Raw genomic sequence first — 57671 nt, forward strand, 5'->3', positions numbered from 1 at the left:
TCATATCCTGAAGAGGACCACCCAAGACTTTGACTTTTTCTCCCGGCTCGATCTCCGAGCCATCTGTTTCTACCGCTACACCTGTGGTGACTACCCGCTGAATCAGTTCTATTTCCTCCTCCCGGACGGTGGCATGTTGCCCGGAAAAGTGAACGAACTTAACCGCTCCGGGTACTTGAAGGCATTCCCAAAGTTGGTTTCTGGAAGTTTTTACAAAGACATACCCATTAAAAAGTGCACGTTGTACTTTCTTTTTTCGGTCAGACCATTGGCGAAGCTCCTCTACGATAGGCAGGTACACTTCCCAGCCTCGCTCTCTTAATCGATCAGCCACTTTTTTCTCTGAACGTGACGCTGTATACATCACATACCATTTCATATCCTGCATCGCTCTCAGTTCTATTTGGGATTTCAAAATTACAAAATCCATACCGAATGCAGGGCTAAAAAAGCAAAAACCCCCGGAACATCATTCCGGAGGTTTTATCAAAAAAAACCACCAACCTTAATCAATCATGCCTTGACTTTGCGCAACCTCATTGTGAGTTTGTCTGCCAGCAAATACATGACTGGTACGATCACTAACGTAATGAGGGTAGCAAAGGTTAACCCAAATATTACTGTCCAAGCCATGGGTCCCCAGAATGCCGCGTTGTCACCTCCTACATAGAACTGAGGATCAAAATCACTCAAAAGGGTACTGAAATTGATATTCATACCGATAGCCAAAGGAATCAAACCCAATACAGTCGTAATCGCTGTCAATAACACCGGACGCAGACGGGTTTTTCCGGATTCGATGATACTTCCCAAAAGGTCTTCATAATCCAGATACTCATTGGGAAGAATTCCTTTTTCTTCTCTTTTTCTGCTACGGACCAGATTGGTATAATCAATCAAAACGATGGCATTATTTACAACGACCCCGGCGAGGGAAATGATCCCGATACCGGTCATGATTACTACAAAGTCCATATTGAAAATGACCAAGCCGAGGAATACCCCGATCGTACTGAAAAGCACAGAAGTCATAATGATAAATGGACTGATGACCGAATTGAACTGAGCTACGATAATCAGGAAAATCAAAGAAACCGCAATAGCTAAGGCTCTCAGAAGGAATGCTTGGGATTTAGCTTGTTCTTCCTGTTCTCCGGTGAATTTCACGGTGATTCCGTCAGGAACTTCAAAATTCTCCATCAAGACTTTTATCTGGGAATTGATTTCAGTTGGATTATAGCCATCGAGCACATTGGAAAACATGGTGATTGCTTTTTCCAGATCCTTTCTCTTTACAGAACCATACGTAGAACTGTATTTGAAATCTGCCACGGCAGAAATCGGAACTTCCCGCTTTTCTCCAAACTTGTCCCTGAATCCGATTTTCTTATTTACCAAAGTGTTGATATCATACCGATAATCCTCATCCAGACGCAACTGGATCGGATAATCGTCCTCCCCTTCCTTGTACTTGGAAACTTCCAGACCGAAAAGGGAAGTACGAAGCTCTGTGGCAATGGTAGAAGTGGACAGGCCAAATCTTCTGGCCTTTTCCCGATCTACCTGCACGATCAATTCTGGGCTGCCTGTGGAAAGGTCAGTTTTCAATTCTTCCAAGCCAGGGATATTATTGGATTCCAAGTATTCCTTGGTTTTTTCCACGTATGCAATCAATTGCTCGTAGTCCTCTCCAACAAACTCTATATTCACTGCTTTTCCAACCGGAGGACCATTTCTCTGCTTGTCCACGGTGATCAATACGCCGGGATATTTTTCCACCAGATCCCGGATCACTTCCATGGCTCCGTTGGTGTCGATTCCCTGACGGTCGATGTAATCCACAAATCCAATCGTAATCTTGGCTTTATGGGGAGTCGCTTGCTGACTTGGTCCTTCTGAAGGATCGCCTGTTCCTTCTCCAATTTGAGAAATGACCGATTCTATGATGTCATTGTATGGCTCTAGAGCCACCATCATTTCATCTTCCATTTTATCCACAAAGTCATTGGTATATTCGATATCCGTCCCTATAGGAAACTCCACGAATACATTGACCAGTTGAGGCTGGTTGTCAGGAAAAAAGAGGATCTTTGGCGATCTAATTCCCAAAAGAACCAAGGAAAGGATCAATAGTCCAAAGGTACCGCCGAATACCATGTAAGGCTTTTTGCCATGCAGCGCGTAGCTCAAGGTGGACTCGTAGGCATTTTCCAATTTGACCAAAAAGACGGTCTGGAACCATCGGATTGCCCCACGGAGCACATACACATTAAATAGAGTAAGCAATGCTGCAACCATAGCCAAAGAACCCAAGGCTGTGACACCCAAAAGGTAGAAAATCGCTGCCACGACCACGAAGATCAAAGCCACAACCACGAACTTTTTCTTTGGCTTATCCTTAGTCACATCCTCTACCTTCATAAAGAGTGAAGTCATCACAGGGTTGATTACCAATGCCACAAACAAAGAAGAGGACAATACAATGATCAGAGTGATTGGCAGATATTTCATGAATTCCCCAACCAAGTCATCCCAAAAAGCCAATGGGAGAAATGCAGCCAAAGTAGTAGCGGTTGAAGTAATAATCGGCCAGGCTACTTCACCTACTCCTTCTTTTGCAGCACGCATTATCGGCTTACCTTCCTGCATCAGTCTATAGATATTTTCCACGACCACGATTCCATTGTCAACGAGCATACCCAAGGCCAGAATCAGGGAAAACAGCACCATCAGATTAAGCGTGATTCCAAATGCATTCAGAATCAGGAAGGAAATAAACATGGAAAGCGGAATCGCGGAACCCACAAAGAGGGAGTTTCGGAAGCCCATAAAAAACATCAAAACCAAAACCACCAAAATAATCCCGAAGATGATAGAGTTTTCCAAATCACTCACTTGAGTTCGGGTCTGCTTACTCTGATCGTTTGTAATGGTGATTTCCAAGTCCCTTGGGAATCGGTTTTTCTGGGTGGTTTGGATGATTTCTTTGATTTTATCCGCAGCATCGAGGAGGTTTTCCCCGCTTCTTTTGGTCACATTGATGGTGACTACCGGAAGGTTTTTGCTACGGGCATAGGTCGTCCTATCCTTGAAAGTATCCTTTACCTCGGCCACATCACGGAGATAGACGATCTTTTGCTGGTCCGTTTTAACGATTATGTCTAGCAGATCCATTGGGTCAGAGAATTCCCCATCCACTCTTACCGTCCGCTCAAAATCCCCGTTTCGGATGTTTCCTCCCGAAATGGTGATATTTTCCGCCTGAATTGCCCCGGAGATATCTCCGAAGCTTACACCTACTGCCTCCATTTTATAAGGATCCACATTGATTTGGATTTCCCTTTCGATCGTCCCTGCCAGGTCAGCTTTGGAGATTTCCGGAAGCTTTTCGATCGCATCCTCCAAATATTCCCCAAACTTCTTGAGCTCCTGCTCAGAGTAAGGTCCAGAGATGTTCACATTCATAATCGGGAAATCCGAGGTGTTGATTTCCAATACATTGGGATCCTGATCCAGGTCTGTAGGCAATTCACTCTTGGACTTGTCCACCGCATCCTTTACATCCTGAATGGCCTTGGAGATTTCTACTCCTGGGTTAAATTCGACTACTATGGATGAGAAATCCTGCACCGAAGTGGATCGGATGTCCTTCACATTGTTGAGGGACTTCAGTTCTTTTTCGATAGGTCTGGTGATCAGGTTCTCCATATCGACAGGCGAGTTGCCGGGATAGGGAGTACCTACATATACCGTCGGGATTACGATCTCGGGAAAACTCTCCTTGGGCATGGTCCTATAAGCCCCTAGTCCCAATACGGTGATGATCAAGGTCAAAATCACCACGGAAGTGGCATTGTCCACACTGAAGCTGGACAGGCCAAATTCCCGGATAGTGTTGGGTTTTTTAATATCTGTCATGGCTTAAAGTTGGGCAATGTTCACACTAAAGTTATCTCCTACTTCACGGAACCCTTTGTCTACCAAAGTCTCCGTGCCGGAAAGGCCCTCTACAATCTCTGTTTCGGTTTCGAAGCTCAATCCTCTTTTTACATATCGTTTTTTAGCCGTCTCATTTTCAACAATAAAGACATAATCACCTCTGTTGTCAGACAAAATCAAATGAGAAGGTACAATCACCGAATCCTCGTTTTTATAGTCCTGGATTTTTAAAACCGCAATCATATTAGGCTTCAAATCAGCCATGTTGGGCAAAAAGACCTCCACTTTGAAAGTCCTGTTGTTCGGATTGATGATGGCTCCTACTGCCGACACCTTGGTCGTCAGGTTTTTCTTCAATGAAGGAAACGAAACTTCCACAGAATCTCCTTTTGCCAAAACTCCGACATAGGATTCGGACACATCTGATTCGATAAACAAATCACTGTCTCCAACAAATTGAAACATCGGCACTCCAGGCTGTACCAACTCTCCCAATCTCACCTGAACGGATTCAATGGTACCGCTAAACGGTGCTCTTACATATGCCTTTTCCAATTGGGTTTTGAGAGAAGCCAAACTTTTTTCCAATCCTTCCTTTCTGTTTTTTGCTTCCAAGTATTGGATTTCCGTACCGATCTTCTGCTCCCAAAGTCTTGCCTGCTTTTCAAAGATAGTCTTGGCCAATTCCAGAGAATTTTCCATTTCGGCGATGTTCCTTTCAATGGCCTCGGAGTCAATTATGGCTAAAATCTGCCCTCTATTGACTCTCATTCCTTCGATAGCCGGAACCTCCATCACCCGACCTGCAGTCTCGGCACTGATGCTCACGTTCTTTTTGGAAAGAACAGAACCGGTCACCTCCACAAAATGGGTAAACTCACCCTTTCGGGCCGCAGCTGTGGTGATCAGGATGGACTTTTTGTTTTGCTCCGCATATTCCGGATCCAAATCGGAAATCTCCGCTTCAAGTGCCTTGATTTCGGTATTGATCTTAGCCAAGTCTCCCTTGAGAGACTCCAGTTTTTCTTTTTTGGCTGTCAAGTCATCCTGCGCGCAGGATACGGTCAGCATAAGTGCTGCAGCCAAGCTTAAAAGTTGTGGAAAGTATTTCATAAGATTTGAGAAGTTTTGGAAAAGGAAAGTGTTGGTTTAGTTAGTCAAATCGGCCTTCAATAGGCCCAGGGCTTTTTCAAGATTTACTTTGGAAATCAATCCGTCATAAAGGGCGGACAGGTAATTGAACTCTGCTTCAATCAAGTCTGAATCGGCCTGCACCACCTCAAGATTGGAACCTACGCCTTCCTGATACTTGATTCGGGCGATATCGTAGACTTCTTGGGCCAGCTTCAGGTTTTCCGTTTGAACCTGAAGAATATTCAGATCATTTTTCAGATTGACTTTAGCTGTGAAAATTTCATTTTTGAAACTTTCATTGAGGAAAAACCGCTGGTTTTCCAGCTGATTGATCTGCACTCTATTTTTCTGAATCCGGGCAGACTTGGACAATCCGTCAAAAATCGGGATGTTCATACTCACCCCTATAAGAGAGCTCCCAAACCAGTTGTTTCCGTCAAAGACAGTCCCAAACTCGTTGCCGGCACCGTTTCTTCTGATATTGCCCACGAAATCAATGGTGGGCATGTACTGCACAGTGTTGTTTTTTAGGTCGAGTTGGGTGAGTTCGAGTTGGGTATTTAGCTGATCCAGTTCCACGCGGTTGGTACCTTCTTCAGCCAATAGTTGGATCAGTTGATCTTCCGGATTTAGATCTCTGAGGTTTTCAGAGACATAAATTTCCATTTCCATCGGCAAGCCCATCTGAAGCTTAAGAAGCTCCTTACTGACTTGCCAGGAAGTCTTGGCCCGCTCGAGTTGGGTAAAGGTGTTGTTTCTTTGGACCTGAATTCGGGACACATCGATCTTTTCTGCAAACCCAGCCTCGTTCAGAGCTTGGGTTTCTTTCAGCAGGGAGTCGATTCTGGACAGGTTTGCTTCCGCGAGGCTGATTCTCACTTCATTGACCAAAACTCCAAAGTAGGCCTTCTTCACATTTTCGATGACATCATTTTCTGTTTTGTCCAGGTCGTATTCCGTCAACTGCTTCAAAGTCTGTGCGGCACGAAGCCCCACAAAGAAGGATCCGTCAAAGATCATTTGAGAGAAATTGACCCCCAATCCAGAGGAATAACTCACTCCAAATCGGGCGGGAATCACATCACTGGGATTGGAAGGATCACCAAAAGGAGGCTGGTTTGGTAGAAACACTACCGGAATCCTTGGGTTGTAATCCAGATTAAAGGATCCATTGATTTGGGGGAGACCCTGAGCCGTGGTTTCCTTTACTGTAGCCTTAGAAATGAGCGTTTCCAGTCGGGCGTTTTTGGTATTCACATTGTTTTCGATAGCATAAAGAATGGCATCATTTAGCGTCAGTTCTGCTATCTCCTGTGCCTTCAGTCCTTGAAGACTGAGAAAAAAGCTCAGAAAAACAAAAAGGTACTTTTTCATAGGTAGGTTTGTTTTCAATTTTCAATTGCTTTTTGGGATGTGTAGGCTTCGCGCCCTTTTTCAGTGAATATCCCGTGTAGAAAATGATCCATCAGCACCAGTTGCTCCTCCACAAAATTGTACTCGGGGTTGGCAAAATTTGCCGGATCAAAAGCTGAATTAATTTGATCCAGTCGGGCCTTTGCCAAAATCGCTGTATCTATCTCCTCTCGGAAATAGCCCAGTTTTTTGCCCTTTTCCATCACATTAATCAGGTCGGTCTTGATCGTCTGTAATTTGAACTCTTCAAACATTTTCCAAGCCTCAGGGAAGTATTTCTGGATCTCCATAATGACCATGGGATTCATTGAAGACAGACGCTCCCGCATGATATGGGACATTTTGACCAGGTGGTCAATGACCCCGTCTTCCTGCTCTAGGATGTAAATCATCTTTTGCCTGTCCTCTTCAAGAATATTTCTAAAGACCTCTCGCACCAAATCCTTTTTATCCAAAAACTCTTGATAAATGGTCTTTTTTGAAATCCCGGCCATTCTGGCCAATTCCTCCATGGTAACGGTCCTCACCCCATAGCGGGAAAACTGATCCCTAGCTATTTCCAATATTTTTCTCCGTGTCTCCAAATGCTTTAGAATTTGAGTGCAAAACTATGGAAACTTTCAGTTGGTTCAAGGTTTCTAAAGTTTTTTTTAAAAATTTTTCACTTATTACTAAGTAAAAACCGAACTAACATGGAATTAATTTATATAAAAATAAATTTTTACCAAATTTTATTTCTTTTTAAATTCTAACACATCTTACATACATCGTGTATTCCTTACCTTTGAAATAAAATTTTTCTTCCTTGGACTATTTCAAACACAACTTGGGAAACCTAGCCTACCGGGTAATCGGAGAGGGTGATGAAGTGATTTTGTTGTTTCATGGATTTGGGCAGACTCATAAGGACATGCTTCCTCTTGAGCAGATCCGAAAAGAAAATCAGCAATTTATCTTCATCGATGCTTTTTATCATGGAAGAAGCACCTGGAAAGATTCCGGAGAGCCGATGAACAGGAAAAATTGGTTGGAATTGATTGGTGGTTTACAAAACCATTTGAACTTCACGGATTTCCACCTGATAGGTTACAGCATGGGAGGAAAAATATGCCTGATTACTTACGAACTTTTTCCTGAAAACGTCCTTAGCCTGACTCTGCTGGCCCCAGACGGGGTCAAAACCGGCCTTTGGTACAGCATGAGCAATTATCCGGACTCTTTTCATCCCTTAATGAAACAGGTAGTCTTCAAGCCCAAAGGCTTATTTAAGATCATGGAAGGCCTTGGTTCTGTGGGATTGATTCAATCCAGCCTGAAAAAATTTTTCCAAACCCAAATGGACACCAGATCCAAGCGGGCCCAAATGTATTTCACATGGAAAATCTCTGGAGGCCTCCAACCCCGACTTGGGAAAATCATCCAATCAGCCAGAAGACGCAAAACTCCGGTTTGTCTTTTCTTGGGCGAGTTTGACCAAATGATCACAGCGGAAAACCTGAAAAAATTCAGTGCCAAAATCCCTCAAATAAAGACTATCATCCTACCTGTAGGCCATGGAGGCTTGATTGAGGCCACTGCGGACTACCTTTTGGAACAATTGAAAAGAAAATAAACTCTCCTTTATTTACGATTTACGAGGTACGATTTACGACATCTACAGGAACCTCAACCCTAGTTTCCCCAATTCAAACTCCTGTCTACGATCTTCGGTCTTCCGTCTTCCAGCTCATTTATTTACGAAGTACGAATTACGATTTACGAGATTAAATTGGACTACAGCCACTTTTGCATATAGCACTTCTCCTGCTTCCCGACTTCCCTGCTTTTTATTTGCCTATTTACCCCCCTAGCCCCCCTAGAGGGGGGAGTTACCCAATTAGGCATACAAACTTCACTTTAAACTTCTTGCCTCCCTTCATCGGACTTCGGTCATCTTACATCGGACAATACTTTCCAACTTTCCCACCTTATCACTTTTCAACTTTCCCCCTCAATTCCTTACCTTTGCGACTTACCAGCCCAAGGACATGATTTTCTTCTTTGAATCCCCTCAGAAACTCATCTACGGAGTTCAAGTATCTCACCCTCTCAGCACTGAAGACCTTTCAAAACTCACCTGGCTTTTTGGCGAAGCCCGACAGATTCCGGGTGAAAAAGTATCCGGAAAATACTCCGGTCCACGAAAGGAAATGATCACCCCCTGGTCCACCAATGCCGTGGAAATCACAGTCAACATGGGAATCCAAGGCATTCAGCGCATCGAGGAATTCTTTCCCATGGCTGAAGGAGACCAAATCGATCCTATGCTTCAAAAGGCCTATGACGGTCTCGATCAGGAAATATTTGACATTCACCTGAAGCCCGAACCCATCAAACCGGTCACTGACATTGCAGCCTACAACAAGTCCGAAGGCCTGGCGCTAAGTCAGGAAGAGGTGGATTATCTGGAAAATGTCTCTAAGCAATTGGGTAGGCCACTGACCGATTCGGAAGTTTTCGGCTTTTCACAGGTCAACTCCGAGCACTGCCGTCACAAGATTTTCAATGGCTCCTTTGTGATTGATGGAGAAGAAAAGCCAATGACACTTTTCCAACTGATCAAGGAAACCTCCAAAAAGCATCCAAACCGGATCGCTTCGGCATATAAAGACAATGTGGCCTTTATCCAAGGCCCAAAAATTCAGCAGTTCGCCCCAAAAACTCAGCATCAGGCTGACTTTTTTGAAACCCGGGACATCGATTCGGTAATTTCCCTAAAAGCAGAAACACATAACTTCCCAACTACTGTCGAACCTTTCAACGGGGCAGCAACAGGCTCAGGGGGAGAAATCCGGGATCGTTTGGCAGGGGGAACCGCATCCATTCCTTTGGCTGGAACGGCTGTTTATATGACTTCCTATGCCCGGTCGGAGAAAGGCCGAAGCTGGGAAAAAGACCTGCCCGAAAGACCTTGGCTATACCAAACCCCCATGGATATCCTGATCAAAGCTTCCAACGGAGCCTCCGATTTTGGAAATAAATTTGGACAGCCGCTGATTGCAGGGTCCTTGCTCACTTTTGAGCATGAGGAGGGAGAAAAGCATCATGGATTTGACAAAGTGATCATGCTAGCCGGAGGTGTGGGCTTTACGAATGCCAACTACACCAAAAAGGGCGAACCGGGAACCGGAGATCAAATCGTAATCATGGGCGGGGACAATTACCGAATCGGGATGGGTGGCTCGGCCGTGTCTTCCCTGAATACTGGGGAAGTCTCCAGTGCACTGGAGCTCAACGCCGTTCAACGATCCAATCCCGAAATGCAAAAGCGGGTGTCCAACGTGATTCGCGCCATGGCCGAAAGCGAAAACAACCCGATCATCTCCATCCACGACCACGGAGCGGGTGGACATTTGAACTGTCTTTCCGAATTAGTAGAAAGTACCGGTGGCACCATCCATATCGATAAGCTACCTGTAGGCGACCCTACCCTTTCTGCCAAAGAAATCATCGGTAACGAGTCCCAGGAACGAATGGGCTTGGTGGTCGGCAAAAAAGACATTGACCAGTTGAAGCAACTTTCCGAGCGAGAACGCGCCCCATTCTATGTGGTGGGCGAGACGACCGGAGACATGCACTTTAAGTTTGAAAATCAAAAAACCGGAGAAAAACCGGTGGATTGGGACTTGGCGTACATGTTTGGCTCTTCTCCCAAGACCGTCTTGGAAGACCAAAGTGGATTGGCTCCCAAATTCTCCGAACCTGAATTTGCCCCCAATAAGCTGAAAGAATACATTCAGGAAGTCCTTCAGCTTGAAGCTGTAGCTTGCAAGGACTGGCTGACCAATAAGGTGGACCGCTCCGTAACCGGACGGGTGGCTACCCAACAGACCGTAGGAGAAATCCAAGTTCCTTTGAATGATGTTGGTGTGATGGCCTTGGACTTTACAGGAGAAAAAGGAATCGCCACCTCCATCGGCCATGCTCCCGTTGCAGCTTTGGCCAATCCTGAAGCCGGTTCTCGATTAGCGATCGCCGAAGCCCTGACCAACCTGGTTTTCGCACCGATTGCAGATGGATTGAAGGGAGTTTCCCTTTCCGCTAACTGGATGTGGCCTGCCAAAAACAAAGGAGAAAACGACCGCTTGTATCGGGCAGTAAAAGCCTGTTCCGACTTTGCGATAGCACTTGGAGTCAATATTCCTACCGGAAAGGATTCCCTTTCCATGACCCAAAAATATCCTGACGGAAAAGTGGTTTACTCTCCGGGTACGGTGATTATCTCTACCGTCGGGGAATGTACCGATGTAAAAAAGACTGCGAAAGCTGCCCTTTTGCCTCAGGCAGGCACCAAAGTTTTGTATCTGGACTTTTCCAAAGATGCAGCCAAACTAGCCGGATCTTCTTTGTACCAAATCCTCAACAAGGTGGGGCAGGAAACTCCGGACGTCACCGATGCAGCCTATTTTGCAAAAGCCTTTGAAACTGTCCAGCAATTGATCGAAAAAGGTCTGGTGCTGGCAGGACATGATATTTCCTCAGGTGGCATTTTGACCGCCTTGCTGGAAATGTGCTTCCCAAGCAAACAAGTCGGTCTTGCTGTGAAAGAAAGCCGTTTGGCAGAGAGCAATGTAATCAAGGCCCTTTTCTCCGAGAATCCGGGAATACTCCTTCAAGTTAACAATGACCATGCTGCTGAGGAAGTTCTTTCTGCAGCTGACCTCGACTTTGTGGAACTGGCCGAAGTGACTTTGGACGGAAAAGTAAGCCTGGAAAGCGAAACCTTGGAAGTGGCACCTTTGAGAGATTTGTGGTTTAAGTCTTCCTTCCTACTTGACAGAAAGCAAAGCGGAGAGAAACTGGCCAAAGACCGCTTCGACAACTACAAGAATCAAGTCCTCAGCTATGAGTTTGCTCAAAATTGGAGCGGAAGCTTTTCCAAGCTGGGGCTGAATCCGAACCGCACCGAAAAAGGAAAAGCAAAGGCTGCCATCATACGTGAAAAAGGAGTGAACGGGGACCGGGAGATGGCCTATGCGCTTTGGTTGGCTGGATTTGAAGTGAAAGATATTCACATGACCGACCTGATCTCCGGAAGAGAAGACCTGAGCGATGTGCAGATGATTGTCTTTGTAGGCGGATTCTCCAACTCTGACGTGTTGGGTTCTGCCAAAGGCTGGGCTGGTGCTTTCTTGTACAATCCTAAGGCAAAACAAGCTCTGGACAACTTCTATGCAAGACCGGATACCCTTTCCCTAGGCGTTTGTAATGGTTGCCAGCTGATGATTGAGTTGGGCCTGGTCACTCCTGACCACGATCAAAAACCGAAAATGCTCCACAATGCCAGCCATAAGTTTGAGTCTTGCTTTGTGAATGTGACTGTGCCTCAAAACAACTCCGTGATGTTGGGTAGCCTAAGCGGTCAGCGACTAGGCGTTTGGGTTGCACATGGAGAGGGTAAATTCTCCCTGCCAAAAGGAGAAAGCGCATACAACTTCGCTATGAAATACAGCTATGCTGCTTATCCAGGCAATCCAAACGGTTCCGACTTTGCGACAGCGGGTATCGCTTCCGAGGACGGACGTCACCTAGCTATCATGCCACACATCGAGCGAAGCCTGAAGCCGTGGAACTGGGCGCATTATCCTAGCGATAGAAATGACGACTTCACTCCTTGGATGGAGGCGTTTGTGAATGCGAGGAAGTGGGTTGAAAGCCATCAATAAACTTCGACATTCATGATTCAATGTTCAATATTCGGTCTTGGTAGATTGGAAAATTGAAAGATTGAAACATTTGAAAATTGGCGATTAAGCTTTGGTTCAAACTTCAAATCAATAACTCACCCTCAGGGATAACTCGAAATCATTCTAGAACTAAGCGGAGCTGCAAACTCCGCTTTTTTATTTTTTGGAATTTGAAAACTCATTTCTCCAATGCTTCAATCCACTTTTTCAAGCAAACGATTCCGCAGGAATTGACTGAGCTAAGGACTCTATTTTGGTCACATTTGCTAACTTGTTTGAAGGAATCAACACTAAACCCAAGCCTATGAAATCAACCGTTTTCACTCTTTTGCTTGTCCTTTCCCTTATAGTTTGTCATGCACAGGACACCAAACCCGGCCCCCAACCTCCACCAGAAACAGGAGAAACTTTCAAGGTGGGAATAGCAGGCTACACCTTCGTCCGATTCGATCTCGACAAAACTTTAGAAACCCTGAAAGCCTTGGACGTGCACTACCTCTGTATCAAGGATTTTCACTTGCCGATGAACAGCACCGATGCAGAGATTGCGGCATTTCATGAAAAACTGAAGGCTCATGACGTCATTGGGTATGCAGTGGGTCCGATCTATATGAGGTCAGAAGCAGATGTCGACAAGTCCTTTGACTACGCCAAACGAGTGGGCGTCAAACTGATTGTGGGAGTTCCCAATGTGGAATTGCTTCCTTATGTGGAGAAAAAAGTAAAGGAATACGATTTCAAATTTGCCATTCACCTGCACGGACCGGATATCAAAATCTACCAAGATGCCGACGAAGTCTGGAACCACACCAAAAATCTCGATCCCCGAATGGGAATGTGCTTGGATATCGGACATGACACCCGAAATGGCAAAGACCCTGTTGCGGACATGGAAAAATACCATACACGGGTTTTTGATATGCATATCAAAGACGTGACAGGACCGATCAAACAAGGCTATTCCATCGAAGTAGGCCGAGGGATTATCAACTTTCCGGCCATGGTCAGCATGATCCGAAAAGTGGGCTACACCGGCGTTTGCAGTCTAGAGCACGAGCGAAATATGGACAATCCCTTTATGGGAATTGCGGAGTCACTCGGCTATTTCCGGGGAGTGATTGAGACGACTAAGGAATAAGGCTTCCTCATCATTTTTAGGCTGAAATCTGAAGTCTGATAGGGTATTCGGGATTGCAAATAGCAAAGGGCAATAGCACAATTCAGGAGACCTGTCCGTCCTCCAGGCGGGCTTGCGCTAGGTACTGGTTAGCCTTTTATCAAGTCATTATTCTCATCAAAACCTTCCTATTGACAACGTGTGCGGTGGGCTGATTTGGCAGCGGGGTGCGCGAGAGCCTTGAGGGTGTAGAAGCTTGGCCAAATCTTGACCTTTTGGTTCTTTTGGGTCAAGCCAAAAGAACCAAAAGGTCAAGATTTCTGATTTGTAAAAAGGCCAGTAGAAAAAACACTTAAATCAACAATTTACTAGCCTATACATCCTCGTTTGTTTTTTATTCGTCACTTTTTGAAAGCCAAAAGTACCTAAATGCGTTGGTCTAGGCCTAGCTAGATTTACTGATTGCAAATCCTGAGACAAGAGATTCGAGATTGCAAATCTCGAATAGCGGTTCCCCAAACCTCATTTAGGTAATTTCGATCAGACATTAAATGTGTTAATCTATATTTTGGCAAGTTAAGGAAATAGCACATGTATGTGATTAGGCATACACTGTACTAGTGCCACATCTAGAGAGGTTGATGGAATAATATAAATTGGAATTAATTACAAATCCCAAGAAAGCGCCCCCGCATTATTTTTAGTTAGGTCAGTTTGCCCAACCCGGTACATGTATGAGGAATAATTCATGTTATCTTTACCCGATTCACCATTTTGCCATTCATCTGCAGCAAGCCATCTAGCAAGGAAATAGCTCTTTGCACATGCTTTGTCACCTAGAACCGTATTGCCAATACTACACTTATCCCAATCTTTAGGGAATAGTTCCGATGCTGCGGATGCTGCAATTAAAGATTGCATAACCGTACGGGAAGATTCAGTATTGGAAGCCTGCAAGGATTTGGTAAATGATTTGTTCCCTGAATGCCATTCACTTGCAAATTTATTAAACTGGTTAGGATAAAAATTTACGTAGCGTGGACCACAGGTAGTTTTTGCACCAATACTCAACCAAGTTTGGTTAAAACTACGTCCATAACAATTCATTTGATAAACCATTCGGATCGGCAACTCATTAAGTCCTGTTTTTTCCTTTGAAACTGCATCCGCCAATTCCCCCGGGGTAAGAACAAGGTTATTCCCGAAAAAAATCATGTCGGTATTACCATGAGCGAAGATATAAACGTCAATGTAATACCCATTTTGGGCTAATTCTATCAACTGCCCCAGGAATACGGCTTTATTGGGCTTTTTTAAAACAGTAGGTGATGTTTGCCCCACCGATTTAAAGTCCTCCTTTAACAAAACACTTTTACTATACCCATCTATACAATGCTGCAGGTTTACCTGGGCATTTTGTACCAAGGTATAAAAGTCACTATCATCAAAGTAAAACAATGCTATCGATGCGCTTTTCGTTGGTGCTTTTTTGTCTCGAGAAGGAACATTCTTAACAATTTTCTCCTTTGGAATTATTGCCTTTACCTCAGGTTTCTTTTCAATTTTCTTCTTCATAAAATTCTGATTTTGATACATTTACAGAATAATTTTAATATTTTTTCAGCTACTTTCAAAACCTTACAGGGTAATTTTTCATATCGAAAAGCAGATGAATTCGAAAGAGTTCAGTCTTTTTCCTTGGTACTTTTGAAGGCCAAAAAGACTTGGCCCCGGTCTTTGTTTCCATCCAGAAGGATTTCAAGAAAAAGGAAGTATCCCTTTTGGTTTAACCAAACTCAATTTGGAATTCAATTGCGGTGGGCTAACGCAGAAGCAGGGTGTGGGATGGCCTTGCCAGAAGCAAAAGCCGTAAAAACGATAAAAAGAATATCATGAGCACAAGTCAGGAGACCTGTCCGTCCTCCAGGCGGGCTTGCGCTAGGTACTGGTTAGCCTTTTATCAAGTCATTATTCTTTTCAAAACCTTCCAATTGACAACGTGTGCGGTGGGCTGATTTGGCAGCGGGGTTCGCAAGAGCCTTAAGGGGGTGGAAGCTTGGCCAAATCTTGACCTTTTGGTTCTTTTGCGTCAAGGCAAAAGAACAGAAAAAGAAAGATTTCCTATTTGTAAAAAGGCCAGAAGAAAAACACTTAAATCAACTATTTACTAGCCTATACATCCTCGTTTGTTTTTTATTCGTCACTTTTTGAAAGCCAAAAGTACCTAAATGCGTTGGTCTAGGCCTAGCTAGATTTACGGATTGCAAATCCTGAGAAAAGTGATTCGAGAATGCAAATCTCGAATAGCGGGGAACTCTGACAACATTCTATCATAAATCCCTGAAAATCAATTGAAAGTCTGATTTGGACATCATCGGTCATCGGTCATCGGACTTCCTACTCAAAATTCAAGGAAACTTTGTCAACTTTCAGAATAGGGTACAATCAGTTAAAACTAATTCACTATTTTACATCCATGAACCGCAGACCATTTTTACAAAAACTCGCCCTGGCGAGTACTTCACTGATGACCATGCCTTTTATTACCTATGGGAAAATGGACTTCCCCAAAGCCACCCGACTCAAATTTATCACCGCCTCGGATGGGCACTGGGGCCAACCCAATACCGACTTTGAAGGAAGTCACCGAGCCCTTATTGAAGCCATCCATCGGGAAAAGGAGGTGGACTTTGTGGTTTTCAACGGAGATCTGATTCACGACGAAGCCAGCCTGCTTCCCGGAGTGAAAAAGGTCTACAACCAACTCCAAGTACCTTACTATGTCTGCCGGGGCAATCATGACCGGGTCAGCGAAGGAGACTTTATGCGGATCATGGGACAGACGACCAACTTCTCCTTCATCACCAAAGACTCAGGCATTCTCCTCCTCGACTGCTCCAATGAAAAGGGAGAGTATCTCTGTGCCGATCTGGAATTTGCAGGGCTGATCTTGGAAGAATACGCGAAACTTCCCCATGTCTTTGTTTTTGTGCATATCTCCCAAAACGACTGGACCCGGCACGGGGTAGACTGCAAACCTTTTCTGGACTTGGTGACATCCTATTCGAATGTCAGGGCCACCTTCCATGGACATGACCACGACGTGGATGGGCAGATGCTCTATAAGAAAAAGCCCTTCTTTTGGTCCGGTCACTTCGGAGGCAGCTGGGGCAACCCCTTCCCCTCCTACCGGGTCTGCGAGGTGGGTGAAGACGGCAAAGTAATCAGCTATCTGAAGACCGTAAAGGACGGGACGATCCTTAACGGGCATAATCTTTAAGAATCAGTATTCTCTGGAAGAAGATTTGGCAATAGCTGGTTTTTTATAAATGAATTCCTCCTTCCTTCCTAACCCAATCAAAAAACCAGTAACTTAAAAAGAAATCGAAGTGAACCTTCTTTTTGAATGGATAGCCAGAATTCGGGAAGGGGAAAATCAAAACATAGAAACCATGAAGCATTCATTTTTAGCGATTATTTTTTTGATCGCCGCAGTCAGTTGCCAACCGGGGAAAAAAGAAGATTCAGCAAGTGTAGATCAAATCGGAGCGAATTTAGAGCCGGTAAGCTCAGCTTCTGAATTTTTCAATGAAAACGGAAGGATTGTCACCCCAGAGAGCTATCCCAGAGACGAAACATCCCGGCAAATCCTTATGGGACAAAGTATGGGAGGGATAAATACCTTTATGCACAGAAGACAACTTACCCCTACAGATGATCAACCGGTGGTCAGAATGAATCGGGATACCTACTATTCCATGGCTGTGGTGGATGTCTCAAAAGGAGCAAGCGTTGTGATGCCAGAAATCCCCAAGGGAAAATACATTTCCGTACAGCCCGTCACAGAAGACCATCGGATTCAGGCCATGAAGTATGGTTCAGGATCTTTTGATTTATCCACACACACAGGCACACATTTGTACTTGATTGTACGCTTGGATGGTACTTTTTCTGAGGAAGAGGCTAAAGCCATTCAGGATCAAATGCTCATTCAGGCGCAATCCGTTAATTTATTTAAAACCCAACCTGTCAACCAAGAATCATTTAATCGAGTGGAATTGGAGTTAAAATCCAAAATGCCGGCGATTCTGGAGCGGGATGGGATTTACGGAATGCGGGGAATGTTTACCGACCCCAACGATGCATCGGTCAAGGATTTTACCGAGGAAAAGTATCAGGTGGGAGCTGCCGTGGGATGGGGCGGTGCGCAGATGAGCGATAATATCTATGAGTCCTCCGGCAATTTCTCAACCGATAGCTGCTATCAGCTTACATTTGAAGATCCGGGGAATGCCGGATTTTGGTCCATCACGGTTTATGATGAAAGGGGCTTTATGTTCAACGATCTGGCCAATTACAGTTCCAATACCGCAAAAGCAAATCAAGACGGAACCTATACGGTAAGCTTTGGATGTGGTGCTAATGCACCCAACAATCTGGAAATCGACAATCCTTCAGGCGTATTTAATTTTACCGTGCGTCACTACCGCCCATCCGAACGAGTATATAAAGAAGGCTATCGACTTGTGCCCTTGGTCAAGACCGTTTCGGGAAAGTAAAAATCAGGATCCGAAGTGGAGAGATAAGTCCCCTCCAGAAGTAGAACGCTAGTCTAAGCGGAGTCCCGACAGCTGTACGGGAGCAACTCCGCTTTTCTATTTTTAAGAATTTGTAATTACAGAATTAACCTATCTATTTACTAGCTCAGAGGCCTTAATACCTTAAATTCGCCCTCTTCTGACAGCAAAGCACCTGAAGGCTTTATGCCTCCAAAGACTAAAATTAAAAAAGAGGCGTATTAAAAATCTCCATTTTTTCCCTTAAAAGCGGTTACGGCAGGTCTACCCTCTTCGACATAAGACACCAAATATCATTTTCAACTTAATCGAATGGTTACCATGAAAAACTTCAAACTTATCAAACAGAATATCCCAACCCAGCCATTCCTGGATCAAATAGATTCCATTGCGAATGCTTGGGCCGGATCCACTGGTCGACAAGACAAAATTATGGTTCAACGTGAGGCACTTGCTATTCCTTTAAGAGGTCTGAGAAAATCGGCTATCGGAGGTAGAAAGCGTCGGGATGTACACGAAAGCCGATGGACTACAGCCAGCAAACAAAACTCTTTGTTTGTGCAATTTCTAAAGGACTTTGCGAAGGAAAGAAATGAAATTCTGGGAAGGGCAAAAATTGTTTGTTTGCCTGCCGGAAAACAAGTGTACCCCCATATCGATCGAGGTGAATACTATCGTGTTCGAAACCGCTATCATTTAGTCTTAAGATCCAGTCTCGGGTCATGGATGAAAACAGGAGATGAAGAGGTACGAATGCGTGAGGGCGAACTTTGGTGGTTTGATAACAATGAGGTCCACGAAGCCCGCAATGACGGAGATCAGGATCGAATTCATGTGATTTTTGATATGTTACCAGCCGAACTGGAGCATGAAATTTTTAAAGCCAATCCTGCTGCTTCAAAAGGTGTTTTGGCCAATTGATCAATTCCATTGAGTATTGCTCCCTCCTCTTGGAATGGAGCAATTACCTAAGCGGAGTCCTCTGTAGCATCGGGAGTGGCTCCGCTTTTCTATTCTTAAGAATTTGCTATTTTTAAACTTTCCCCATCCTTGATGGATCAAAATGACTTACTTTTCCAAGCCCCTTTTTTGCCCGCTCTATATCTCATAAATTAAGCCAACTCCATTGCTATGATACCCAAACCCCACCTTCTGATCATCTGCGGGAAAAACAAAAGACGAAGCAGAACAGGAGAATTTATTTTTAAAAATGATCCACGATTTCATATTCGCTCGGCAGGGCTAAGTCCGAAAAGTGACAGGAAAATTTCTGAGGCGGACTTGAATTGGGCAGATTTGGTCCTTGTAATGGAAAGTGAGCATAGAGCCAAAATCCGTGATCTGTATCGGCATTTGGATCTACCGGTCATCGAAGTGCTCCATATTCCGGATGAGTATGACTTTATGGACGAAGAACTTGTGGATCTCCTAACGGAAAGAATCAACCAATCTCTACAAGCAAGATTCGGAATTTAACCTACCTGGGCTGGGTCTAATTTGCCGAAGTATCCCTATATTCCAGTACAAGAAATTTTCGGAATTCAAGGAATGGCTTGTACTACTTTTTGGGATCGATTTTACTTGCCGATTCCAAAGGATATGGAAATGAACAACTTGACGTATAGCTGTTGTACCTAAGCGTCCCTTTGCCTGGCTGACCAGTCTTTGGGTTCAAATTCCTTCAAACCCCATAGCCTTGGCTCTGGGGCTTCATTAAAACCACTACTTATGAAGTATTTCCTCTATGCAGGTATTTTAGGATTTTCATTTTGGTTAGTTTCTGAGGTAATGGAAATGATTGAGGGTTACACCCCTACAGTTTACTACCTGACTGCTGGGTACCATTTTTTAGCAGGAATTGGGATTTGGGGTCTCCATAAAGCTCAATCCCCCGGTAAAAACCCCCTGAGCCAACTTGGAGCTTTACTAGCCTTGATAGCCTATCTAGGCCTAACTTTTTTCCCAATTCAGGTGATGAATTCCGGAATGAGTATTCCTGAGTTTTTGGAAGCAAAACCATTATATAAAGTCCCCGGAGCAGTTTGGTTTGTTGGAATGATCCTGTTTGGGATATCGGTTCGCAATACCCGATTTTTTCCTTCTTGGACTCCCCTAGTATTTATTTCGGGGACACTTCTATTTACAGCAGGCCCATTGCTAGGCTTGCCAACACTCCTGGTCAATTGTACCAATAGTCTATTTGCAATCACCGTGATCTATATGTGTCTATTTGGCTTGAAGCAAGTAAGTATCGGCAAGTAGTCTTATTTAGGAAGTTTTTGACTTCCTCTTTATCACCATACCCCACTCAAAAGGTCAATTTTCATCAGTAAAACCAAAAAAATGAAATTCAAATTTTTATACCCCTTTCTTGTCACAGTCTTGATGGTTTCATGTAATCAAGAAAATGACCCCTCGGATTTTGATAAATTTTCAGGCAGGTGGTCACTAGCTCTTGTCGAAGTTCAAATGGATTCGAGTTCCATTTGGGTGCCTAGACAGGGCGACTACAAAAACAGAAAAGGCTTTATCATCTATGATGGCCAAGGCGGAATGGGCGTCCATCACGTGACTGAAAACTACGAAAACTATGTACTCGAAGGTACGGGAGGGCTAGATAGCCTGACAAAGGAAGATTTGAGGCATCTGGCTAACAATTTTGTGTATTTCGGGAAGTATCAAGTGATCGACTCCCTTCAAACCATCGAACATCATATTGAATCCGCCAATTTTCTAAATCTCTGGGGCACAGTCGCTAAAAGAAAATATGTGTTTTCGGGAGACACCCTGATTCTTTCTCCCATTACGGACAGGTATCCCAAGACTCGGCTCAAATGGGTACGCCTTAGGGACATCCAATAAAAACCACTCAACAATAGAGCCTTAACTTAAGTCGGACCCATAATACTAATTCCAAATCATGAACTGCTTGAAATTGTCTATCCTTGCCTTGATTCTTTACAGCTGTAGCCAAAAGGCTGATAATTCCAGCCATTTATCCAATTCAATAATTGCTGAGCCCTTGGCAATAAGCGGAAAGGACAGCCTAGAGATCAAAAAAATAATCAGCATCCAAACTACAAATGGAAATTTCGAAGAGCGGGAAAAGGTCTGGGCGGAAGATGGACGATGGCTTCAGGCATTTGGACGGGTTTTCTACGGAAGAGACACTATCATCAGCTTTATCAAGGTGCTGCACTCCAATCCGGGATATGCAGAATCCACTGCAAACCAATACAGCGATCCGGAAATCAAATTTTTAAGACCCGATGTGGTGGTCGTTCATCAATACCATGAACGGGAAGGACAAGTCATCAATGGTGAAGTAACGCCAACCCGGAGGATCAATACGACTTATATCATCACCAAAGAAAATGGGACATGGCTGCTTAGGGATAAGGTAACCATGGATGAAAGGCCCAGAACCCAGAACTAAGCATCAAAAGAAACTTTGGTCACAGGTTCTACATCGGCTTTTTGTCCAATATTCGGCTATTTTTGGTTTCACTTAGCGGCATCCTTGCAATAAAGATTTTCTCCTTCTTCGCATGCTAATTGCACATCGCCTATTGAGAACTTAATAATTTTTCGACCTATTTAGGACTACCTGCTCCTGAACTTGAAACAAATGGAAATTGCCGTAAAAAACATCATCAACTACTTTGTCAAAAAACCAGCTAGGCTTTTTCTGGTAGACAGCATCGGTGCAGCCTTGACCGCATTTTTATTATTTTTTGTATTACGACAATTCCAGGATCATTTTGGAATGCCGACCCGGGTTTTGATCTATTTATCTTTAATCGGCCTGATTTTCTGTCTATATTCATTGACTTGTTTCCTCTTGCTCAAAGGGTATTGGACCCCATTTTTAATGCTAATTGCATTAGGCAACCTATCGTATTGTGTTTTGACCCTAGTATGCATATATACTTATATTGAAGAGCTGACCAAGTTGGGCGAGATATATTTTTTGCTGGAAATAGCTACCGTACTTGCAATCGTATTTGTGGAATTTCGAGTGGCAGCTGCCTTAAAAAATGATAAAAAGATTTCTTCTGGATAGAAAATGGGGATTCCGGAGCAATAGGTCGAGCTCAGAAAAAAAAGTGCCTTTCTAAGCAGTATCTACCTTTTTTTGAGCTTGCTATCCTTCTACTAAAAGGAGTCGAATTCCTCCTTTTGGCAACATGGATTCAGCCATTGGGAGCATGTCGCAATTCCTTTCCACCTTTGCCTGGATAAAAAACTTAGAGTAAAGTCCTCCCCAAAGAAAGCAGAACCAAACCCGTCCACATCCAAGCCCTCCAGCGATTGACCCGGAGAAGTTTTGGCAGATGGCCCTCCACTGTTTCATCTCGATCGATAGCTTCGTGTATGGGAATGGCAATGAAAAAGGTATTGATCCAAATCCCTCCCAAAATCAATCCATCCACCAGAAAAACAAGCGGGTCAAACAGGAGCTGCAGAGCGATCACTCCCGTCTGAATAAACATCAAAGGACCTACGAAGTAAAGGATTTTACCTGTATAGATCCGGTGCCAATAGTTTAGCCTTTCTTTATCGATATACAGAAATGAGGGATAAATGATGACTTGCACCAACCAAACCAAAATAAAAAGCCCGGAGTCTACCGAAAGACGAATCCAATCCATGATTATCTATTTTGGTTCACCGGAGCTGCCACTGCGTCTCAGTATGTACTCGCTTGAGGATCAGGAAAAAAGGAATCCACCAAATCAGGTCATTGGTGTAGAGGGTGTAGCTGAATTCAAGCGGAATTTCCTTCAGGACCAGGTAATTGAACAAGAACCCTAGAGGACCGAATATCTTTCCCAAAAAACCCACTGCCACAATGGGCCAATGCTTGAGCGGATTGTAGCTGGCCCACCAATAGCCCAAGCCATAGACACCGACAATCATTCCCGTCCCTTGCCAAATGGTAGGGTGCTGCAAAGGCTCCATTCGTGTCCATTCGAAAAAGGTGTGAGGCCAAATCACCACCCAAGCTCCCCAGAGAATATTGTAAACTGCTGCCAATTTGAGGCAGGTAGACATCCATTCAGGATAATTTTTTTCCATGTTCTAAGGACAATCTCCAAGACAAAAAGTTTGAAATTGTGTGAAAACTTTTGTCTGAGTACATTAAACTATACCATAACACTTAGCCCATAGCGATGTCCAAGGCAAAAGGAGTAGATTTTGTATTAAACAAGACTTTCTTGACTAAGGAAAAACAGCAGCTAAAGGGAGTTCAAACTGCAAAAAAACTGAAAAAATACCCTATATCCGGTATTTCAGAAGTGCCAGAATTACCTTTTATTATAGCCTTCAAACTAAATACTTTACCCTCATGGAAGAAAATCTATCCTCCCCTATTGAAGAAAACAACACCATTACACTCGAGCGACCTGCTTTGGGATTCCTTATGGAAACTGCCCGATGGGGCAAACTACTGGCTATCCTTGGATTTATTGGACTGGGGCTATTGGTATTAATGGGATTTTTTTACGGCGCATTAATTTCCGCAATGGTAGGCGATGAGTTAGGCAATATACCAGCAAGCTTTTCTTGGATCATGGGATTCGCTTATTTATTGATTGCCCTACTGTTTTTCTTTCCGGTCCTGTACCTCTATCGTTTTTCCGTAAAGACTCAAAGTTCCGTCCGCTCAAAGAATACTGTCGAACTGACACAGGCCTTTTCCAACCTGAAGTCTGTGTTTAAGTTTTTCGGAATATACACGATTGTAATTCTGGCAATCTATGGCTTAGTCTTTTTAGGAGTACTGATGGGTGCTGCTTTTATGAGTTAAAGGGAACACCGTAGGTAAAAAATAAACAAGAAATCGTGCCTCCAGACAATTAAGGTGATCTTTATTGATTTCTCCCTTCAAAAATATATTTATACAGAAGAGAAAATCGATTATCGATTTTCGTAATTTTTGTAAAGATAACTCTGTCCAATAACATGAAAGTGAGCCTATGTTTTTTCGCAACCTTTTTGATTTCCCACCTTTGTTTTTCCCAGGAATATTTAGACGGATATTATCTGCTTCATGGTCAAGACACTATTTACAGTAAAATCAAAGTTGGAGGTAAAAAGATATCCTCTGGATATTACTTCTTGGTGATTCCTGGACAGGAGCCAGGTAGCAAGGATATCGTCTATGCCGTAAAAGAAAAAAAAGTGGCTGGTTATGGGATTTACTATATGGGCAAATGGGAAGATTACAGGTATGTAAAAGTTGAAAATTCCAATGACCAAGGCTTTTATCGTCAAATCGAGTATGGGCCCAATTATTTGCTATACGTTCTTATGGTCAGCACAAATGTAAATGGGATTGTTACCACATTACCTCAATATGCCCTTTTTAAGCCAGAAGGAGAATTTGTTGTTCTGACTACCAATGTTCTTGGCAACTGGAAGAAAAACCTGAAGAAAATTCTTCAAGACAATCCTGAAGCACTCGCACAAGTAGATCAGGTAGGAAGAAATGAAATACCTGAATTTATAGAAAAATTAAACCGAGGGGATTAATTCTTGACTGGGAAATATTCGCTAATTCTCAGTAGGATCTCCATTTCAATCCTAAAATTGTTCCTGATTGTCTCCCAGCTTGGATTGCCATTAATCCCAAAGAGATGAGAAATCACCCCGTTTTTAAGCAAAATGATTAATTCAAGTTCAATTTAATTTTTAATTGCCTTAATCTATGGCACCATTTTAATCTCCATTTTATCCAATTAAACTTTTTGGTTAAAAATCAGACTATTCATAAAAGGAAATACTACCCCTTCTCTTATTCTATCTTTTTGATCCTCCAAGTCATCTGCATTGTAGGCGTTTGGACAACTGCCTCATCGCCTACTTCTTTTTTCAAAAGGGCTTGGGCCATGGGCGAATCGATGGAAATATAATCCCTGCGATCAATAATTTCCTCCCCTCCCACAATCCGGATTCGGAGCTTTTGTCCCTTGGTATTCTCGACCTCTACCCAGGAACCAAACATCACTTTCCCCTCCTGATAAGGGGTATAAGGAATTACTTTGAGGTTATCGATGCATTTGCGCAAGTAGTGGATCCTTCGGTCGATTTCCCGGAGGCGTTTTTTGTTATAGGTATAATCAGCGTTTTCTGAGCGATCACCCAAGCTTGCTGCCCAAGCTACTTTTTGGGTGGTCTCCGGACGCTCTATTTTCCACAGGTGATCCAGTTCGGCCTTAAGCTTTTCCAAGCCTTCCGGTGTAATCCACAGTGTTTTCATGGGGTAAAATTGAAGAATCGAAAGTTAGATGACAATGTATTTGGAAGTAGAAAGTTCAACTAAAATCAATTCACTTTTTGGACTCCTTTTTTTATTACAATTATATGCAAATACACTCCTAAAAATACCAGTTAATGAAGTCAAAATATTGAGTTGTGCTATTCAAAATTTGAAGTAGAAATCTGCTCAAAACCTAAGTTATTCATCATTTTAAGCAGATAAAGTGGGGGTTTGATCAATGTTTCTTTTGTTGATTTTCCAAAAAAAATGATTAGGTTTATCTACCAAACATTTTATAAATATTCAACAATCAAGGACTAATTTTCAAGTGAATTAAAACACGGAAAATAGTTAAACAAAGTTTGATTGTTGATATAAAAAAATTTTAAATAAACATGCAGGTTAATTCATTATCAGCTGAAATAAATGAAGCTGAGATTGTCAGGTACTACGAAAACTGTCAGGTAGACTATGAGCTTCTTTGGAAATTAGATAGGATAATGTGCATGCACTACGGTTATTGGGACGAAAGTACGACCTCCCTTAGTCACGCACTCCTCAACATGAATAAGCAACTAGCTGAATTCGGCAGCTTGAAAAAGGGTCAAAGGGTATTGGATGCGGGATGTGGTGTAGGTGGATCCTCGTTTTTTATTGCCAAAACCTACGGATCCCAAACGGAGGGTATCACCTTGAGCGATAAGCAGGTGGAAGCCTGTAAATCCAATGCATTGAAACAGGGGTTACAGGACTCCTGCAATTTCAGCAAACAAAACTACCTGAGTACTGAATTTCCCGACAACAGTTTTGATGTGGTTTGGGGAATGGAGAGTGTTTGTTATGCATGGGATAAAAAGGATTTTTTGAAGGAAGCGTACCGTGTGTTAAAGCCTGGAGGGACTTTGGTAGTAGCCGATTTTTTCAGCAATCCTTTAAGCCCCAATTCCAAAGAAGCTGAATTGATGAAAAAATGGACAGATACTTGGGCGATTAAGGCCTATGCGGGAATAGAGGAATTTTGGGAGAAAATGGAGGACACTGGTTTTGTCCAACGACAAAGAAAAGATGTCACACCAAGTGTAGTGAAAAGCATCAAACGTCTTTACTACATGTTTTTCCCTGGCCTAGTGAGCACCTACCTTTTGCAGTTGTTAGGCTTAAGAAACAAAACCCAAACTGCCAATACCTGGAGTACCTATTACCAATACAAAGCCTACCAGAAAAACCTGTGGCGGTATTACTTTTTTACAGCAACCAAACCGATATGATATGAGCAATTACAAGGCCGACAAATTTTCAGATGAAGAGTTTGAAACCTGGCGCTACAAAATGGACGACAGGGCAGATGCTGTGGCAAAAGAATTGATTGACTCGCATCACCATTACCATATCTATCGAGCTCTAAGTAAAATTAACACGCTAGAGGATCCCATTGATATCCGAATTTTTCATAATCCACCCAAGCCGGGGGAAGAGCCCAAAATCTATTCAAAGGAAGATATTGCCGAACATGAAAGACTGGCTACCATTCTCAATGATTATTTCAATGATCTTAGCCTGATGCCTACCCCGGAGGAGCAGGAGGTGATAATCAAAGGCAGCTTGATTTTCAATGATTCTCCTTCAGAATGCATCATCGCGCTGGCCGTGCGATCTTTGCTGAAGCAGTACGCTGCCTATAAAGCCACCAATGTCCTGGTTGCTACACAATTGCTTACAGGCTATCCCCATCGCCGTATTTTGGAAACCATGCAATTTGTGATAGATGTCATGGATATCAATGGTTTCAAACCGACTGGTAGAGCTGTCCGATCCATTCAAAAATTAAGATTGGTTCATGCCCTTATCCGAGCCAGAATATTAGCAAAGCAGAAAGATCCAGGCCGAAATGACCTAAGCATCTCCATGATATGGGAAGAGGAATGGGGCCTACCCATCAATCAGCAAGATATGATCTTTGCCGTTCACACGTTCAGCGTGGAAGTGCTTGACGGATTGATTGCCGCAAAAGAAGATGTTTCCGATGAAACCATTGAATCTTACTATCTAGCCTGGCATTATATCGGAAGAGCTTTGGGAGTTTTAGATCCAATAAACCCCACTACCTATTCTCAGGGAAAGGCTCTGCAGGAAAGAATTTACAGTAAGCAGTTTGTGAAAGACAATCCCAACGGGCCAGCTCTTGCCAAGCCTCTCATGAAATTCATGGAAGAGGTATTGCCATTTCACCCAAGTGACCGAGATATTCTTGCTATTGTCAAGATTTACAACGACGAGAAAGATTATGAACCGGTGTTCAAAGAAATCCTAGGGTTGGATCTTAACAAATCAAGCATAGTATTCGGCTGGCTAATGCGAACCATAGATTCCTTTTGGCATACCTTAATCAAGCTTTTGCACCGAATATTCCCCTTAAAAAAGGAAGAATTTGACAAAATGCTTGCTATGAAAAGTCATTCCATGATTCAGCGAATTGTCCAAATGAAAATAACCTGGACATCAACAGCATTCCAGGTGGCAGACGGGTTCGGTCAAGAGGCCGCAAGGGACAATGAAGAGAAAAAAAGAGACTTGAAGAGTAAAAGGTAAGAGTGCTATCCAAATGAAACAAAAAGAAAAGTTACTCTGGAAAAATGAGCATTCTCTCATTTACTGGCAACCTGCGGAGGGCGGGAGAGGGATAATTAGAAAAGTAATGCGGCCAGGGACCCACGATCCAGAGTCAATTTTTAGGTTCCGGAATGAATTTGCCTTCTCAAGCGATACCTCCCTTGAAGGAATTCGTCACGCCTTAAGGATGGAAAACTATGACCAAAACCTTTCCATCGTTTTTGAAGATATTGAAGGAGTATCCTTGGCAGAAGAATTTGTAAAAAAGCGTCAACCACTGGAGAAAATCCTCCGGCTTTTCATTGACCTATCCGACATTTTAGGTGGATTACATAACAAGGGAATTATACACAAGGATATCAATCCAAGTAATATTCTATGGTCCAAAAAAAAAGAAAAACCCGTTATCATAGATTTTGGAATAGCCACACGAATTGATTTTTTGGCGAGTAATCTGGGAAATCCTGACAGAATAAAAGGAACCCTGGCTTATATCTCTCCCGAGCAAACGGGGAGGGTAAACAGAAGAGTAGATAATCGAAGTGACCTCTACTCTCTCGGTGTTACGCTTTACCAAGTCCTTACAGGCAAGCTGCCTTTTGAGAGTGATGATTCCTTAGAATTAGTTCATTACCATATTGCCAAATCAATACCTTTGGTGCACAGGATCAATCCTGAATTACCCGAGGTACTCTCTTTTATTGTAGAAAAATTGATGGCAAAAAATGCTGATGACCGATATCAGACCGCATTTGGGCTAAAAGCGGATCTGTTGGTTTGTCTGGAGGAATGGAACCTAAACAAAACCATTGCTTCCTTTCACCCCGGTCAGGAAGATTTTTCAGGTAAATTCAAAATGCCTCAAAGGCTATATGGCCGGGAAGAAGAAATAAAGATGCTGCTTAACTCCTTTGAGCGGGTCAGTCATGGCAGTACAGAATTGTTTTTGGTAGCAGGCTACTCGGGTGTGGGGAAATCTTCCCTAGTCAGCGAGTTGTATAAACCTATCACAGCTCAAAGGGGCAATTTTATCTCCGGTAAATTTGACCAATATCAAAAAAACATCCCCTACCTAGCCATCTCCCAGGCTTTCGACGGGCTGTGCAACATTTTGCTAACTGAGGATGCCGAAACGGTGTCAACCTGGGAAAGAACAATAAAAGAAGCAGTCGGAGACAACGGGGCAGTATTGGTGGACATCATTCCTGCCTTGGAGAAAATCATCGGAAAGCAACCTCCGGTGCCTAAGCTCGATAGTCAAGAATCTTTGAACAGATTCAACCTTGTATTCCTGCACTTTGTGCATGCATTATCCTCTGCAAATCATCCTTTGGTTTTGTTTCTTGATGATTTGCAGTGGGCTGATACAGGCAGTCTCAATTTGATAAAGCTGTTGGTTACGGATGTTCAAAATCAATATTTATTGGTATTGGGAGCATACCGTAACAACGAAATCCTACCAGGTCATCCGCTTACCACCTTACTCAATGATTTGGAGAATGAAAAGGCAGTTGTTCATACTATTTCTTTATCCTCCCTGAAGGAAGAAAACATTAAGCAAATCATCGCCAACTCCCTCGACAGCCAAAATAACGAACTAGATGAATTAACTTCAATTGTATATTCCAAGACAAAAGGGAATGCGTTTTTTACCCTTGAATTTTTAAAAGCCTTACATCAGCAAGAGTTAATTAAATATGATTTTGCCACTAAGAAATGGCAGGTAGATATTCAAACCATACGTGGAAAGAATGTTTCTGACAATGTGGTAGATCTGCTGGTGAAAAATCTGAACAAACTACCCGAAGATACTATCCGCACATTGACCACCGCATCATGCATCGGGGGTCTATTTGATATGGATATTTTGGCTCACCTGTTAGAGAAGCCAGAAACCGAAATTATTGAAAGCCTCTGGCCTGCATTAAAAGATGAATTGATTAACCCTACCAACGACAAATTTCAATTCATCAATGTATTGGACCCCTCCGAATACAGTGGAAAAGAGGTACAATTTAGCTTTGCGCATGACAGGATTCAGCAAGCCGCATATTGCCTGATTGATACCGATGAAGCAGAAAAAATACACCTGCAAATCAGCCGGTATTTAGTAGCACGTGATGGAGAAAGTGATGATTTTAATTTTTCTTTGGTCGTACACTACAACGAAGGACTGAAGCACATAAGCGACCTAGATGAAAGAATTTTAGTAGCCAAACTCAACCTCCGTGCTGCTTCACAAGCACGTGATAGTAGTGCCTATGCTTCTGCCCGTTCATTTTCTGATGTAGCCCTTGGCATTTTTACATCCGATTTATGGAAGAGCGAATATTCATTTGCCTTTAAACTACATACCGTAGCTGCAGATATCGCTTACCTTTCAGGAGATTTCGATACCTCCGAATCACTTTTGGACATTGCTTTAAAGGAAGCTCAATCTTCTTCAGACAAAGCTGAGGTATATTTTTTACTGATGCAGAGTCAAAGTAACAGCACCCGATACTATGAGGCTATTGAATCGGCTAGGCAAGGCTTGAAATTGCTGGATTTTGACTTTCCGGAAAAAGAGGATTGCCCACCACAAATCCCATTAGAAATGGGTAAAGCCATAGGATGGTTTGCCTCCCATGGGGTTGACAAGGTATTTGAGCAACCTGACATGACAGATCCCCGGATGCTTTCTGTCATGAAAATTCTAGACAACCTTTCACCTCCCACTTATGTGACAGGGGAAGTGAATATGTGGATCTTACACGTATTGTATAAGGTAAATCTCACCCTGGAGTATGGCCTCACCCCACAGGGAGGTTATGCATTTAGCGAACTGGGACTGATATTTTTCATACTTAACAATTATGAATACGCCTATCCTTCTGCTAAAATGAGTATGCGTATTGTAGAAAAATTCGCTTCTCAAAGTCCAAGACATCTTAGTCGTGCCGGTCACTTATTTACCAATTACAATACCCCTTGGGTAAAGCATATCAAGGAAACCTTCAAACTCAATTCTGAATATTATCAGCGCAGTCTTGAATCAGGAGAATTGATTTTTGCGGGTTATACGAGTTTCCATCCCTTCTATTCGGCTTATTATCACGGCAAGGATCCCTTGCATTCACTAATGCAAAAGTTGCCTGATGCAAAAGCCTATACAGGCAAGATAAAGCACGATCTAGCTCACGACTCTTTACGGGCCTTAGATCTTTGCATTTCCAATCAGATGGACTATACTTCCGACGATGATGATTTTGATACTAAAGATGATAGTGAATCCAAACTGATTACTTATTGCCAAGAGGTAAAAGATGGATATGGTATGACCATGTTCTATCTTCTGAAAGCGCATACGCATTACTTGCACGGCAATATGCAAAAAGCTAAAGAGGCACTTCAGGTGGTTGAAGGTCTTACCGCAGTATTATCAGGCAATGCGAGTACCAGTAGTCTATTTAACATGTTGCAATCCTTGATTGCGCTTGACGATATTCAGAAAGGGAACGGAGACAGGGCAACTCTGGAAGCAAAAGTCGAAGCCAATCAGAAGCAAATGGCTATTTGGGCGGAGCATAACGAGGCCAATTTTCAGCATAAATATTTATTGATTGAGGCAGAAAGAAAGCGTGTTGTCAACGAGTTCAGCCGCGAGGCACTAGAACTCTTCGGTAAGGCAGCAAAAAGTGCAGAGTTTTATGAATTCAACAGGGAATTGGCCATAATTCATCTGAGAAACGCAGATTACTGGATGGCACTCGATCAACCGATGTATGCTCAGTCCCATATGCAGAAAGCGCTCTACTTGTTACATTCACTCGATTATAAACGACTGGCAAAAAAGCTGGACAATAGCCAGCCTGAATTAATAGGACCGGGTGGATTACATGGCAAAGGTGCAACTGAAAAATCCACCCATTCAAACACATTTGATGGCACCTTAGACCTTCGCTTTCTTGACCTCAACAGTGTGGTAAAGGCCTCCAATGCACTTTCGGAAGAAATTGTGATGGATAGTTTTATCGATAAAATGCTGCAAATCGTCATTGAAAACGCAGGAGCGCAGAGAGCCTTGCTGGTTTTGCCAAAGAACAGTGGTTGGGAAATTACGGCAGAACTTAATCTGAACGATAAGGAGGCAAAACTTGTACAGGATGGAGACCTGGGAAAAGGACTTGATATCCAAAGAGGAATTATCAATTATGTATTGCGGACCAATACTGAAGTGGTGAGCTCTACTGAAACCGCAAAACAGCTTTTTGACCGGGATGAGGGGAAAGCAAAGTCCCGTCCCGCAAGCTTTTTTTGCCTACCGATTCAATATAAAGGAAGCACAAAAGCAATCTTATATGCCGAGCATTTAGAGACTACCGATGCTTTTACACAAGAAAGATTATCTCTAATTAAGGTACTATCCAGCCAGATGGCAGTATCTCTGGAAAATGCCAGGCTTTATCAAAATCAATCTGAATTAAATATCGCCTACCAGCGATTTGTGCCACATCATTTTATTCGAATGTTAGGACATAACAGCATTTTGGATGTCCGCCTGGGCGATAGTACAGATGCAGAGGTAACGATTCTGTTTTGCGATATCCGCTCTTATACTTCCCTATCTGAGTACCTTTCTCCCGCTGATTGCTTTTCGTTAATCAACTCCTACCTATCCTTTGTAGGACCAATTATTAATGACAACAATGGGTTTATCAACCATTATTTAGGTGATGGATTTATTGCATTATTTAAAAATGGAGCTAAAGACGCCCTCCTTGCTGCCGAACAGATTATTTCACAATTGAGTCAATTCAATAATAAAAGGACCAAGAAAAATCAGGAAGCTATAAACCTCGGCATCGGTATTCATTCAGGGAAAGTGATGATGGGAATCATCGGTGATGCAGAAAGACATGATGCCAATGTCCTGTCTGATGCCGTGAATATTTCCTCAAGATTAGAAGGGCTGACCAAAGTGTATGGTTCACAGATCATAATAAGTGATGTCATTCATAAAGAAATATTGAATAATGACGCTTTTCACACAAGATTTCTTGGGAGAGTTAAACTCAAAGGCAAAGAAGAAAACATCAATGTGTACGAATTATTCAATCAGGATCAGGAAAATATCAAACAGGCAAAGCTTGAGACTGCTTCCTTGTATGATAAAGCTCTGAATGCCTACTTCAAAAAGGACTTTAGCACTGCTATCGGTTTGTTTAGTGAAGTCTTGAAAATCAATAAACAGGATTTGGTCACAGGCATGTACCTCCAAAAATCAGCTAAATTTCTAGCTAACGGAGTGCCTGAAAATTGGAATGGAGTGGAGCAAATGGTAGACAAATAAAACCAAAAAATTGATCTAGATTTCTCCTTAATCTATTACTTGGAAACCTGAGAATAAGCTAATTATTCACATTTTCGATTCGAAATAATCATTGGTCATTGTTGACCGTTTTATTTCACTTCAGCCAAATATTCTCTAAGACTTTTAAATGTTTCGTAAGGCCCCTCAGCCAGAGATAAGTTCATGAGCCAAGCAGGAATAGACCCTCCCGGATCGATCAATATACTGTGCTTGATTTCTATTTGGTTATCATTTACCACCTGAATGTGCCAATGCGCTTCACTAAGAGGAACTCGAACAAATCCATCCCGGGGAGGAATAAAATCGGGTCTACCGATAGCGGAGAAATGGTATTCATAGGGTTTGCTTCCCTGTGACATTTTCACCTGTAGGATCAAATCCCTGTTAGAAACCGGCCAGGGTGTTTGAAGCTCCGCGCGATAGATAAATTCCTCTGACGAAATCCTTTTCAACATTTCTGTTTTCCGGATTTTGTACTGCCATTTGTGGAAGTTATCCAGATCAAAAAGAGCCTCCGAAAGTGCTTCAATAGTGGTTGAAACCGTAAAACTGGACTGGATGGAATTGATCTTGGTATCCTCCATCTTACAGGTGTAAACCTCAATCCCATCGGAGGATTTTCTGAGATCACAATCTTGCTGTGCCATTACTGGGTTACAGAAAATTAGCCTGAAAAGAAGAATCGTAATTATTGATCTCAATGATTGTTACTTTCACCGTGTTTCCTTCCCCAAAATAGGGATAAAAAGTCAAGCAAAAACAGTACTTAAGGTGCGGCGTTTGAAGATAAGGCTGTGTCGGTGTTAAAATATGTTTTCTTTAATCTTGATCGTCAACTTTCTGTTGGTTTCCGGCATCATAGTATAGGTGTACCAAAATTGACTTAAAATGAACCGAAAAGAATTTGTCAGCACTTGCCTTCGCATGGGAATCGGACTTCCTCTCCTTTCCCCTGTTTTGGCTTTTTTGGAAAAAAATGAAAAAGGACAGACTCGCTTTCCCAAGCCGGCAGGGAAAATCCTGATTGTCGGAGCTGGAGCAGCAGGCATGGCCGCAGGCTACCTCCTTCATTCTCTTGGATACGATTTTACGATCCTGGAAGCAGGTAATGAGATTGGAGGCAGAATCAAAAAAAACCCGGATTTTGTGGATTTTCCTATTGATTTGGGTGCAGAGTGGATTCATACCCATCCTCGAGTTTTATCTGAAATTCTCCGACAGGAGGAATTCAAAGATCAGTTTGGCACCATAGACTACAGCCCCCAAACTATCCAAACCTGGAAAAACGAAAACCTTCACTCAAGAAATTACCTGAAAGCATTTTATGGAGAGTGGAAATTCAAGCGTAGTACCTGGTTTGATTTTTTTGAGAAAAACGTATTTCCTCCGATCCAAGACCGAATCGTTTTTGGTAAAGCGGTACAGGAAATTGATTATTCTGGAGAGTCGGTGAATATAAAGACGGAAACCGGAGAGACGTTTTCTGCTGACCAAGTACTGATCACCTCTTCGATCAAAGTCCTGCAATCAGGAATGATCCGATTTTCACCTGAAATGCCTGAAGAAAAAACCTCATCCCTGCAAAAAATCTATATGGGAGAAGGAATCAAGGTGTTTATATCCTTCAGGGAATGCTTCTACCCGGATTTCCTGATGTTTGGACCTGTTTTAAAAGCCATATCGGATGAAAACAAATTTTATTACAATGCCTCTTTCGGAAAGGACTCCGATCACCATGTGTTAGGGCTATTGGCGATCAATGAAAAAGCCCTGCCTTATATAAATGCGGGTTCTGATACTGAACTGATCCGGATAATCTTGGAAGAATTGGACTCCATATTTGGAGGAAAAGCAAGTCAGAATTACCTAAAACATATTTCACAAAACTGGTCTGCCGAGCCTTACATCCAAGGTGCCTATTCCTACACTTATGATGGTTCGAAAAGGAAAATTATCGAAGCCATTTCTCGACCGATTGCCGGAAAATTGGCCTTTGCGGGAGAAGCTTTATCTCTAGACAACAACTCCATGGTGCATGGAGCCTGTGAGTCAGGCTTTGCTGCGGTAAAGGCACTTATCGGTTCTTCCTAAGGAGGGTAAGCCAATTCGGTAATAAAAAAAGGCCCGTTTCCGGGCCCTTTTTATAATTCAAACTTATTCAACTTCAACTTAAAACCGATCAAGGTTCATCACTTTATTCCAAGCTTTAACGAAGTCTTTGACAAATTTTTCCTTGGAATCTTCGCATGCATACACTTCTGCATAAGCTCTGAGTTCAGAATTGGAACCAAAGATCAAATCTGCACGTGTTCCTGTCCATTTTGGCTCACCGGTTTTTCTGTCACTTCCTACAAATACATTCTGCTTGTCAGAAGTAGCTCTCCAAGTGGTGCTCATGTCCAGAATATTGACAAAGAAATCATTGGTCAATTTGCCCGGAGTAGCTGTAAGCACGCCGTGCTTTCCACCATCCCAGTTGGTACCCAATACTCTCATACCTCCTAGTAAAACAGTCATTTCTGGAGCTGTCAGGGTAAGAAGTTGAGCTTTGTCGATCAAGGCTTCCTCAGCTTTCACACTGGATTCAGCACTCATGTAGTTGCGGAATCCATCTGCCCAAGGCTTCAACCACTCGAAAGAATCCACTTCAGTATCTTCCTGAGCAGCATCAGTTCTTCCCGGTGTAAATGGAACAGCCACGTCAAATCCGGCATCTTTGGCAGCCTTTTCCACAGCAGCCACTCCGCCGAGAACGATCAAGTCTGCCATCGAGATTTTCTTGCCTCCGTCAGCAGTACTGTTGAACTCTTCCTGAATGCTTTCCAACACACCTAGGACTTTATTCAATTGAGTCGGATTATTCACTTCCCAATTCTTCTGAGGTTCCAGTCGGAGTCGGCCACCATTGGCTCCACCTCGGAAGTCAGAACCTCGGAAGGTAGAAGCAGAAGCCCAAGCAGTAGATACCAATTCAGACACTGTCAAGCCTGAAGCAAGAATATTAGCTTTCAAACCAGCGATATCTTTCTCATCAGCCAATGGATGATTCACGGCAGGAATAGGGTCTTGCCAGATCAAGTCTTCAGCAGGAACTTCTGGACCGAGATATCTGGACTTTGGCCCCATGTCACGGTGAGTTAGTTTAAACCAAGCTCTTGCAAAAGCATCGGCAAACTCATCCGGATTTTCGTAGAATCTTCTGGATACTTTTTCGTATTCCGGATCAAATCTCAAGGATAAGTCTGTGGTCAGCATAAACGGCTTGTGGAACTTGCCTGGAATGTGAGCATCAGGAATGATTGCCTCCGAATTTTTAGCAACCCACTGATGTGCTCCTGCTGGGCTTTTGGTCAGTTCCCACTCGTATTCGAAGAGGAACTTGAAGTAGTCATGTCCCCACTTGGCAGGAGTAGAAGTCCAAGCACCTTCAATACCAGAGGTGATCGTATCTTCTGCATTACCTTTGCCATAACTGCTGTTCCATCCGGTACTCATTTCCTCAATGGATGCACCTGCAGGCTCAGCACTTACGTATTTTCCTGGATCTGCGGCACCGTGAGTTTTCCCAAAAGTGTGTCCACCTGCAATCAGAGCCACGGTTTCATAGTCGTTCATTGCCATTCGGCCAAAAGTCTCACGGATTGCATGAGCTGCCAATAGCGGGTCAGGAACGTTGTTTGGACCTTCTGGATTGACATAGATCAAACCCATTTCAGTAGCTCCTAGTGGATTTTCCAAAGCTTCAGGGCTTCTGTGAGCCTTCCATTCTTTTTCTGATCCCCAGTAAACATCCTTTTCAGATTCCCAAACATCCTTTCGGCCACCGGCAAATCCAAAGGTCTCAAAGCCCATGGATTCCAAAGCCACATTTCCGGTAAGGATCATCAAGTCTGCCCAAGAAATCTTCTTTCCGTATTTCTGTTTTACTGGCCAAAGTAGAAGACGAGCCTTGTCCAGGTTGGCGTTGTCTGGCCAAGAGTTCAAAGGAGCAAAGCGAAGGGTACCTGTACCGGCACCACCACGTCCATCCTGAACTCGGTATGTACCCGCACTGTGCCAAGCCATTCTAATCATGAATGGGCCATAGTGTCCATAGTCTGCAGGCCACCAATCCTGAGAAGTGGTCAACACTTTCTCGATATCAGCTTTCACTTCCTTGAGATCCAAAGTCTGGAATTCTTTAGCATAGTCAAATCCCTCATCCATTGGGTCGGAAAGAGAAGAATGCTGTCTAAGAATGTTGACATTCAATTGGTTGGGCCACCAATCTACATTTTGCTGACCTTTACCTGCAGCTGCAGTCATGGTCCCATTGTGGAAAGGACATTTAGAGATGTCTCCTCCGTTGTTGTGATGTGTATCCATAGTATAAATTGATTTAGTAATTACTTAGATGACGAAATTAATCAAAACAATCTGTATTTAATTTTTTTTTCGATAGATAAAAACTATGACTCTTTATTCCATTCTGTGCCCCATAAGTCCAGAATGAGCCAATACACCAAATGGAGGGGTATTTTTTATGGAAATCAATTAGATAAAATGAATCAACCCTCAAAAGATTGACAAAAATCAGCTCTCAAGAAACTAACGCCCCAAGAGATCCTTTGTTTGGAGTGTGGGTTAAGGAATGAAAAGGCAAAGAGTTGAATTTACCTGGTAATCAGATGTAGAGAATCCAAAAGAAAACAAACACACCAAAACCCATTCCGACAATAAACACACTGTATGCCCTATTGAGTAAGCGGTATTTTCTACTCAAAATTTTCCCCTGATAATAGAGAGAAACAGACATTTGGTCCATGATATCCTTTTTCCCCTCGAGGACTTGATGGGTCTTTTCCAGGTAGTCCTCCAAATTGTAATATTCAGTGGTACCAAAAAACAGCACACTGAATGAGGGTTTATCTCCGGGATTTTTGGGTTTTCCCAAAATTTTTGGCTTAGCTACCTGCACTGCCAAGATGGTGGAGGTAATAATTATTCCCAGAAAAATCAGAATAGGAAGGAGGATTAAGGGGTTTTCCACTTCTACTTGGGAAGAGATCGACCCATAACTGACCAAGGCAATCATGGAGGAAAGCACTAAGGCATTTATACTAATTATAATATTTGCTTTGTTATCAGCGATTTGAAGCAGGTTACTGGAATTTTGGAAAGCTACCCGATAGAAGGTTTGCCTTTCTCTTCCTGCTTTATCTTTAGGTTCTTTGTGAAAGAAATTGGTTTCCATAGGCATTGATTGATTTGAAGATAAGCAAAAAATCAATTTCGGCTTAGTCCACTCTTTTTTTCTTCAAATAACTTTGAGACATCGAAATATCAAAGACCAGCCATCTTGAAAATGAATTCTCTCTTTGGAAAAGCTTCTGTCCATTTCCTGCTTTTTATTCATATTTGACTAATATTTCAGATTATGAACAACAACGATATCCTCCGAACCCTACGCTATACTTTTGACCTTAATGATTTTGTCATGATTGACATTTTTTCAAACGGGGGGCTCGAGGTAAACCGCACTCAAGTCAGTGATTGGCTCAAAAAAGAAGATGACCCAGAATTCAAATCTCTTTATGATGTAGATTTAGCTGCTTTTCTCAATGGGTTTATTGTTTTGAAAAGAGGAAAGAAAGACGACCAGCCACTTCCAAGTCCGGAGAAAAAACTGAACAACAATTTGGTTTTAAGGAAGCTTAAAATAGCCCTGAATCTGAGGGATGAAGATATGCTGGAGATTTTTGGACTGCGTGGATTCCGTATCAGCAAGCATGAAATCAGTGCTTTTTTCAGAAGTCCATCCCAGCATCAATACCGGGTCTGCAAAGACCAAATATTGAGAAACTTTCTCATGGGCCTCCAGCTAAAATTCAGACCCGAAGCAAAGTAGCAAGCCGAACAATTTCGTAGCCGATTGTCCCAATTTATGGCAATTCGGAATCTTTTTCCTGCTTCTTAATGTCATTTATCCTAAATTAAAGCTTAACCTGAAAAATAAAACCCATGGATAAGTTAAGAAAAGAAGACATCCCTCAAGAGGCATTTGACCTCTACGATTACTATTGCCACAACAAGCTGGACCGAAGAACTTTCGTAGAAAAGCTCTCTGCCTACGCAGTAGGAGGCATCACAGTCACGGCACTCATGAGTTCTATGATGCCGGACTACATCAATACCCGAACCGTAGAACCTACTGACGAAAGGCTGCAAAGTTCAGATTACGTCATGTACGACTCACCAAAAGGTGGAGGACAAATCAAGGGATTGCTGTCCAAGCCTGCAGGCAAAGGAAAATTTCCCGGGATAGTCGTAGTTCATGAAAATCGGGGCCTCAACCCATATATCGAAGATGTGGGAAGAAGATGCGCAGTGGATGGATTTATCTCAATTGCTCCGGATGCATTGACTCCATTGGGTGGTTACCCTGGCAATGACGATGAAGGGAGAACATTGCAATCCCAACGTAATCGAGATGAGATGCTGGAAGACTTCATCGCAGCCTACGAGTATTTGAAAAACAATCCTGACTGTGACGGAAACGTGGGCGTTGTTGGATTTTGTTTCGGAGGTTGGATTTCGAATATGATGGCTGTACGAATCCCAAGTTTGAAGGCTGCGGTGCCTTTTTATGGAGGACAGCCCGCCACTGAAGATGTTCCTAAAATCCAAGCACCACTTCTTGTGATTTATGCCGAACTGGACAACCGCGTGAATGCCGGTTGGGAAGCCTATGAGGCTGCTCTCAAAACCAATGGAAAGAAATACGAGATGATTAACTACCCCGGGGTAAATCATGGGTTTCACAACAATACGACTCCCCGGTATGATGAAAACGCCGCCAAACAGGCTTGGGATAAAACCATCGCCTTTTTCAAGGCCAATCTGAAATAAAAAATTGTCCCGAATCACTTAAGGTAATTCGGGACTGCTTTTTCCAAAGTTCCTAAATAACGGACTGCTACCAAGTAGTATGCTTCAATTTCGGGAAGGCTCTTACCACATCACTCAAACTTATTTGGCCAACCAATCGGCCCTCTTTCAGCACAGGGAATCTCCTGATCTGATAATCCAAAAACTTTTGTGCAGCATCAAAAAGAGTAATATCAGGACTGAGCGTCATAACATCTCTGGTCATTAGATCTTTCACTTTGGCCGGAAACCGGATGGTATTGGTATATTTTCCTTTGATGATTTCTCTCAGACAATCTACCTCTGAGATGATACCAACCAAAGCACCGGATTCATCCACCACAGGTGCACCGGAAATTTTTCTCTTCGTCAAAATTTCCATGACCTGATCTATTGTGTCCTCTAGCCTGAAAGTGACCAAATTGGTACTCATGTGATCTTTGACTAAAATAGGCTGTGTGGGCTTCTTTGGCTCTGCCAATCTCACCCCTTGAAAACTCTTTACCATGGAAAATTATTTTTTGTGAAAGACTAATAAGATACTGAATTTCAGTAAAAAATGAAATTAAAATGGTCGAAAATTTAAAAGAAAAAAATTTTATTAAATAAATTTTGTAAAAATTCAAAATTAAATTTTGATGCTAAGAAGGATAATTGCACTTGGGAAATTATTATCTTCTAATCTTCCAAAGGTTTGAGGAGCTAAATCAGAAGCTCTTTTTAGGGATTTAGCTGATTTCTCAACACTACAAAAGGCTTCCAATTTCCTTTAGGAGCTTGGTAGAGCTGATTGAAATCAAAAGCCCCAACTACCAGATCCTGATCTCCATCCCCGTCCAAGTCTCCTTGAGTCAAAGTCAGCCAATGCATATCAGGCGATTGAGCTAAAACAAAAGGCTGAAAACCCATTTTTTCCTGATGGAAAAAGACCAAATCCTGTCGGGGCTTTTGCTTCGCATCAGGAAAAAAAGCAATCACAAAAAGGTCCATTTTCCCGTCTTGATCAAAATCCCCTACTTCCAATCCGCTTGCCCCGTTTAAAGGGTAAAACCAAGTTTCTTCAAATTCTCCTTTCCCATTATTCTTAAAAATCCTGACACCATGGTAATTCTTGAGAATTTGGGATTGGTCTGCATTGTCTCCATTCACCAAAACAAGATCCTTGAGCCCATCTCCATCCATATCTATCCAACGGAAATCACTCGATCCAAAAGCTGGGTGGAATTCCAAAAGCCTTTTTTCACGGAAAGATCCCTGACCCTGATTTTCAAATAAAAGCACAGACTCTTTGGCCTGTGTCATCAAGACCAACAGATCCAAATCCCCGTCACCATCCCAATCTGTGGATATGGAGCGCCTAGCACCCGGGTCTTTTTTAAGAATCACCTCTTGATGCCCTTCTGGCTGACTGAGATAAAGGGAAAACTTACCGAGGTGATTCCCAAAGTGGCAAACCGCATAGTCCTCTCTCCCATCCCCATTCCAATCGTCGATTGAAATATGAACCGGCCGAATCAGCTGATCGAAAACAGGAGTAGCTTTCCAAGATGCCCCTTGTCTGGAAAAATCTGACCAGTTTCCCAAGGAATCATTCGCCGGGTCCATTAGCCCCATACTCAGCAGCTGGAAGTTGGAAGAATCCTTCCAGCGGATCTCCACCGGTGCCACGGCGGTAGGAATGGAATCTACCTGTGAAAATCCTTGAGAAGAATTCAGTTCAAACAAAGCACGGAAGCGATGCCCCAACCACAAATTTCCCGTTTCGGGATGGATTTGCAGCATGGTCACCAAACTGGGACGAATGAAGTCAAACTCGGGAATCTCCAGCTTAAACCCGGGAACCCCCAATTTGGGTTCTCCCTTCTCAGCTTGAGGGAGCGGGGCCTCAGGAGCAGACTGAAGGTAAAATTCTTCAATTTTGACCCAATTCTCCCTTGAAATCATTGGCTGATTGGAATAAATCCCTTCCGGCACTCCCTCATCCTGAGGCAATGGAGTACCAAAGTCTTCCTCCAAATACAAGCCCAATCGCTTTCGCATATCGGGAAGTACCCGAGCCCAAGTTTTTTGGTCCAAGATCTCAGGATCGGGCATCAAATGACAGCTCCCGCAATAGCCTTTGGCCAACTGCTCCCCGGAAAGATTCAGATCACTTTGGGCAAGTTCATAAAGCGAAGGAGGAGGCTGCTTTCGCTCTCCGATCTGACCACAGGCTGAAAACAATACCAAGACACCTACTACCCAACTTCTCTTCATGATTTACAAAACTGCTTGAAATTCCTTGACCAATTCAGGATTTACTCCCCATTGCTTGCCATATTCCAAAGGAGCGGAGGAAAAAGAAAGGTCGGGGGAAAGGTGAGCGTTACCAGTAGCTTGCTCAAGCTTACAGGAGGCATGCACTTCCTTGAGGAAGCCGGATGCCCGAAGCGGGGAGACGTGTTCCGGCTTGGTGCCTCCGCCAGGTAAAATTATGATTCGCTCCCCAGCCTGCTTCAACAAGGACAAAACAACCTCAAGGCCCTCATTTAGTGTGTTTTTGCCTCCAGAAGTTAAAATCCTCTGAAAGCCTAGGGCAACAGTTTTCTCCAGAGAATCTGTCAAATCCAAAGAAGCATCAAATGCCCGATGAAAAGTACAGGGCTTCCCATTGGCAGCTCGAAGAAGCATTTCGCAGGCAGATTCATTGACTCTCCCCTGCTCATCCAAGACCCCAAAAACAAATCCATCTGCACCCAAATCTCCCAAAAGCTGAATATCCTGCTTCATGACCAACAATTCCTTCTGAGAATAGACGAAATCACCGCCTCTGGGACGAATCATGACAAAAACAGGAATATCCACCTCACTTTTGACGAAGCGAAGCATTCCTGCGCTGGGAGTTTCTCCTCCCTCAGGAAAATTGGAACACAACTCCAACCGATCAATCCCTTTTTGCGCTGCTTCAAGCGCTCCATGGAGATTAAATACAGGAGCTTCTAGTAGGATTTTGTTCATGATGAATAATAGCTTGCCGCGTCAATCAATACATTTCCGGACTCTGTCGCACGGGCATAGTTGAAACCTGGACGAATCGCATAAGCACCCACCTCTCCGTATTTATTGATAGCTAAAAAACCGGCCTGAATGTCATCCCCCTCCTTATTTTTTGCCACAAGACGCCTCACAGCTTCTTCGCAAGCTTCTTGGGGAGTTCTTCCTTGGCGCATCAATTCCACAATCAAAAAGCTGCCACAAACCCGTATGATGGTTTCTCCCAATCCGGTGGCCGTAGCTGCACCGACTTCATCATCCACATACAGTCCCGCTCCGATGATGGGACTGTCCCCTACCCGTCCGTGCATCTTATAAGCAAGGCCACTCGTGGTACAACTCCCTGCTAACTTGCCTTCTGCATCGATTCCGATCATCCCGATGGTATCGTGATTTTCGATGTTGATGATTGGCTTATACTGGCTGGTCTTTTTCCATTCTTCGTAAGCCGCTTTGGCTTTGGGGCTTAGTTCTTCTTTTTCCAAAGGAAAGCCCTGAGCAATGGCAAATTGCCTTGCGCCTTCCCCTGCAAGCATCACGTGAGGGGTCTTTTCCATCACCGCACGGGCAAGAGAGATCGGATGTTTGATTTGTCTGACAAAGGCCACCGAGCCACAGGAACCGTCACCTGTCATGATCGAAGCATCCAGCGTGGTAATTCCCTCTCGATCCGGTAGCCCCTGAAGGCCCACGGTAAGATTTTCCATATCCAGCTCGGTATTTCTCACTCCGGCCTCCACGGCATCGAGAATACTCCCTCCCTCCTTCAGCTTTGCCCATGCATCGGCATTGGCTGGAATCCCGTGATTCCAGGTGGAAAGTATAAGGGGTTTTTCACCGGAACTTGGACTTTTCTCGACCGTCTGGGCGCAGGCCGAAGCTACTCCAGGTAAAAAAAGAGCCGAACCCATAAGGCTTTGCTTGATAAACTTTCTTCTTTGGGACATGAATCTTATTTTAGAAATCAGCTTTCAAATTATCATTTTTGAAAGAAAGATTTCCTTCCTTTTCCACAAATCCCAAAATAAGTATGAGACCCTATCTACTCAAAGAAGCCAATTGGAAAGACCTTCAGCACGTTCGCTACGAAATGGCCGTGCTTCCTTGGGGAGCTACAGAAGCCCACAACTTTCATATGCCCTATGGAACTGACGTCTATGAAGCAGACGCAATTGGAGCAGAGAGTGGAAGAAAGGCCTGGGAACAAGGGGCAAAGGTGGTCATTTTACCGACCATCCCATTTGGGGTAAATACGGGTCAGGCAGACATCTACCTCGACATGAATATTTACCCAAGTACGCAGCTGATTATTTTAAAGGATATTTTGGAAACGCTAAACCGTCAGGGTATCAAAAAATTCCTGATCCTCAACAGCCATGGAGGTAATAACTTTCAGCCCATGCTGAGGGAATTAGGATTGCAGTTTCCGGAGATGATGCTGTTTACCTGCAATTGGTTTCAGGCCTTGGACAAAAGCCAATACTTTGAGGAATCCGGTGACCATGCCGATGAATTGGAGACGGCATTGATTCAGTATCTTCACCCCGAATTAGTGCTTCCTTTGAATGAAGCTGGCGACGGGGCAGAAAAAAAATCAGTTATCCGGGGAGTTAGGGAAAAATGGGCTTGGGCTGAAAGAAAATGGTCCCAAGTAACGGCAGACACTGGTATAGGAAACCCAAAAAAGGCTACACCTGAAAAAGGAAAACGCTACTTTGACGATGTCACCGACAAAGTAGCGGACTTGATTTTGGATATCTGTTCGGCAAGGCTAGGTGAGCTTTACCGTTAAGAACCTAAATCCTCAAGTTCAGCTGCCTCACGAAAGCGGAGGATTAGGGGTTTGATTTTTGAGATCTAATGGTCAAAAATAGTTGGTGAAAAGCCTCCTAATATTCTGATATTTAATTAATTACAAAGACCTTATTGAAACCGATTTCAATAAGGTTTTTTTGTTTCATGAAAACTTCAAAAAAAGCGTTGTTGGGCCTGTGGGTTTCTTGACTCAATCAAGTGGGGAAAGCAGGCTGGCAAGCAGCGGTATAAGTGTAAAAATTGCGGCATTCTTTTCACGGGTTCGAACCCTTCTGTAGCCAGAAGCAACCAGTTTGTTTGGTTCAAAAAGTGGATAGTCGGGAAACGTACTTTTGAACAGTTGGTTGTTGAAACTGGGTTGAGCAAAAGCACGATTCAGCGACTTTTCAGAGGCTATCTGAAAGAACCGCCGATGCTGAGTGTCTACCCTTCCGAGCGGGTGAATTTACTCATTGACGGCACGTATTTTAGTAGGGATTTATGCTTGATTTTGTACCGGGACAACACGATCAAGTTCACCCAGCTCTATCGGTTCAGCGATGGAGAACGATACGAAGAGCTCAAAGAAGACCTGGAAAATCTACTGCTTCTTGGAGTCCAGATCGAGTCAATTACCTGTGATGGACATCGCGCATTGCTCAGAGCAATCCGCAAAGTTTGTCCCCAAGTCACCCTTCAGCGATGTGTGATCCATGTGCAGCGAATGTGTAGAATATGGCTTTCCAGCCGTCCAAAGAGTATTCCCGGTCAGGAACTTCGGAAAATTGTCTCTACCCTACATCTGATCAAGTCCAAACAGGAACTCAGTTATTGGCTGCTCGAACTGGCTAACTGGGATCATCGACACCATGAGTTTGTCCATGAAAAAACGGTCAATCCCATTACGGGAAAGTTTTGGTATAAACACAAACTGTTGAGACGTTCCTTCTCGGTTTTGAAAAGCGCCTTGCCCAACCTTTTTGCCTACCTGGACAACCCCAGAATCCCAAAATCCACCAATGGGCTGGAGTCATTTTTCGGACATTTAAAAACCAATTTGAATATCCACCGAGGTCTTTCAACCGGAAACAGAAAAAGCTTTCTGAGGTGGTATCTGTACTTCAAAAACTCCGGAAGAAAAAGGTTTTCTTAGCCATAGAACAAGAAGAATGAAGCATGAAAAAAGGGCTCCGAAAAACGAAGCCCCTTCATTCCACTTGGCAGATTCTATTGCTGGTAAGTTGCTCCTCAGCAGAGCTTACGTCCTCTTCAAACCTGCGCGGCATGTTATGAAATTTTTCGATCAAAGTCACCAACTATTTTTGACCACATTACCATTTTTGAAAAACGAGTAGTTTTCCGCGGTTCTGTGCTGCTGCGAAAAGAGGTTGACCATTTGCCCCTTGAAGCCTGACTAGGCCCTTAGCATCTCCCGGCACTACAAAGCCGCTTTCCCTGGAATTGACAGGAGTAAATCCTCCTTTTCCATTTCCCAAAAGCACCAGTCCCAAAGAAGCATCCAATCTCCCGATGAATATCTCATTTCCATAGTCATTTCCGGTAAGAAGGATGTCTATGTTTCCATCTCCGTTCACATCGGAGGTGGCTATTCCGTACACAGGTGCAAATTGGGCTAAGGTTGGCAACTCATGGACTTGGAATTTCCCTCCTCCAAGATTCTCCACCCAAACGGAACGATCATAATTACCTGTTAGGATTAATGCATCTTTTTTCTCCTCCTCTGTGAAAAGAGTAGTTTCGGTGGTCAAAGCAAAATACTTGTATCGCTCAAATTTTCTTCTGAAAAGGGTGCTCTGTCCATTTAGGTCATCCCAAAAATGGCTGGGGAAGGAATTATACCCTCCACCGATTTTGTCTTTGTAATAAGAAAAGACCACCGGATCCACACTGCCATTGGAATCAAAGTCTTTGGCATAAATCCTCACGGGTCGCTCGGAAGAAGGATGATGATGATTATTTGCACCGAGGTTACCTGTTACCCAGTCCATGTCTCCGTCCCCGTCCAGGTCTGCAGTCTGAATCGAATTCCACCAGCCCAGGTGATTTTCCAAACCTGTATCCGAAAGCTTCTGAAAGTTTCCTCCTGAATTCTTGAAAACCGTAATCGCCATCAGTTCTCCAACTACAACCAAATCGACCTGCCCATCCCCATCCACATCGGTCCAGGCAGCATCCGTGATCATCCCCAAATTCTGAATTTCCGGAATTCTCTCTTTGGTCACATCCACCAAAGTCCCGCCCTGATTATGGAGCAAATAGCTTTGTTCAGGATAAGGAAACTGGGCTACTGGAGTTCTTCCCCCTACAAAAAGATCGACAAACCCATCCCCATCAAAATCCGCTCCTTTTACGGTGCTTCCATTCCCTTTGATTCCGGAGAAGTTTTTGTCTAAGATAAAATTCCCTCGTCCGTCATTGAGGAGAAGCCTGTCCTCATAGTAGACCGACCCGGGAGCAAATTCGGCACTTCCACTGACCAAATACAAGTCCAAATCCCCGTCATTTTCTACATCAAAAGCGAAAATAGCCGCTTCCTCGTACATCATATCCTCACCGGATAGAAGGGGGTTTTCAGTAAATGTTCCGGAAGAATTTTGCGAATACCATAGAGGAGCAAATCCTGAGGAAGACCCAATCACCAAATCCTCCAATCCATCTCCGTTCAGGTCCCCAACTGCCATAGCTGGTCCATATTGCGAAAGCTTGTGAGGAAGAGTTCTCTGAATGTTGAAGTCAATTTTATCCTCTTCTTGATGGATAAGGCTAATTCCGAGCTCATCGGAAACCTCCTCGAAGACTGGATTTCCTTCACCCCAATCCATTATTGCGAAGGAGTTTTTTCCATTTGCGGCATCTTGATAGCTGATTTCCAAAACTTGATTGGCATCTATTGAGGATAGCTTTGACTCTTTTCCATCTAGCCAAATCACTCGTACTTCCTCAACCGAATTTGCACCTCCCAACCCGAAATGAAGAATATTTTCCACAGAGGACATATACCCACGGGCTACTTGAGCTTCTTGAAAAAGTCGAAGGGAATCGTTTACTGAGACCAAAATCTTGGCCCCCAAACCATCCGGGTTGGAAGCAGGTCCTTTGAGCTTTATTCTAAGAAAGCTGGAAGCAGGACTCCTTTCTTTCAGGGTATTTTCAAAAACAAAGGCAGGGTCATTGATATTATTGACCACGTAATCCAAGTCCCCATCCAAGTCGAGATCGGCAAAAACCGCCCCGTTGGAAAATGAAGGAGTATTTAACCCCCATTCTTCACCGCTGTCTTCAAAAGTTAAATTACCCAGGTTACGGTATGAGTAATTGGGGATTTTCACAATGGGAATGGAATCCAAAAGCTGTCTTACTGTGGCGATACTCCCCACATCAGCCCGATAATTGGCAAAGTCCTTATCTGTGATATCTCTTGGAAACCCATTGGTAATCAATAAATCCCGGAATCCGTCATTATCCACATCTACAAAAAGTGGGGCCCAGGACCAATCCGTCTGATAGACGCCTGCCATCAATCCGATTTCACTCATGGGCAAATCTGCCCCATTGTTCAAATGAAGCATGTTCCGGACATATTGGTATTCGTAACCCCATTGTTCGTTATTGATATAGGTCTGATATACATTCTTACCGATAGTAGTTTTCTTTCGGTAATTGTCCTCTCCCAACATGTCTATGGTAATCAGGTCAGGAAAGCCGTCATTGTTGAAATCAGAAATATCCGAACCCATGGAAAACTGGCTTTGGTGGCGCAATCGGTCTTTGGTCTGATTGGAAAAAGACCCATTCCGATTATTGATGTAAAGAATGTCATTGGTGATGTAATCGTTGCTGATATGGATATCAGGCCAGCCATCATTGTTCATATCCGCGATGGCAATCCCCAATCCAAAACCCTCGATGGTAATTCCTGCTTCAAGCGTGACATTAGTAAATGTTCCATCTCCATTGTTTCTGTAAAAGGCGTCGTTGTTGACGGCAGAACCATCGGTTACCTTTTCTTTAAAATTGGTAGGTTTAGCAGTGACTTGTTCGTTATTGAGTACATAGAGATCCAAATCTCCATCCAAATCATAATCCAAAAAGGCAGCCCCCATTCCATTACCTGGATCGGCAATACCATAGGTTTCTGCCATTTCAAAGAAGGTGACTTCCCCCTTTTCATTTTTTCCCTGATTGACAAAAAGAAGATTATTTCTTTCTCCGGGCCCTTTTTTCATGGCAGCTGATACATAGAGGTCGGGCCACCCATCCGTATTGATATCTACCACGGTGACTCCTGTGCACCATTTTTCGAAAGCCATGATCCCGGCACTTTCTGAAATGTCTTCAAACTGAAGTTCGCCTTTATTCAAATAAAGTCGATTGGGAACCTGATTCCCGGTAAAAAACAAGTCTGGCAAACCATCCCGGTCAAAATCCGCTACAGCGACTCCTCCCCCGTTGAAAATATATTCGTCGGTCAGAATATTGAAGCTATCCGACTCCGTGATTAGGTTATTGAAGGTAATTCCTGTTTCATCAGAGGGCTTTAAGACAAAGAGTTTAGCCTCTTTTTTACAGGAAAAAAACAGGATTGAAAGGAATAGAATTGAGAAAGGATAATAGGACTTCATGAATTTAATAGGGTGCTTTGGGAATTGAAAAATACCCATTTCCCAAGTGGAAATGAAGAATATGAGAAATAAATGGGCAAAAAAAAGAGGGCTTTTGGCCCTCTCTTTCTATTAATTAATCCAAGTGATTAAAAACCTGGGTTCTGAGTCAAAATATCAGCACCAACCAAGTCGATTTGATCCTGAGGGATCGGAACCCACTTGTATTTTTCTGTATATCTAGCACCACCCAAAGCAGCTGGAAGCTTCGCACCATCATATGGGAAGTAGAGGTTGTTCAACTCTGCATCAGCAGTTCCCCATCTTTGAAGATCATAGAATCTGTGACCTTCCATACCCAATTCTAGCAATCTTTCCATTCTTACCGCTTCTCTGGCAACGCTAGCATCTGTCCATGGAGAATCATAAGTTTTGATATCATAGTTGGCAGCCATGGTGCTATCTTCTCTCATCAATTTGGAATTGATCGCTCTTGTTCTAACTCGGTTGACATAGGTTCTTGCAGTTTCCAAGTTACCCAACTCAACTTCAGCTTCAGCAGCTAGAAGAAGAATATCTGCAAATCGGATGATCATGAAATTGATACCTGTGTATCCAGGAGTCCAAGAGGAGTTGTCCTGGAAAGAACCTTGTTCTGATCTAGCGTAGACATACTTTCTTGGTGAATAAGGACCTGCGTTAGGCTGATTTCTGATCCAAGCTTGACCAGGATGATCTTGCCAATCCAAATATGGAATTCCTCTTCGTCCTACAGTGTGATCCAATCTTGGGTCAAGTGGACCAGAATCTGGAGTGAAAGCCTCACCGGAAGCAACACCCATATCATTCTTCACTTCGTTTGCAGCACTATTGTAAGACTTATCCAAAAGAGGTAAGCCATCCTTAGTTCTGAAAGCATTTACAAAAGTAAATGTAGGTTGGAAGAATCCGCAGCAGTTACCAGGACCCGCAGGGCCGGTATTGTATGGAAAGTTCAAATCAAATTCAGGGTTTGCATTTTGAACTGCTCCTGTATTAGCTGCAGACTGATAAGCCCATACAGACTCTTCATGATTGTCGTTAGCTGCACGGAAAGCATCGTCATAGTAGGGTACCAAATCATACTTCAAACCATTTGAAGTAACTCCATTGGCAATCACATCATCAAACAAAGCCTTTGCACGGCTGTATTCTTTGGTATACATGAATACTTTGCCCAAATAAGCTTTTGCTGCCCATTGATTCACTCTACCTACTTGAGGTTGAGTAACAGGAAGGTTAGCAATTGCATATTCCAAGTCAGCAATGATGAAAGGCCATAGGTCCTTATCGTTTTTCACTTCTTCCAAACCTGATCCATAATCTACAGTCTCATCCACATAGGGAGTTCTGTTGTAGTCACGTGCCAATTCGAAATAGAAGTGTGCTCTGAGGAATCTTGCCTGAGAACTCAATCTAATTACGTCATTATCAGTTACATCCGCTTGACGGCTTTCCAATAAACGTAGTACGTTGTTTGCTCGTGCAATCCCTTCATAACAAACATTGTATTTGTCCCCCATATTACCCCCAGCAGCATCGTTTTCAAATCGCTGAATTGGATTTATGGTGGCAAAATCTCCAGGGTCGGTACCTTTGTTAGCCTCTCCCCCTCTAATACTCCCCCAAACCCAGTTGGAAGGAGACCCTAATCTGTTTCCGCGGCCATTTACCTGAGAATAGGCTGCGATCAATGACGCATCCAATCCTGCCAAAGAAGTTAACTGTGCTTCAGACAGCTGACCAACTGGCGGAACTTCCAGGAAATCTTCGCTACAACTCACTGCTACCATCATCGCTGTGGATGCTAGTAGGGCGCCGATTTTTAATTTGAAATTGTTCATTTTGTTAATCTATTATATTGTCTATAACTCGATTCTTGTTAAGTAGTTTGGTTTAGAAACTTAAATTTAAACCAAATGTCCAACCTCTGGTTACTGGGTAGTTTCCTACGTCGATACCAAAGGTCAAATCCGCATCACCACCTACTGCTGGATCCAAACCTTCATATCCGGTGATAGTAAACAGGTTGTTTACAGAAGCAAATACTCTTGCTCTTTCCATCTTCAACTTCTGAAGCAAACTTGCAGGTGCAGAATATCCTAATGTCAAGTTCTGCATTCTCAAGTATGAACCATCTTCCACATAAAAAGAGTTGGCCACGTTTGAAGTAGAGAAGTTTGCAGTTCTTTCGACAACTGGAATTTCAGCATTCAAATTCTCAGGAGTCCAAGCATTTTTCAAGCGCTCAGAAATAGCAGCACCTTCGAAAGTCTGGAAGAAGTCAGTAAACCAACGGGACTGATTCCAAATTTCGTTTCCAATTGAAGTATACAAGTAAGCAGATAGATCAAAGCCTTTGTAACCCAAAGTGAAAGTCAAACCTCCTGTAAAGTCAGGAACAGGATTACCCAAGAACACACGGTCATTTGGAGTAATCACACCATCACCATCCACATCTTCAAACTTAAATCGACCTGGAGCAGCACCGTCTTGGGTTGCATGTGAATTTACATCCTCTTGATTTCTAAACAATCCCAAAACATTAAATCCAAAGAAAGAAGACAATGGCTGTCCTACTGCATTTCTTATAGGTTGAATACCTCGGTAAGAAGGGTTAACAGTCGTAATGAAGTCTAGTCCAGGAGAGAGAGAAACGATTTCGTTCTTCAAAGTAGAACCAGTCAATGTCAACTCATAAGTCAAATCAGAAGTGAAGTTACCTCTGGTGGTTACCAAAAGGTCCAAACCTCTATTTAACATTTCACCAATATTCACCGCTGGAGGTGCAGCATTGCTACCCGCAGTCAAAGGAATTGGAACGGTAAAGAGCAAGTCTTTTGTATCTTTCTTCCACCAGTCAAAAATCACATCCAATCGACCGTTGAAGAAAGTACCGTCAAAACCAATGTTTTGAGTTACGGCAGTTTCCCACTGAGCGTTAGGGTTACCGATTCGAGATCTTCTGAAACCGATAACTGCACTAGAATTGGTACCTCCAATATCGTAGGAAGATGCGTTGATATTTCCGGCAAACAAAGAGAACTGGTTATTTGGATCCACGTTGTTAGAGTTACCCATTTGACCCCAGCCACCTCGAATTTTCAAATCATCAATCCAAGTAGCTCCTTGAAGGAAGGACTCGGAAGAAATTCTCCAAGCTGCAGAGAAGGCAGGGAATACACCGTATCTAGCATTCTCTCCAAATCGGGAAGAACCATCACGTCGAACCACCGCACTGAACAGGTATTTGTCGTTGTAGGTATACTTTACTTGTCCGAAGTAAGAGTTGAAATTCACTCCTTTGAATTGATTGGAGTTTACCTGACGGGTACTTACAGGCAAGTTGGAGATGGTAATGAAGTCAGGATCCTGAGAGAATGGATTTTGACCTACTGCATTCATGTTTCTACCTGCTCCTGTATTCAATGCTTCCTGACCTAACAACACATCAAATGCATGCTTGTCAAATTTCTTTTTCCAAGCCAACGTGTTGGTGAAAGTCCAAGCAAAAGAGAATCCGGCAAATTCATTATAACCGAAAGCTGAGTTGTTTTCAGAGTTTTCATACTGCAAACGAGTATACCCTACACCGTAGAAGTTGTCATACTGACCACCAATAGAGGTTCTAAAGGTCAAGTCATCGATAATGTCCCACTCACCATAAAGGTTACCAAAGGCATTGGCATTAAAGCTTCTATTGTTAAGAAGACCTTCTCTGTTTGCAACAGGGTTTCTTGGGTTGTTAAAACCTCTTGAGGCTGTACCTGCATATCCGCCAAACTCGTCATAGATAGGGATAATGGAAGGCATACGGAAGGCCTGAAGGATATCGTTTTCGTCATCAGATACACCTCGACCACCGGTTCCCCCTTGCTGACCCAAAACCTGACGGTAAGTAGCTTGGAAGTTTTGACCAATTCTGATTCTGTTGGTCACATCGAATTCTGAGTTGGCTCTTAAGGAATATCTTCTAAAGTCATTTCCAATCATGATACCTGCCTGCTCCTGAAGACCTACACCAACAAAGAATCGGGAAGTCTCACCGCCTCCATTGAAGCCCAAGGAATGTCTGTGAAGAGGTGCATTTCTTGTCAAAGCAGCATACCAGTCGGTACCTTCTCCGGTCATCGCTCTAGTCAACTGACGTACTGTACCGCGGGTAGGATCGATATTGTACCATTCTCTTTGCTGATCAATTTGAGCTTGAGAGAGTGGACCTGGCTGACCAGAAGCAACTCCCAGTGCTCCTGTTACAGGATCCTGGGTGATTAAGCTCAGATAATATGGCATTACTGGAGATGTTCCTGTACCAAATTGAGGGTGACCATACCGAGGAGCTCTATTCTGCAATCTTGCGGTGTTTGTTTCTGCCAACCAAGTGTAGGTAGCATAATCCTGAGGATTCATCATATCCAATCCAGTACCTGGATCAGTTACACCATACATACCGTTATAATCCACCCGAAGCTTTTTGTTTCTAGCTCCTTTTTTAGTGGTGTAAACGATAACGCCGTTTGCAGCACGAGCACCGTAGATAGAGGCTGCAGCCGCATCTTTCAATACAGTTGTAGATTCGATATCATCCGGATTCAAGAAGTCAGTAGAACCTGTAGGAAGACCGTCCACAATGTACAAAGGTTCGTTACCACCGAAGGCACCGAAACCACGAACACGAATAATGGAAGAAGTACCTGGCTGACCATTGGTAATTACGGTCACACCGGATACACGACCTTGGAGAGTTTGTTCCACGTTACCAGTAGGGATTACCTGAAGATCTCTAGGATCGACAGTGGCAATCGCACCGGTTGTTTCTCTTCTGGAGTCAATGGAGTAACCCGTTACCACCAATTCGGTAAGGGTTCTTTCATCAGGTTGCATGCTTACATCAATTACACTTCTCGCGCCGACTACTTGTTCGACAGCAGCGTAACCGATAAAAGAAAAGACCAAAGTCGCTTGGTCATTTGGCACATTGAGGAAATATTTCCCGTCAATGTCTGTGGCAGTACCGGTAGTAGTACCTTTCACCAGGATGGAAACCCCCGGCAAACCTACTCCGTACTCGTCAAGAACCGTACCCGTGACTGTTTTTTGTGCCATGACGGCACCAGCGGATAGGACTAAGAGCATGAGACACACACTTAGGATTTTGTAAACTTTTTTCATATACGTAGATAGATTGGGTAACAAGATTAATCTCAAAAACTTGTTTGTTTATTGTTTGTGCAATCGTTTGCGATTATTCTTAAAATAATAGCAATAGATAACTGTCTGAATTTTAGACTTCTATTGCGACTATACCTGGTCTGGGTAGGACCTGCGAATTAAATAACCTGTAGGTTTGAGTGCATCGGACGATGCTAGGCGAGAGTAGGAATTGCTAGGTAATAAGGATCATAGGCAGAGTAATTTTGGGTTAAATGTTAATTCTTAATCGTCAATGTTAAATAATCTAAAACAAATTTCAAATCCAAAACCCTAATAATTATTCGGAAAAGGCGTTTTTTTCTTTACTAAAAAGTTCAAAATCAAAATAAAACCAAAATATTCCCCTGAAAAACAAGGCTTTGATTATAATTTCTACCAAAATGAATCCCTGAAGCTTGAAAAGCAGAATTTTCTTTCTTTTCCTAGTGGGAGTTAAAAACGGAAAAAAACTCCTGAGTTTCTCTCAATTCCTGAAAAACAGGGTCCTGAAAAGCTTTTTCGGCCAATTGACGATTGGACTCTACCGCCCGCTTCAAATGGATCAAGGCAATCTCTGCCTGTCCAGATCCTGCTGCTATCATGGCTAGTCCATAATAGCCGTATCCAAAAGTTCTTCCCAAAATCACCGATTCTTCAAAAGCCGCATTGGCTTCGGCATAATCCTCAATCAGATAATAAGCCAAGCCTTTATTGAAATAGTCTTTTGGATCATTGAATTCATAATCAAATCGGAGCGTTGCCAGCTTATAATCTCCTCTCAAAATATCCAAAGCGCCACGCAGGGCTTCATTTTTCTGAATCAGATCTTTATTCTGAACCCCTACAGATGCATCAGAAAGCTTTTTGTATGCCTCCCAATAGCTCCCTTTTAATGCTAATATCTGACCTTGATTATGAAGGGCATAGGGATTTGCCTCTACGCGATAAGCCTGGACCAGCAATCGGTCTGCTTCATCCCACAGAATTTCTTTAGAGCCATAGTCCAAAGTACGCTGTGCCTGACGCATCCGAACTACCGCCATATTATTGTAAGGTAAAGGGGAATGGAAATACTCAGTCATCTTGGAATAGATGACTGCTTTTTCATCCAGACTATTGGTTGCCTCAGCTGCCTGAATCCATTCTTCAAAGCTCAACAGAGAACCTGAAGTGGTATTTTTCAAGGCTTCATTCAGCTTTCTGGTTTGTTCCATGTCCAGTCCCTTTCGAGGTTTGGACACTACCTCAATCTTTACTGCCCTAAGCTTGGGAAACAAGTCTTTTTGCACCTGAGAAAAGCCGGGAATTTTTATCAATCGCTCGTATTGATCCTGAAAAGGTTCTCGGTTCAGCAGCACAGCATACATTTCGTCCTTTCTCTGAGTAGAAATCCCTTCATAATCCCTTAAAAGTAATCTGAGATCAAACCAATCGCTCCATCGGGAATCTACCCTGATCAATGAATCAGGAAAAGCCGAAAGACGGGTTGCAAGATCTTTCTTAAAAGCCTCCGCCCTACTCATTCCTAATTGACTGGACTTGCCCTCAGCAGACTCTGGGGATTGCAATCCTGTAATTTTCAGGGACTGCACCAAAGGATTCCTCTGAAGAAAGTCATCCAGTCCCTTTATCGAAGATTGATAGGCACTATTTTTTTTGATTTGAGCCTGTCCGGGATCAAAATAAAAGACAAACTCTTCCCTTGACACAGCATCCTTGTCGGCCTGTCCCGAAAGCATGTAAGCCCCTACCTCAGGAATAGGTTCGTCAGAATAGACCTCCCCCAATTTGACCATCAATTGAGGAGCCAAGACGCCCTTGGTCAAGGTCTTTCTCTCCAATACTTCCTCTCCGGAACGCTTTTGTTGGACAAACTGCAACTCCAAACTTGCACCCAACATCCAGTCCTCGAAGAGAATGGAATAAGATTTCTCAAAACGAAAAGCTGTCCCCTCTCTTGTTAAAGGAATATCTCCTAAGCCTAAGTTTCTTGACTGAGCCAAAAAATTAAGCCTAAGTTTGCTATTGCGAATAGCCATTATTGATTCTATGGGAATCGTACCCATCACCTCAAATCGAAGGGAGTCACCCTCTAATTTTAATTTGTAAGGATTGACCTGGGCATTACTCAGATACTTGCTTTCAGGCATAGTTCTTGCCAAGGATTCGTCGCAATAGGCTGAATGCCAAAGAAAAATTGCAAAGAATGAAAACATTCTTACATAAAGTTTACTTATTGGAAAGACAAGCATTTGTTCTATTTTTGACCGACTAAACCACCGCAAATCATGGAAAAATTAAAACTATTCTTCGAAGAAAGAGCTTTCGGTGTATGTTCCCGACTCGGCGAGAAGCTCAATTTTCCCATTGACAGTATTCGTTTATTTTTCATTTACTCTTCATTTGTCACCTTAGGCTCACCGGTAATCGTCTATGTCTCGATGGCCATGATGATGAAAATCAGAAAATATTTCCGCAAGATGAACAATCCTGTGCTTTTCGACTAAAGATCTGAAAAGGTCTTTTTCTTCAAGACAAAAAAGTGCCAAAAGACAAAGCGCACTGGACCAGACCGGAAAATCTCCCGGTCTTTTTGATTTTTGGGGCTGGATGGATATAGAGATCTTGTTTTGAAAAAATCGGAATATCCATTGAAAATCGCCTTCGACGCCTCTGTTTTTCCTTGCAGATAAAACTGGATTGAAGAGAGGGTCTCCAAAATGCTTTTCAGAAAAAACAGCATCCAAAACCTGATTTTGGATTCATTTTTATAAAGCATGCTCAAACTGTTTCGGATATTCAAGTATAGTTTTTTGGGATTGGAACGAGAAAGAGTAGCCCCACCCTGATGATAGACTCTCACCCCACCATGATATCCTATTTTCCTTCCCGCCTTTCTAAGTCTCCAGCAGAGATCAATCTCCTCCATATGTGCAAAAAAATGAGCGTCA

The 57671-nt window shown here is 43.2% G+C and carries 43 protein-coding genes (2 of these 43 running past the window's edge); 22 read left to right on the forward strand and 21 right to left on the reverse strand.

The genetic code is table 11. From position 1 onward, the window contains the following. From AAA942_RS06560 to AAA942_RS06580, 5 genes are all read right to left on the reverse strand, one after another. A protein-coding gene (locus AAA942_RS06560) for a UpxY family transcription antiterminator (RefSeq protein ID WP_338220029.1) crosses the window boundary here: on the reverse strand, window positions 1–388 show its 5' portion. Its footprint begins 125 nt before the window's first position; only the first 388 of its 513 coding nucleotides appear in the window; its start codon is at window positions 386–388; its stop codon lies off the left edge, out of view. A gap of 125 nt (window positions 389–513) precedes the next feature. Next, a complete protein-coding gene (locus tag AAA942_RS06565) occupies window positions 514–3918 on the reverse strand; it encodes an efflux RND transporter permease subunit (protein WP_338219445.1) in 3405 nt (1134 codons plus the stop codon). Between the two features lie 3 nt (window positions 3919–3921). Then, window positions 3922–5052, reverse strand: coding sequence for an efflux RND transporter periplasmic adaptor subunit (locus AAA942_RS06570; RefSeq protein ID WP_338219446.1), 1131 nt, complete (start codon window positions 5050–5052; stop codon window positions 3922–3924). 36 nt (window positions 5053–5088) lie between these two features. Continuing rightward, a complete protein-coding gene (locus AAA942_RS06575; RefSeq protein ID WP_338219447.1) occupies window positions 5089–6447 on the reverse strand; it encodes a TolC family protein in 1359 nt (452 codons plus the stop codon). A 14-nt stretch (window positions 6448–6461) separates the two neighbouring features. Continuing rightward, the gene (locus tag AAA942_RS06580) at window positions 6462–7070 is read right to left on the reverse strand and encodes a TetR/AcrR family transcriptional regulator (RefSeq protein ID WP_338219448.1); all 609 of its coding nucleotides are present in this window, start codon (window positions 7068–7070) and stop codon (window positions 6462–6464) included. A gap of 221 nt (window positions 7071–7291) precedes the next feature. Between AAA942_RS06580 and AAA942_RS06585 the strand changes: the two genes are divergently transcribed. From AAA942_RS06585 to AAA942_RS06595, 3 genes are all read left to right on the forward strand, one after another. Beyond that, window positions 7292–8098, forward strand: a complete 807-nt coding sequence (locus AAA942_RS06585) for an alpha/beta fold hydrolase (RefSeq protein WP_338219449.1) — start codon at window positions 7292–7294, stop codon at window positions 8096–8098. Window positions 8099–8513: 415 nt separating this feature from the next. After that, complete coding sequence (purL, locus tag AAA942_RS06590) at window positions 8514–12191, forward strand: phosphoribosylformylglycinamidine synthase (RefSeq protein ID WP_338219450.1); 3678 nt, start codon at window positions 8514–8516, stop codon at window positions 12189–12191. A gap of 325 nt (window positions 12192–12516) precedes the next feature. Further along, window positions 12517–13350 carry a sugar phosphate isomerase/epimerase family protein gene (locus tag AAA942_RS06595; protein WP_338219451.1) on the forward strand — a complete coding sequence of 278 codons (834 nt, stop codon included), beginning with the start codon at window positions 12517–12519 and terminating at the stop codon, window positions 13348–13350. Window positions 13351–13995: 645 nt separating this feature from the next. Here the strand turns inward: AAA942_RS06595 and AAA942_RS06600 are convergent. Continuing rightward, the gene (locus AAA942_RS06600; RefSeq protein ID WP_338219452.1) at window positions 13996–14904 is read right to left on the reverse strand and encodes a hypothetical protein; all 909 of its coding nucleotides are present in this window, start codon (window positions 14902–14904) and stop codon (window positions 13996–13998) included. Between the two features lie 901 nt (window positions 14905–15805). Here AAA942_RS06600 and AAA942_RS06605 point away from each other — a divergent pair. The 8 genes from AAA942_RS06605 to AAA942_RS06640 all read left to right on the forward strand — a co-directional run bounded on the left by AAA942_RS06605 (window position 15806) and on the right by AAA942_RS06640 (window position 21969). Then, window positions 15806–16609, forward strand: a complete 804-nt coding sequence (locus tag AAA942_RS06605; protein WP_338219453.1) for a metallophosphoesterase family protein — start codon at window positions 15806–15808, stop codon at window positions 16607–16609. Window positions 16610–16781: 172 nt separating this feature from the next. Then, window positions 16782–17888: a DUF1214 domain-containing protein gene (locus tag AAA942_RS06610; protein WP_338219454.1), complete on the forward strand. Its 1107-nt coding sequence runs from the start codon at window positions 16782–16784 to the stop codon at window positions 17886–17888. Between the two features lie 339 nt (window positions 17889–18227). Continuing rightward, window positions 18228–18827, forward strand: a complete 600-nt coding sequence (locus AAA942_RS06615) for an aspartyl/asparaginyl beta-hydroxylase domain-containing protein (RefSeq protein ID WP_338219455.1) — start codon at window positions 18228–18230, stop codon at window positions 18825–18827. A gap of 210 nt (window positions 18828–19037) precedes the next feature. Then, a complete protein-coding gene (locus tag AAA942_RS06620; RefSeq protein WP_338219456.1) occupies window positions 19038–19382 on the forward strand; it encodes a protein-tyrosine-phosphatase in 345 nt (114 codons plus the stop codon). 252 nt (window positions 19383–19634) lie between these two features. Beyond that, window positions 19635–20168, forward strand: a complete 534-nt coding sequence (locus tag AAA942_RS06625) for a hypothetical protein (RefSeq protein WP_338219457.1) — start codon at window positions 19635–19637, stop codon at window positions 20166–20168. A gap of 81 nt (window positions 20169–20249) precedes the next feature. After that, entirely contained in the window at window positions 20250–20768 is a 519-nt protein-coding gene (locus AAA942_RS06630) for a lipocalin-like domain-containing protein (RefSeq protein WP_338219458.1), read from the forward strand. Between the two features lie 58 nt (window positions 20769–20826). Next, the gene (locus AAA942_RS06635) at window positions 20827–21342 is read left to right on the forward strand and encodes a DUF4440 domain-containing protein (RefSeq protein WP_338219459.1); all 516 of its coding nucleotides are present in this window, start codon (window positions 20827–20829) and stop codon (window positions 21340–21342) included. 192 nt (window positions 21343–21534) lie between these two features. Further along, window positions 21535–21969 (forward strand): hypothetical protein, encoded by a 435-nt coding sequence (locus AAA942_RS06640; protein ID WP_338219460.1) that lies wholly within the window; start codon window positions 21535–21537, stop codon window positions 21967–21969. 184 nt (window positions 21970–22153) lie between these two features. On the opposite strand, the gene AAA942_RS06645 is transcribed toward AAA942_RS06640, so the two are convergent. Beyond that, window positions 22154–22558: a hypothetical protein gene (locus AAA942_RS06645; protein WP_338219461.1), complete on the reverse strand. Its 405-nt coding sequence runs from the start codon at window positions 22556–22558 to the stop codon at window positions 22154–22156. Window positions 22559–22574: 16 nt separating this feature from the next. Further along, entirely contained in the window at window positions 22575–22985 is a 411-nt protein-coding gene (locus tag AAA942_RS06650; RefSeq protein WP_338219462.1) for an alkyl hydroperoxide reductase, read from the reverse strand. A 271-nt stretch (window positions 22986–23256) separates the two neighbouring features. Here AAA942_RS06650 and AAA942_RS06655 point away from each other — a divergent pair, with 271 nt between their 5' ends. After that, complete coding sequence (locus tag AAA942_RS06655) at window positions 23257–23718, forward strand: hypothetical protein (RefSeq protein ID WP_338219463.1); 462 nt, start codon at window positions 23257–23259, stop codon at window positions 23716–23718. Window positions 23719–23873: 155 nt separating this feature from the next. Next, complete coding sequence (locus AAA942_RS06660) at window positions 23874–24443, forward strand: hypothetical protein (protein ID WP_338219464.1); 570 nt, start codon at window positions 23874–23876, stop codon at window positions 24441–24443. A 262-nt stretch (window positions 24444–24705) separates the two neighbouring features. On the opposite strand, the gene greB is transcribed toward AAA942_RS06660, so the two are convergent. Continuing rightward, a complete protein-coding gene (greB, locus tag AAA942_RS06665) occupies window positions 24706–25170 on the reverse strand; it encodes a transcription elongation factor GreB (RefSeq protein ID WP_338219465.1) in 465 nt (154 codons plus the stop codon). Between the two features lie 395 nt (window positions 25171–25565). Here greB and AAA942_RS06670 point away from each other — a divergent pair, with 395 nt between their 5' ends. The 3 genes from AAA942_RS06670 to AAA942_RS06680 all read left to right on the forward strand — a co-directional run bounded on the left by AAA942_RS06670 (window position 25566) and on the right by AAA942_RS06680 (window position 33112). Further along, window positions 25566–26438: a methyltransferase domain-containing protein gene (locus AAA942_RS06670; protein ID WP_338219466.1), complete on the forward strand. Its 873-nt coding sequence runs from the start codon at window positions 25566–25568 to the stop codon at window positions 26436–26438. Window position 26439: 1 nt separating this feature from the next. Continuing rightward, window positions 26440–27759, forward strand: a complete 1320-nt coding sequence (locus AAA942_RS06675; protein ID WP_338219467.1) for an oxygenase MpaB family protein — start codon at window positions 26440–26442, stop codon at window positions 27757–27759. Between the two features lie 106 nt (window positions 27760–27865). Further along, complete coding sequence (locus AAA942_RS06680; RefSeq protein WP_338220030.1) at window positions 27866–33112, forward strand: AAA family ATPase; 5247 nt, start codon at window positions 27866–27868, stop codon at window positions 33110–33112. A gap of 110 nt (window positions 33113–33222) precedes the next feature. Here AAA942_RS06680 and AAA942_RS06685 read toward each other — a convergent pair whose 3' ends face one another. Then, the gene (locus AAA942_RS06685; RefSeq protein ID WP_338219468.1) at window positions 33223–33780 is read right to left on the reverse strand and encodes an START domain-containing protein; all 558 of its coding nucleotides are present in this window, start codon (window positions 33778–33780) and stop codon (window positions 33223–33225) included. A gap of 241 nt (window positions 33781–34021) precedes the next feature. On the opposite strand from AAA942_RS06685, the gene AAA942_RS06690 reads away from it, so the two are divergent. Further along, a complete protein-coding gene (locus AAA942_RS06690; protein ID WP_338219469.1) occupies window positions 34022–35224 on the forward strand; it encodes a flavin monoamine oxidase family protein in 1203 nt (400 codons plus the stop codon). A 78-nt stretch (window positions 35225–35302) separates the two neighbouring features. Here the strand turns inward: AAA942_RS06690 and katG are convergent, their stop codons facing one another. Together katG and AAA942_RS06700 are read right to left on the reverse strand one after the other, a co-directional pair. After that, complete coding sequence (gene katG / locus AAA942_RS06695) at window positions 35303–37498, reverse strand: catalase/peroxidase HPI (RefSeq protein WP_338219470.1); 2196 nt, start codon at window positions 37496–37498, stop codon at window positions 35303–35305. Between the two features lie 298 nt (window positions 37499–37796). Beyond that, a complete protein-coding gene (locus tag AAA942_RS06700; protein ID WP_338219471.1) occupies window positions 37797–38366 on the reverse strand; it encodes a Pycsar system effector family protein in 570 nt (189 codons plus the stop codon). Between the two features lie 183 nt (window positions 38367–38549). Here AAA942_RS06700 and AAA942_RS06705 point away from each other — a divergent pair, with 183 nt between their 5' ends. Further along, complete coding sequence (locus tag AAA942_RS06705) at window positions 38550–39020, forward strand: YehS family protein (protein ID WP_338219472.1); 471 nt, start codon at window positions 38550–38552, stop codon at window positions 39018–39020. 113 nt (window positions 39021–39133) lie between these two features. Continuing rightward, a complete protein-coding gene (locus AAA942_RS06710) occupies window positions 39134–40021 on the forward strand; it encodes a dienelactone hydrolase family protein (protein ID WP_338219473.1) in 888 nt (295 codons plus the stop codon). Between the two features lie 67 nt (window positions 40022–40088). Here the strand turns inward: AAA942_RS06710 and AAA942_RS06715 are convergent, their stop codons facing one another. The 4 genes from AAA942_RS06715 to AAA942_RS06730 form a co-directional block, all read right to left on the reverse strand. Continuing rightward, window positions 40089–40547, reverse strand: coding sequence for a CBS domain-containing protein (locus AAA942_RS06715; RefSeq protein ID WP_338219474.1), 459 nt, complete (start codon window positions 40545–40547; stop codon window positions 40089–40091). Between the two features lie 212 nt (window positions 40548–40759). Beyond that, window positions 40760–42295 (reverse strand): FG-GAP repeat domain-containing protein, encoded by a 1536-nt coding sequence (locus AAA942_RS06720; RefSeq protein WP_338219475.1) that lies wholly within the window; start codon window positions 42293–42295, stop codon window positions 40760–40762. A 3-nt stretch (window positions 42296–42298) separates the two neighbouring features. After that, entirely contained in the window at window positions 42299–43036 is a 738-nt protein-coding gene (locus tag AAA942_RS06725; protein WP_338219476.1) for a copper homeostasis protein CutC, read from the reverse strand. Further along, window positions 43033–44019 (reverse strand): isoaspartyl peptidase/L-asparaginase family protein, encoded by a 987-nt coding sequence (locus tag AAA942_RS06730; RefSeq protein ID WP_338219477.1) that lies wholly within the window; start codon window positions 44017–44019, stop codon window positions 43033–43035. Before AAA942_RS06730 ends, AAA942_RS06725 begins: the two co-directional genes overlap by 4 nt. Window positions 44020–44102: 83 nt before the next feature. Between AAA942_RS06730 and AAA942_RS06735 the strand changes: the two genes are divergently transcribed. Together AAA942_RS06735 and AAA942_RS06740 are read left to right on the forward strand one after the other, a co-directional pair. Then, window positions 44103–44864: a creatininase family protein gene (locus AAA942_RS06735; RefSeq protein WP_338219478.1), complete on the forward strand. Its 762-nt coding sequence runs from the start codon at window positions 44103–44105 to the stop codon at window positions 44862–44864. A 216-nt stretch (window positions 44865–45080) separates the two neighbouring features. Then, window positions 45081–46019, forward strand: a complete 939-nt coding sequence (locus AAA942_RS06740; protein WP_445083334.1) for an IS256 family transposase, variant Zn-binding type — start codon at window positions 45081–45083, stop codon at window positions 46017–46019. Window positions 46020–46197: 178 nt separating this feature from the next. Here AAA942_RS06740 and AAA942_RS06745 read toward each other — a convergent pair whose 3' ends face one another. The 4 genes from AAA942_RS06745 to AAA942_RS06760 form a co-directional block, all read right to left on the reverse strand. Continuing rightward, window positions 46198–49509, reverse strand: coding sequence for a VCBS repeat-containing protein (locus tag AAA942_RS06745; RefSeq protein WP_338219479.1), 3312 nt, complete (start codon window positions 49507–49509; stop codon window positions 46198–46200). Window positions 49510–49637: 128 nt separating this feature from the next. Then, window positions 49638–51371 (reverse strand): RagB/SusD family nutrient uptake outer membrane protein, encoded by a 1734-nt coding sequence (locus tag AAA942_RS06750; protein WP_338219480.1) that lies wholly within the window; start codon window positions 51369–51371, stop codon window positions 49638–49640. A 52-nt stretch (window positions 51372–51423) separates the two neighbouring features. Then, window positions 51424–54699, reverse strand: coding sequence for a SusC/RagA family TonB-linked outer membrane protein (locus tag AAA942_RS06755; protein ID WP_338219481.1), 3276 nt, complete (start codon window positions 54697–54699; stop codon window positions 51424–51426). Window positions 54700–55163: 464 nt separating this feature from the next. Next, complete coding sequence (locus AAA942_RS06760) at window positions 55164–56936, reverse strand: tetratricopeptide repeat protein (RefSeq protein WP_338219482.1); 1773 nt, start codon at window positions 56934–56936, stop codon at window positions 55164–55166. 72 nt (window positions 56937–57008) lie between these two features. Here AAA942_RS06760 and AAA942_RS06765 point away from each other — a divergent pair, with 72 nt between their 5' ends. After that, on the forward strand, window positions 57009–57227 hold the full coding sequence (locus tag AAA942_RS06765; RefSeq protein ID WP_338219483.1) for a PspC domain-containing protein: 219 nt from the start codon (window positions 57009–57011) through the stop codon (window positions 57225–57227). Here AAA942_RS06765 and AAA942_RS06770 read toward each other — a convergent pair. Further along, window positions 57224–57671, reverse strand: the end of a protein-coding gene (locus AAA942_RS06770; RefSeq protein ID WP_338219484.1) for a glycosyltransferase family 2 protein. 557 nt of this gene lie beyond the right edge of the window; 448 of the gene's 1005 nt are visible here — the last part of the coding sequence; its start codon lies beyond the right edge, outside the window; the stop codon is at window positions 57224–57226. The two genes, AAA942_RS06765 and AAA942_RS06770, sit on opposite strands and share 4 nt — an antisense overlap.

The organism is Algoriphagus sp. oki45 (genome assembly GCF_036245605.1).
GTDB lineage: Bacteria > Bacteroidota > Bacteroidia > Cytophagales > Cyclobacteriaceae > Algoriphagus.

Coding starts and splice junctions, on each gene's coding strand:
- AAA942_RS06635 (WP_338219459.1), top strand. CDS start 20,827: ATGAACTGCTTGAAATTGTCTATCCTTGCCTTGATTCTTTACAGCTGT.
- AAA942_RS06595 (WP_338219451.1), top strand. CDS start 12,517: ATGAAATCAACCGTTTTCACTCTTTTGCTTGTCCTTTCCCTTATAGTT.
- AAA942_RS06655 (WP_338219463.1), top strand. CDS start 23,257: ATGGAAGAAAATCTATCCTCCCCTATTGAAGAAAACAACACCATTACA.
- AAA942_RS06755 (WP_338219481.1), bottom strand. CDS start 54,699: ATGAAAAAAGTTTACAAAATCCTAAGTGTGTGTCTCATGCTCTTAGTC.
- AAA942_RS06710 (WP_338219473.1), top strand. CDS start 39,134: ATGGATAAGTTAAGAAAAGAAGACATCCCTCAAGAGGCATTTGACCTC.
- AAA942_RS06715 (WP_338219474.1), bottom strand. CDS start 40,547: ATGGTAAAGAGTTTTCAAGGGGTGAGATTGGCAGAGCCAAAGAAGCCC.
- AAA942_RS06610 (WP_338219454.1), top strand. CDS start 16,782: ATGAAGCATTCATTTTTAGCGATTATTTTTTTGATCGCCGCAGTCAGT.
- AAA942_RS06675 (WP_338219467.1), top strand. CDS start 26,440: ATGAGCAATTACAAGGCCGACAAATTTTCAGATGAAGAGTTTGAAACC.
- AAA942_RS06720 (WP_338219475.1), bottom strand. CDS start 42,295: ATGAAGAGAAGTTGGGTAGTAGGTGTCTTGGTATTGTTTTCAGCCTGT.
- AAA942_RS06570 (WP_338219446.1), bottom strand. CDS start 5,052: ATGAAATACTTTCCACAACTTTTAAGCTTGGCTGCAGCACTTATGCTG.
- AAA942_RS06625 (WP_338219457.1), top strand. CDS start 19,635: ATGAAGTATTTCCTCTATGCAGGTATTTTAGGATTTTCATTTTGGTTA.
- AAA942_RS06660 (WP_338219464.1), top strand. CDS start 23,874: ATGAAAGTGAGCCTATGTTTTTTCGCAACCTTTTTGATTTCCCACCTT.
- AAA942_RS06620 (WP_338219456.1), top strand. CDS start 19,038: ATGATACCCAAACCCCACCTTCTGATCATCTGCGGGAAAAACAAAAGA.
- AAA942_RS06700 (WP_338219471.1), bottom strand. CDS start 38,366: ATGGAAACCAATTTCTTTCACAAAGAACCTAAAGATAAAGCAGGAAGA.
- AAA942_RS06750 (WP_338219480.1), bottom strand. CDS start 51,371: ATGAACAATTTCAAATTAAAAATCGGCGCCCTACTAGCATCCACAGCG.
- AAA942_RS06640 (WP_338219460.1), top strand. CDS start 21,535: ATGGAAATTGCCGTAAAAAACATCATCAACTACTTTGTCAAAAAACCA.
- AAA942_RS06630 (WP_338219458.1), top strand. CDS start 20,250: ATGAAATTCAAATTTTTATACCCCTTTCTTGTCACAGTCTTGATGGTT.
- AAA942_RS06575 (WP_338219447.1), bottom strand. CDS start 6,447: ATGAAAAAGTACCTTTTTGTTTTTCTGAGCTTTTTTCTCAGTCTTCAA.
- AAA942_RS06615 (WP_338219455.1), top strand. CDS start 18,228: ATGAAAAACTTCAAACTTATCAAACAGAATATCCCAACCCAGCCATTC.
- katG (WP_338219470.1), bottom strand. CDS start 37,498: ATGGATACACATCACAACAACGGAGGAGACATCTCTAAATGTCCTTTC.
- AAA942_RS06670 (WP_338219466.1), top strand. CDS start 25,566: ATGCAGGTTAATTCATTATCAGCTGAAATAAATGAAGCTGAGATTGTC.
- AAA942_RS06735 (WP_338219478.1), top strand. CDS start 44,103: ATGAGACCCTATCTACTCAAAGAAGCCAATTGGAAAGACCTTCAGCAC.
- AAA942_RS06730 (WP_338219477.1), bottom strand. CDS start 44,019: ATGTCCCAAAGAAGAAAGTTTATCAAGCAAAGCCTTATGGGTTCGGCT.
- AAA942_RS06745 (WP_338219479.1), bottom strand. CDS start 49,509: ATGAAGTCCTATTATCCTTTCTCAATTCTATTCCTTTCAATCCTGTTT.
- purL (WP_338219450.1), top strand. CDS start 8,514: ATGATTTTCTTCTTTGAATCCCCTCAGAAACTCATCTACGGAGTTCAA.
- AAA942_RS06760 (WP_338219482.1), bottom strand. CDS start 56,936: ATGTTTTCATTCTTTGCAATTTTTCTTTGGCATTCAGCCTATTGCGAC.
- AAA942_RS06605 (WP_338219453.1), top strand. CDS start 15,806: ATGAACCGCAGACCATTTTTACAAAAACTCGCCCTGGCGAGTACTTCA.
- AAA942_RS06705 (WP_338219472.1), top strand. CDS start 38,550: ATGAACAACAACGATATCCTCCGAACCCTACGCTATACTTTTGACCTT.
- AAA942_RS06600 (WP_338219452.1), bottom strand. CDS start 14,904: ATGAAGAAGAAAATTGAAAAGAAACCTGAGGTAAAGGCAATAATTCCA.
- AAA942_RS06645 (WP_338219461.1), bottom strand. CDS start 22,558: ATGGATTGGATTCGTCTTTCGGTAGACTCCGGGCTTTTTATTTTGGTT.
- AAA942_RS06690 (WP_338219469.1), top strand. CDS start 34,022: ATGAACCGAAAAGAATTTGTCAGCACTTGCCTTCGCATGGGAATCGGA.
- AAA942_RS06650 (WP_338219462.1), bottom strand. CDS start 22,985: ATGGAAAAAAATTATCCTGAATGGATGTCTACCTGCCTCAAATTGGCA.
- greB (WP_338219465.1), bottom strand. CDS start 25,170: ATGAAAACACTGTGGATTACACCGGAAGGCTTGGAAAAGCTTAAGGCC.
- AAA942_RS06565 (WP_338219445.1), bottom strand. CDS start 3,918: ATGACAGATATTAAAAAACCCAACACTATCCGGGAATTTGGCCTGTCC.
- AAA942_RS06685 (WP_338219468.1), bottom strand. CDS start 33,780: ATGGCACAGCAAGATTGTGATCTCAGAAAATCCTCCGATGGGATTGAG.
- AAA942_RS06725 (WP_338219476.1), bottom strand. CDS start 43,036: ATGAACAAAATCCTACTAGAAGCTCCTGTATTTAATCTCCATGGAGCG.
- AAA942_RS06680 (WP_338220030.1), top strand. CDS start 27,866: ATGCGGCCAGGGACCCACGATCCAGAGTCAATTTTTAGGTTCCGGAAT.
- AAA942_RS06765 (WP_338219483.1), top strand. CDS start 57,009: ATGGAAAAATTAAAACTATTCTTCGAAGAAAGAGCTTTCGGTGTATGT.